Raw genomic sequence first — 50,768 nt, 5'->3', positions numbered from 1 at the left:
CTGCCGATACCGCACCGTTACCAACGTTAGTACCTGGTACGTTAATTACGCTGTGGTTTGGCATAAACGGCGCAAGGTGCGATTTTACACCAATTGGGCCAACACCTGGACCACCGCCACCGTGTGGAATACAAAACGTTTTGTGTAAGTTTAAGTGCGATACGTCTGAGCCAATAAAGCCTGGGCTTGTTACACCCACTTGCGCGTTCATGTTTGCGCCGTCCATGTAAACTTGGCCGCCGTGCTGGTGAATAATGTCACAAATTTCGCGAATTGTTTCTTCGTATACGCCGTGCGTAGACGGGTATGTGATCATGATGCACGATAGGTTTTCAGACACTTCTTCAGCTTTCGCTTTCAAATCGGCCATGTCTACGTTACCGTTTTTGTCGCAGTTAACTACTACAATTTTCATGCTTGCCATTTGCGCTGATGCAGGGTTAGTACCGTGCGCAGAGCTTGGGATTAAACATACATTACGGTGTGCATCGCCGCGTGACTCGTGGTATTTACGAATCGCGATTAAGCCTGCGTATTCACCTTGTGCGCCAGAGTTTGGCTGAAGTGATACTGCATCGTAACCGGTAATGTTTACTAGCCAGTCGTGTAGCTCGCCAATCATTATTTGGTAACCTTCTGCTTGATCTAGCGGGCAGAATGGGTGAAGGTTTGCAAACTCAGGCCACGTAATTGGGATCATCTCAGCAGTCGCGTTTAGTTTCATGGTACATGAGCCTAACGAGATCATTGAGTGATTAAGCGATAAATCTTTGCTTTCTAGTCGCTTGATGTAGCGAAGCATGTCTGTTTCGCTGTGGTAGCTGTTAAAGTTTGGATGCGTTAGTACTTCGTCGTCACGTACTAAACTTGCAGGAATTGACTCGCTGCCATTTGCTTCAACGTCGGCTGCAATAGCGTCAACACTTAGGCCATGGCCTTCGCCTAAAATAATATCGAATAACTCAGCGATATCGGCACGTGTTGTTGTCTCTGATACCGAAATTGAGTACTCGCCTTCGTGGTTTGTTGCAAAGTTTACGCCTTTTGCAATTGCACGTGCTGTTACGTCGTTTTTGTTGTCATCTGCAATTGTTAGCGTATCAAACCAAGTGCTGTGCTTAAGTGCCATGCCTTTAGCTTTTAGGCCTGTTGCTAAAATATCAGTAAAGCGATGTATACGCTGCGCGATAGTTTTTAAGCCTTGTGGGCCGTGGTATACCGCGTAAAACGCTGCCATGTTGGCAAGTAATACTTGCGCTGTACAAATGTTTGAATTGGCTTTGTCGCGGCGAATGTGTTGTTCGCGCGTTTGCATTGCCATACGAAGGGCGTCGTTACCTAAACGATCTTTAGATACACCAATAATACGACCTGGTAATGAACGCTTGTATGCGTCACGTGTTGCAAAAAATGCAGCATGAGGACCGCCGTAACCCATAGGTACACCAAAACGCTGAGCCGAACCAAGTACTACGTCTGCGCCTAGTTTACCCGGTGCTTTTAATAGTAATAAACTCATTATGTCGGCAGCAACACAGGCAATGGCCTTTTTGCTTTGTACGCCAGCAATTAGGTCAGTTATGTCTACCACTTCGCCTGATGTAGTTGGGTATTGGAACAATGCGCCAAAAATATCAAAGTTTACGGCATCTTCTGCTTTACCTACAATTATTTCAAAACCAAACTGCTCGGCACGCGTTGTTACTACGTCGATTGTTTGTGTGTGTACGTCGTCAGCAATAAAAAAGGCATTGGCTTTTTTAGCTTTTGATACGCGTTTTGCAAGGCCCATAGCCTCTGCAGCGGCTGTTGATTCGTCAAGTAATGACGCGCTTGCTAAATCAAGACCGGTTAAATCTAGGGTCATAGTTTGGAAGTTTAATAATGATTCTAAACGCCCTTGTGCAATCTCTGGCTGATACGGTGTGTACGCTGTATACCAACCTGGATTTTCTAGTACGTTACGTAAAATTACGTGCGGTACGTTAGTTGGGTGGTAGCCTTGGCCAATGTACGATTTGAAAACTTTATTTTTGCTTGCTACTGATTTTAGGTAGCTTAGTGTTTCAACTTCAGTACGGCTTTCGCCAACTGTTAATGGCTGCTCTAAGCGAATGCTAGCCGGTACAGTTTGGTCAATGAGCTCTTGCACACTCGATACTTCTAAAGCACTTAGCATATCGCTTACTTGTGCTGGGCTTGGCCCAATATGGCGGCGAATAAAATCTTGCTTTTGCTCTAGTTCTTCAAGAGATTTGGCGTTTGACATGAATCCAGATTCCTATGATCCTAAATGCTAATGGGTAACTAGCATTAATTAAAATATTTGACGATTTAACAGCTCACTCAGTATGGGGTTGTGCGCTGTAAAATCATAAAAGCCCCATTTTTATACATTAAACGGGGCTTTTAGTTATCTTCAAAAAATTATTATTCTTCGTCGATAGTGTGCGAGTAACCTTCAGCGTCTAATAAGTTGTCTAGCTCAGACTCGTCAGATGCTTTAATACGGAATAACCAACCGTCGCCGTAAGCGTCGTTGTTTACTGTTTCAGGTGAATCTTCAAGCTCTTCGTTAATAGCAACAATTTCGCCACTGATAGGTGCGTAAATGTCTGATGCTGCTTTAACCGACTCTGCTACTGCACAGTCTTCGCCAGCGTCTACTTCGTCGCCAACTTCTGGTAATTCAACAAATACCATGTCGCCAAGAAGTTCTTGTGCATGCTCAGAAATACCAACAGTAAATGTACCGTCGCCCTCGTTACGAACCCACTCGTGTGAAGGTGCGTATTTTAACTCGCTAGGAATGTTGCTCATTTTATTTGTCCTTTGGTTTATATTGGGAGGATACCAATCGCAATAATTATTGTGATTGGTATAACCAAATTATTTAAATTATTGATTTACCGTTACGTACAAAGCTAGGCTTTACTACTTTAACGTTTACTAATTTTTTACGCATTTCTACTTGAGCTGTATCCCCTGTTGAACGTGGTACACGTGCAAGGGCTACACTAAAACCAAGTGTTGGTGAGAAAGTACCTGAGGTAATAACACCCTCCCCACCGTCAACAATTACTTTAGAACCGCTACGCAACACGCCTTTTTCTTCAAACACTAAGCCAACTAGTTTGTCAGTGCTTTTTTCTGCGCGTTGCTTAACAAGTACGTCACGACCAATAAAGTCGCGATCTTCTGGTTCCCATGCAATGGTCCATGCCATGTTAGCTGCAAGTGGTGATACGCTTTCGTCCATATCTAGGCCGTAAAGGTTCATACCTGCTTCTAAACGTAGCGTGTCGCGTGCACCTAAACCAGCAGGCTTAACCCCTGCGTCTAGCAGTTGTTGCCATAAATCGGCTGCTTGGTCGTTCGGTACTACTATTTCGTAACCGTCTTCGCCAGTATAACCCGTTGTGGCAATAAATAAATCACCTACTTGAACACCAAAAAACGGCTTCATACCTTCAACAGCTGCTTGTTGCTCAGCATTTAAAAGCGTGGCTGTTTTTGCTTTAGCGTTAGGGCCTTGTACTGCAATCATTGCAAACTCTGGGCGCTCTGTAACGGTTACGTCAAAGTCGCTCGATACGTTAGCTAAATGCGCTAGATCTTTTTCGCGTGTTGCTGAGTTAACAACTAGGCGGTAAAACGTTTCGCTAAAGAAATAAATAATTAAGTCGTCTATTACACCGCCTTGCTCGTTAAGCATGCCTGTGTAAAGCGCTTTGCCTGGTACGGTTAATTTTGCAACGTCGTTAGCTACTAGCTTACGTAAAAATGCTTGTGCTTGAGGCCCTTCAATATCAACAATGGTCATGTGTGATACGTCAAACATACCTGCATCGGTACGCACGCTATTGTGTTCTTCTATTTGTGAGCCGTAGTTGATTGGCATTTCCCAGCCATGAAAATCAACCATTTTTGCGCCCGCTTCTAGGTGCTTAGCATGTAGTACAGTTTTAGAAGTCATAACATTCCTTCACGTTTAAATTAACCCTGTTTAGGGCGTGGCTTAAATAGACTTTAATTGCTTAATCGCAATTAAAAACAGGCAAACATTGTTATGTTCACCTGTTGTTTGTATTCGTTATGCGGCTTCACTATGCATAAGTGCAAAACCTTGCGCTTGCATGTAGCTTTGCCATTTTTGTAATTCTTGTTGTTTAGCGACTAATACAAAGTGTTGTTCGTCGTTTTTATCAATGGCGGTAATAAATACATCACCACTTTGCGCACCGTAGCATAGTTGCGCATTTGATAAGCGCAAACCTGGTGTTAATTTAAAAGCATTAACTAGGGTATCAAAGGCATTGTCGCCACTTAAAATAAAGCTTGCTAGGTCGGTGCGTACTACATAATCAATATCAAAACGTAGTTGTTGCTCGTTTATAAGTGCTTGTAGTTGAAGGCTTGCGTTGTGTGGCAGTACGAATCTAAAAGCGGTTTCGCTAAAGTAATAAACAGCAAAGCTGTAGTCAGAATTATAGTCGCCATCAAGCGTGCCTTTTAAGCCTAAACCGCTGGCGGTAAGCATTGTTAAATCAAGGCCTAAAATGGTACTTAAAAATACACTGGTTTCGGTGCCGCTAAAATCCATTACAACGTGATTGTTGTTAGTTTGCAAAGCGTTAGTAACCGCACTACTTGCGTTGCTGTGGCGGGCAAACATTATTGGGTTAAAAGTCATAACAAATACCTGTGTATTTTCGATTATAAAAGTATATTGCCCACGCCTACCAACAACAAATTGTAATTTTTTATCAATTGATAAATAATACTTATATGTATTGCTATATAAATTGTAATTTTAAATATGAAAAACATATCAACCGATGCTTTACGTACTTTTGTAATGGTAGTTGAAATAGGTGGTTTTGCTAAAGCAGGCGATTTACTTGGCCTGTCGCAACCAGCTGTTAGTTTGCAAATAAAGCGCCTAGAAGACGTGCTTGGCTATAAACTATTTAAAAAACAAGGACAGCGCCAAGTATTAAACCAGTACGGCGAGCTATTATTGCCTATGGCAAAACAAATGATGCAACACAACGATGCTATTTTGCAGCAGTTCACATCAGAAAATATCGCGGGTAAAGTGCGCTTGGGTATTCCGAGCGAATTTGCAGCGCGCATTTTACCTTCTATCATTGGCGACTTTGTGGCGCTCTACCCTGAGGTATCGTTAGAGGTTAAATCGCGTTTAAGTAAACATTTACTTTCGGCCTCAAGGCAAGATCAGTTCGATTTAGTACTTGCGCTCAATGAGCGACTTAACTCTGATAAGTTTCCTATTTTTATGCAAGACGAACTGGTGTGGGTGGGCGACCTGTCACTTGCGCAAAACGACGTGGTTACGCTAGTTACTGCCCCAGAGGGGTGTATTTATCGTCGCCGTGCAATTGATGCATTAAAAAATGCGGGCATAAAATACCGTATTGTCTATAGCAACGCAGATTTAACCGGCCTTATTGCTGCATTAAAAGAAGGCTTAGGCATTACCGTACTTGCTAAAAGCACAGTACCGAGTGAGCTTAACTATCAAGTTCAAACCAAACATTTACCGGCTCTTGGCAATATTGGTATTAGTTTAATTAAAAGTTCGGGTGAATCTGATCATGCCGTAGATAAGCTCGCGGAGTTTATAGCGCTACGTTTAGGTTATAGCTAATCAAAACTTTATAATTAGTTTATGAGTTGTGAAGTAATACAAAAGAAACAATTTAGTTAACTAAGTTGCATAAGTAGGTGTTTTTAGTTCTATTAAACTGAATAATTAAATAGTTAATAACATTGATTCGTATTCGTTAACGTGTTCAAATTACGCCAATTAAGATAATTGACATGATTAGGAACACAATGAACCCTAAGTTTTTAGTATCTACTTTGGCAACTGCGGTTGCTTTGTCTTTTAGTGCTACTGCAATAGCAAAAGACACCAGCGATAAAGAACAACGCTTTGAACAAATTACTGTTATTGGCTCAGAACAAGCAATTAACGACATTCCTGGTTCGGCTACGTTTATTTCTGATGAAGAACTTCAAAAATTCAAATTTACTGATATTTCTCGCGTTTTAGCGTCTGTTCCGGGCGTTTACGTGCAAGAAGAAGACGGCTACGGCCTTCGCCCAAATATTGGTATGCGCGGCACAGGTACTGGCCGTAACGATAAAATATCGGTAATGGAAGACGGTGTATTAGTTGCACCAGCACCATACTCTGCACCTTCTGCTTACTACTTCCCTACTATGGGTCGTATGGAGTCTATTGAAGTATTAAAAGGCGCGGCATCAGTTAAGTATGGCCCGCGTACTACGGGTGGTGTTTTAAACTTACTTTCGCGCAGCTTACCAACTGAGCCAAATAGCTCAAAAGGTATGGTAGATGCAGCCCTTGGTAGCGACGGTTACTACAAAGGTCACGCTTACTTTGGTAAAGAAAAAAATAATACAGCGGGTTTAATCGAAATATTTACTTACGGTGCTGATGGCTTTAAAGAGCTGCCTGTAGGCGATGACAACACCGGCTTTGAAAAAACAGATTTACTATTAAAGTTTGGTCACACGTTTGGTCAAAACGATGCGCATAATCTTGAGCTAAAAATTAAGTACTCTGACGAAACATCAGACGAAACATATATGGGCTTAACAGACGAAGATTATCAACAAAGTCCTTATCGCCGTTATGCTGCATCGCAAAACGATGAAATGAACACGCGCCACAATGCATACCAACTTAACTACGCGTATCGTTTTGGTGATGGCTATGAATTTTTAGCAACGGCTTACTTAAACGATTTTCATCGTAACTGGTATAAAGCCAGCAGCGTAGGTTTAAGTACTCTTGAGCAGTACAGCGATTTTGAAGCAAACCCAACAAGCGAAGGCATTGAAGGTATTGGTGTTAAAGCTAATAACCGCGATTACCAAGCTAAAGGTATTCAGTCTGAATTACATATTCCTGCAGGCGATCACTATGTGACTGTTGGCGTACGTTACCACGAAGACGAAATGGATCGTTTTCAGTGGCAAGATACCTATACTCTTAATCAAGACTTGAGCTTAACGCTTACAGAGCAAGGCGTTCCGGGCTCTGACAGCAACCGTGTAGATAGCGCAGAAGCAAGCACCTTGTTTATTCAAGATGAGTGGACAATTGACGCATTAGTAGTAAGTGCAGGTCTTCGTTATGAAGACATTACTATTACGCGTGAAGAGTGGTCTAAATCAGATCCAACACGCAGTAACGGTTTAACTAAAGATGTGTCGAACGACACAGAAATTTTAGTTCCGTCGTTAGGTGCTACTTACACCCTTAACGAAAATGTAACGCTACTTGCGGGCATTCAAAAAGGTTATGCACCAGCAGCACCAGGTAATGCAGACCAAGAAGAAGAAGAAAGTGTAAACATTGAATTTGGCTCTCGCTTTAATATGGATGGCTTTAGCGGTGAAGTAATTGCCTTTTACTCTGACTACGACAACATGCACGGTAACTGTACTGCAGCGGTTGGTTGTAGCGACGACAACATTGGCGACCAATACAACTACGGTGAAGTAGAAGTAGCAGGCTTTGAATTTAGTGCAGCACGAACGTTTGCAACTGATACAGCTATGTTCCCAGTTAAATTAACGTATACCTACACAGACTCTGAGTTTAAAAACGATTTTGATTCAGAAATTTGGGGAGCGGTAGAAAAAGGCGATGCAATGCCTTACGTACCAGAAAATCAAGTAGCGTTATCGTTAGGTGCTGAGTTTTCTGCGTTTGTAGTTAACAGCCAAATACGTTACGTATCTGATGCGCATGCTAACTTAACTGAGTCGGGCTTAAACGCAATTGATAGCCGCGTAGTATGGGATTTAGCTGCTAAATACTTAATCGATGAGAATCAAAAAGTATACCTAAGCGTTGATAACTTGTTTGATAAAACATACGTTGCTAACCGTTCAAACGGTGGCATTCAGCCAGGTAAGCCGCGTACAGTACAGATGGGCTACACTTATAGCTTTTAAGCTTAAAGCTGGTTAAACGGTTCACTAACAGCGTTAATAATTTTTTATGTAAGAACACTACACATCTAAATGATTGCCTTGTTATTAAACCGTTTACCTGCGCTTTGTATAGGATAAATGGTTCACTAACTACGTTAATAATTTTTTATGTAAAAGCACTACACATCTAAATGATTGCCTTGTTATTAAACCGTTTACCTGCGCTTTGTATAGGATAAATGGTTCACTAACAGCGTTAATAATTTTTTATGTAAGAGCGGCTACACATCTAAATTATTGCCTTGTTATTAAACCGTTTATCAAAGCTTACAAAGTTAAAGCGTAAATTACAGACACAAAAAAGCCGAGATTGAATTTCAATCTCGGCTTTTTTAATACTTAATTTAAATTAGGTATTATTTATTAGGTATTAGTTATTTGCGTTACGTTGGCGTAATACTTCAAACAAACAAATACCCGTAGCTACCGATACGTTTAAGCTTGAAACAGTACCCGCCATTGGGATTTTAACGAGCATATCGCAATGCTCACGCGTTAAGCGTCGCATGCCCTCGCCTTCTGCGCCCATAACAATAGCCATTGGCCCTGTTAAGCTTGCATCAAATACGTGATTATCAGTTTCGCCAGCGGTTCCTACAACCCATACGCCTGCATCTTTAATTTCGCGAAGCGTACGTGCAAGGTTAGTCACTTGAATAAGCGGTACTGTTTCGGCTGCACCACAGGCCACTTTACGTGCAGTACCGTTAAGCTTAGCCGATTTATCTTTAGGTACAATCACAGCGTGAACACCTGCCGCGTCTGCACTACGTAGGCATGCGCCTAAGTTATGCGGATCGGTAATACCATCAAGCACAAGTAAAAACGGTGTGTCTTCACGAGCGATTATCGCATCAAGATCTTTTTCATTAAACGTTGGCGCTGCTTTTACGTTAGCAATAATACCTTGATGCTGCTCACCTTTTGATTTGCTATCAAGGGCTTTACGCTGCATAAACTGTACTGAAATACCAAATTTACGTGCTTCATCAATAATCGGAGTTGAGCGTTTGTCGTCACGACCTTTAAGGGCGTAAATTTCTACAAAGCGCTCTGGTTCGCTTTCTAAAATTGCTTCAACAGAATGAAAGCCAAAAATTAATTCATTACTCACGTATTGTCTGCTCCTGGGCTAGTACGTTTGCGGGCATTTTTGCCTGCTCTTTTAGGCTTTTTAACGGCCTTTTTCTTTGGTTTTTTCTTTACGGCAGAGTCTGCTGCTTTTTTATCTACAGGTTTTGTTGCAGACTTATTTGCAGGCTTCCCTTTATCTTTATTTACTGGCTTTTTTTTACCTTTTGGTTTGTCATCGCTGTGCGACTTTTTACCTGGTACTTTGCCTGCTTTTAATTGCGAACGCACACTTGCTGGCGCATGCTCAGACTTACCTGAACCTTTTTTTGGTGCACGACGACGTGAGTACCTGTCTTGTGCAACATCGCCTTTAAGCGTTAAGTTTATACGGCGATCGTCTAAACTAACCGACGCAACTTTTACTGTTACTTTATCGCCAAGGCGATAAATTTTGTGAGAGTGCTCACCTATTAGGGTGTGTTTTGCAGCATCATGCGCAAAAAACTCATCGCCTAAATTAGTAACGTGAATAAGCCCATCAATTTGTAAATCGTCTAAACGAATAAACAAACCAAAATTGGTAACCGATGAAATAACACCATCAAACTCTTCACCTACATGGTCTTGCATAAACTCACATTTAAGCCAATCAGCTACTTCGCGAGTTGCATCGTCAGCACGACGCTCTGTTGTAGAACACTGCTCACCTAGTTGATCAACTTCATCGTCGGTATAAGCGTATTCGCCAGACGTTTGCTGACCTTGTGCTTTTATTACTGCTTTAATAGCACGATGCACTACTAAATCTGGGTAACGACGTATTGGCGATGTAAAATGCGCGTAAGCAGATAACGCTAAACCAAAGTGACCAATGTTATCTGGCTGATATACAGCTTGTTTCATTGAACGCAGTAACATAGTTTGAATAAGTTCAGCTTCTGGGCGGTCACCTAGTCGCGCTAATACTTGCGTTATTTCTTTTGGTGTTGGCTCGTCGCTTAATGTACTTTCAATACCTAACTCGCCTAAAAACTTAGTAAAATTGCCTAGTTTTTCTTGATCTGGTTCGTCATGCACACGATAAAGCGCACTCGCTTCATGCTTTTCAAGAATTTTAGCCGCTGATACGTTGGCTAAAATCATACATTCTTCAATGAGTTTGTGCGCGTCGTTACGAATAACAGGCACTATTGATTCTATTTTACGCTGAGCGTTAAATACAAAACGTGTTTCTAGGGTTTCAAACTCTATGGCACCACGGTCTTGGCGTGCTGCTTTAAGTGCCATGTACATTTGCTGTAAATCAGTTAAATGTGGCACAACGGCTGAGTATTCTTCGCGTAGTTTTTCGTCGTTTTGTAAAATGGCATTTACTTTGGTGTAAGCTAAACGTGCATGCGAGTTCATTATCGCTTCGTAAAACTTATAACCCGAAAGTTTACCCGCGCTCGACACGGTCATTTCGGCAACCATACATAAGCGATCTACTTTTGGATTAAGTGAACATAATCCGTTAGAAAGCACTTTTGGTAGCATCGGAATTACTTGCTCAGGAAAATACACTGAGTTACCACGCAAAATTGCTTCTTTGTTAAGCGGCGTGTTCATTCCTACGTAATGCGATACATCGGCAATAGCAACCCATAAGCGCCAGCCACCTGATTTTTTAGGTTCACAATATACGGCGTCATCAAAGTCGCGTGCATCTTCGCCATCAATAGTTACAAGTGGTAAATCACGTAAATCTACGCGACCTTGTTTGTCAGCTTCTTCAACAAATTCACCTAGATGAGCAACTTGTGCTTCAACTTCTTCTGGCCATACATGTGGAATATCGTGATTGCGCAGTGCAACTTCAATTTCCATACCTGGGGCTAAATGCTCACCAAGTACATCTATAACTTTACCTACCGCGTTCATGTTACGGCTTGGGTTTTGCGTAATTTTAACCTGCACCATTTGGTTATGGCGGGCACCGTTTTCGTTGCCTGGTAAAATCATTATATCTTGCGTTATGCGCGGGTCTTCAGCGACTACCACTGCAACACCGTGCTCAACAAAGTAACGGCCAACAATTGGCGCGCGCTCGTTAGTAAGCACTTTTATAATACGTGCATCGCATTTTGAGCCAGAACCACGTTTAGTCCCTTTAGCTAGTACAATGTCGCCATGTAACATCATATTCATTTGGTGCTTAGCAATAAACCAATCTTTACTCTCGCCTTCAACTTCTAAAAAGCCGAAACCGTCTCTGTGGCCTATTACTTTGCCTTTGGTTAAACCGGCTTCGTCAATTAGGGCGTAGCATTTAAATTTATTGAAATACAGCTGTCCGTCACGCTCCATAGCACGAAGGCGGCGTTTAAATGCTATTTGGCGTTCGTCATCGTTTACTGCTAGTTCTTCACATAATTGCGCGTAGTTAGCAGGCTTTGAACGCTCTTGAAGGTGAGTAAGTATAAACTCACGACTAGGGACTGGGTTTTCGTACTTTTCTTGTTCTCGACTGAGATTTGGATCTTGGTTTGACATTCACTATCTTGTTAGTTGGTTATGTAGGTATTTTAACCCATATAGTTATAATGAGACAGGTAAAAGCTATTAAACTTTTAAGAAAGCACTTTTACCTTGCTGTTTACCTTGCTGTATAGTTTAAAAATCTAGCGCAATGGGGCTTAACGACCCCTTAACTGCAAAGTGTTTAGTCATCTCGTAGCAATGCTAAAATCTATACTATTTTTTTTGTAGGTTTTTCCACAGCAGTTTACTTATATTATCAATAAAGCTTGGATCTTCTTCTTTCATTGTAAGTAAAATCTGCTTATTCATTTGTATTTTATTTTGAGCGTAAATCCAACGATTTTTATTAAATTGCTGGGCAAACTCAAGTACACCCGCTTGTAGTTCGTCGTTATTTGCAAACACAGCTTCAACTACTTTGTTCTCTAGCAACTGCTCTGCACCAACCCGCTCTCCTGACATAGCTAGACGATTAAAGAAAGTTTGCGAAATTGCCTTATTAATTATAGGAAACATCGACGGAACAAATGGCACCATTACATCCACTTCAGGAAAACAAAAAAAGCCTTTGTCTGATTTCATAAATCTAAAGTCGCACGCACACGCAAGTACAGAACCATTACCATAGGTATGCCCGTTTAACGCAGCAATAATAGGCATAGGAAAAGTAACTATACGTTTAAATAAGTCACTTATTTGAATCATAAAGTCAGAAATTGCTGCAGGTAAAATACTTGGATTAGACATCCATTGAAGGTCGATACCCAATGACCAGTTTTTATCACTTGAAGACGTTAAAATAACTGACTTAATATTTTGTTCAGCTTCAATGTGGTCTAGGTGTAAATTAAACTCAGCCAAAAACGCTGGGTTGTGGCGGTTTTCAGCAGTATTCATGGTGAGTATAGCGATATTATTTTTAGTTGTTAGTTCTATTAGATTTGCCATTAAACCCTCTTTTAGCGCTTTTTAAGCTAACTTTAAGCGCCGTTCGTTACTTTTATAAGTAACATAGTAATACTTTGCTTATAATTTATAAACCCACTATTTATAACCACCCTTTTTGTTTAGCTATACGCGCAGCATCTATGCGGTTAGTGGCGTTTAGCTTAGCTATAGCGTCTGATAAATAATTACGCGTAGTCCCTTCGCTAATAAATAGCTGCTTGGCTATGTCGCTTGTTTTAAGGCCATCGCTTGCAAGTTTAAGGGCTTTTCGTTCTTTGTCGGTAAGTGGATCTGCGTCGTCTAATGCATTAATAGCAAGCTCTGGGTCAATTACCTTTTGTCCCTGCATTACTTTTTTAAGCGCATTTATCAACTCTTCACTTGGTGCTTCTTTTAAAATAAAACCTTTTACGCCAGTCGTAAGCGCTCGCCTAATATAACCCGCACGAGAAAATGTAGTCATAATAACCATTTTTATAGCAGGAAATTTAGCGGCTATTTTTTCGCTAAGCTCTATACCATTCATGGTTGGCATTTCTATATCGGTTAAAATTATATCGGGATGCAAATCACTATCAAGCGCCTCAATTGCATTAAGTGCATCTTGCCCGTTACTTGCTTGACCAATAATCTCAATATTAAAATCAAGCCCTAACAATGCTGCTACTGCGTCGCGTACAAGCGCCTGATCTTCCACTAAATATACTCTGATCATTATAAATTCTTAGCTGTAATTGGCAGCACTACTTTAAAGTAAAATTATCGCCACAGGCAAATACTGCACTGCCATTTAGTTGCTCTGCTCGCTCTTTAATACCATTTAGGCCATTGCCCGAATTCAATGTACTGCACGGACCATGGTCAATTACGGTTATAAGTAACTGCTGCGCTGTTTGTTCTATATTTATTTCGCAATTTTTTGTATTGCTATGGCGTAATAAGTTAGTAACTGCCTCTTTAATTACAAGGCCTGCTATACCCCCTACTTTAGCGGGCAGAGCATTTAAAACCACATTAAATGAAACGTTAAATCCTTGCTCTATTAACCTTTGCTTTAACTGTGCTACTTGGCTGACAAGATTAAGCTGTTTTAAATCACTTACGGCGCTTCTTACATCGCTAAGTAACTGCCTTGCCAAATCGGCCACTTGTGCAATTTCGCTATTTGCTTGAGCGTAGCGCTCTCCTTGGTTTAATTTATTAGCAAGCTCAGCCTTTAGAGCAATAGATGAAAGTGAATGGCCTAAAATATCATGTAAGTCGCGAGCTATTCGTTCTCGCTCTGCAATAGCTGCTAATTGCTCTAGTTGGTTAGCGCTTTCTTGTTCGCGCTTTTTGTATAAGCTTTCTCTTTTTGCTGCAATACCGTAACTAAATAATGTGGCGCATAGAATCAAAGCAACGCCTAAAAAGTATTGAACCTTACCTATATCACCAATATATGTGCTTAATAAAACCGTGAATATAATTGCGATCGCAGCATAAATTCTTTGACGGGAGCTGTAAGAGTAGCCTGCTATATAGGCTACGAAACCAAATAAAGTAGGCGTACCTGTGGTGTAAAAAGTAGCGCAAAAACAAATTAAGAGCATGGCTAAAAATAACTTAGTCACCCCTGCACTTTTACAGTTTATTGCTTTTATATACAAAAGAATAAAAGCAACATAGAAGGCTAAAGACATAACAATTTGGTTAACGGTAAAGCTCGCAAAATTAATTATTAGCGGGAGTAAATAAAAGCCGGTAAAAATTAAATGTCCATATTTCCAAAAACCTTTATCGCTTTGTTGAGAAAAGCTGCTTAACGAGCTCATACTAATACCTCAGGCATATTATTTTTACTTATAGCACTATTTTTATTAATAAATATAAATAACATAAAAATGCATACCAGCATAAAGCAATCTGCGTACGTAACCGTAAAACTTAACGCCTCTAGCACTTCATTAATAGTTAAGCTGATTAAAATTAAAGAATTCATAATTATCTCCTGTTGAGTAAGGTAACTATGCCCGCGTACAAAAATAATAAGAGTGTGAAGTGTCATCAACTTTAATGACTTTTGTCATGCGGAAAAAATTCATCTTAAGAATTTTTAAGCAATGTTAATATATTCAAAAAGTACAACAAGGAAACTAAATGCAGCCTCAGCAACAAAGTTTAATTTATTTACACATAGCGGTATTACTTTTTGGCGGGACCGCTCTATTTGCCAAACTTATTGGTTTAAATGCTTTAGATATTACCGTTTACAGAACTGCAATTGCAGGAATGGCTATTTTAGCCATGCTTTATTTTCAAAAAAAACAAATTAAACTCAACAAACCTAAAGACTATCTTATTGCATTATTTTTAGGTGTTGCGGTGGGTATTCACTGGGTTACCTATTTTGCTGGTATGCAAATGGCCGGTATAACTATTGGAATGCTCGCATTTTTTAGCTATCCCGTAATGACGGTGTTTTTAGAACCCTTATTTAATAAAAGTAGGCCAAAAGCAAAAGATATAATAAGTGCGGCGGTGGTTGTTTTAGGTATTTACCTGTTAGTCCCAAGTGCAAATTTAGGCGATGATGTAACCCTAGGTGTAATAACAGGTGTTATATCGGCATTGTTTTTTTCAATCAGAAACATTACTCATAAGCGCTACTTTAGCCAATATGGCGGGCCGCAAACGATGTTTTATCAAACCTTAGTGGCAAGCATTATGTTGTGTGCATTTATAGAAGTACCAGTGTATGAGGTTAGTAATCATGACCTGATTTTAATTGCTGTAGCGGGTGTTATATTTACAGCTACACCGCACTCGTTATTTGCAGCAAGTTTAAAGCATTTATCAGCGGCAACTGCGGGGTTAATTTCTTGCTTGCAGCCACTTTATGGCACCATACTGGCTATAGTAATTATTCATGAACGTCCTACTGTTATGACGTTAGTTGGTGGAGCACTCATAGTGAGTGCCGCTTGTTTTGAAACGTGGTCAATCACTAAAAAGGCTCGACAATGAAAGTATTTGCACACCGTGGTGCCAGTGGGGATTTTCCTGAAAACACCAAAAGCGCTATTTTAGAAGCGTTAAAAGTAGGTGTTGATGGTATTGAAGTAGATATTCAAAGTTCCTTCGATGATTACATGGTAATACACGATTCATGGCTTGATAGAACCACCAGCGGTAAAGGCAGGGTGAGTAACTTTACCGCTCATGAGCTCTCTAAGCTTGATGCTGGAAATGGTGAAAAAATTCCTACTCTTCAGCAGCTGTTTGATTGGAATAACAATAAATCTTTATTAAATATTGAGCTTAAACACACGTTTGCACTAGAAAGGTTTGTGGCTCAATTAGAACAAAACATTGAAGCTAAAAAAATATCGAAAACCAATATTTTAGTATCATCGTTTGATCATCATCAACTACAGTGGCTTAAAAACAAGCTACCATGGCTTAAAATAGGCGCCCTTACTTCTTCTATTCCAATTAACTATGCAAAGTTTGCTAGTGATTTAAACGCTTATAGCGTACATGCAGATAAAACCTTTATAAATAAGGCCTTTGCAGAGGATGCAAAAAAAAGAGGCCTAAAGATTTATGCTTATACAGTCGATAGGGAAGAAGATATAGCGCTAATGCTTGAGTATGGCATAGACGGAATTTTTACAAATTACCCAGCGCGAACCAAAGCTTACTTGTTGTCGTTACAAAAAGGCTAACTTACATTCCCCTCACTTAAATAACAATCGTAGGGCTTGAGCATAATGAGTGGTTTCATGAAAATTTATAACTATATAGAGCAAACATTCTTTTTTACGTTAACCCGTAAAATAGTCGGTAATTTAAGTTTTGTATTATTGTTCCAAGCAATTACGTTATTTTGGCTGCATCAGAGTTTAAGCGAACAACAGCAAAGTACAGGGCTATTTTGGCTGCTTACGCTTGTGATTATATCTGGTTTTATTTTTACTCTTTTTTATATGCGTTTTTTAATTGTTCGCCCTGTTACTGCTATGCGCGATACTTTGATAAAAATAAACCAACAAGATGCAAATTTAGCAGCAAAACTTCCCCACTTTTCGTATGACGAATTTAAAGATTTAAGTACACAATATAATATATTTACTGCCCATTTAAGTGAGTTGCTCAGCACAACATATAACAGTGCTCAAGCTAGTGCACACAGTAATATACAAGTCACTGAATCGATGAAAAATACTGAGCAATCAAGCGAGCAACAAATACAGTTAAGCCACAGTATTATTAATGCCAGTATGCAAATAACCCAAAGCTTACAAAACATAGTAAATAATACAGATAGCGTGCATAACGTTAATAATGAACACCTTAACTTTGTAAAACTATCTGCATCAGAGCTCTCTGCTTTAGTAAAGCAGGTTAAACTTATTACTAATATGCTAGGTAGCTTTTCAAATACAATTGCGGGACTGAAAGAGAACAGTGAAAACATTCGTAGTATTTTAAAAATGGTTGAAGAGTTTTCTGATCAAACTAATTTGTTAGCCCTTAACGCCGCAATAGAAGCAGCTAGAGCGGGTGAAGCTGGCAGAGGATTTGCCGTAGTTGCAGACGAAGTACGCACACTTTCAATAAAGGTAAGTGGCGCAACTAGGCAAATAAGCGACTTTATAAATCAGATGAATGATTTGGTAAACGAGACAAATAAAGAGTCAGAGCAATTAATGACTCACTCCAATAATGCACAAAGCTCAATTAGTGCAACCTCCGAGGGTTTTACAAAAATGCTTAGTGAGTTTGAGCACAACCAACAACAACTACAACAAATAGCCAGTGCTGTACATATGCTTGAGGGCACTCAAACTAATACTCACCAATCGGTAGAGCAAATAGTAGCTTTAGGTGAGCAAGCTAAACAGCAAATAGATACGGCATTAGCCGATAGCGAGCAATCTCAACAGTTAAGCTTACAGACCCAACAACAGTTAAAGCGCTTCGTGCGCTAAGAAGCGTTTTCGGGCTCAGAGAAATATGGTAAATTACGCAGCTATTAATTTAAGTGTGTGAAGTGTGTGAGCAACCCTACCCCAGACTATGAAAAATTAGCCCTACAAATAAAAACCTGGGGGCAAGAGCTTGGTTTTAGCGAAGTAGGTATTACTGATATTGACCTATCTAAGCACGAAGCCCAATTGCAACGCTGGCTTGATGCTGGCTACCACGGCTCGATGGATTATATGGCTGCTCACGGCATGAAACGCGCTCGCCCTGCTGAATTAGTACCAGGTACACAGCGTGTTATATCCGTAAAAATGAATTATCTCCCTCCCGATGCTGGCTTTGCAAAAACCTTAAAAAATAAAGAAAAAGCCTATATAAGTCGTTATGCACTGGGTCGTGATTACCATAAATTAATGCGTAATCGTTTAAAAAAACTTGGCCAAAAAATAGAGCAAGAAATTGGCGAATATGGCTTTAGGCCATTTGTAGATTCAGCCCCGGTACTTGAGCGTCAACTTGCAGAAAAAGCCGGTTTAGGGTGGCGTGGTAAGCATTCGTTATTGATTAATCAAGAAGCAGGATCGTGGTTTTTTTTAGGCGAGCTATTTATTGATTTACCTCTACCAATAGATGCAGAGAACACGTTTGAAGGCTGCGGAAAATGTGTTGCTTGTATTACTCTTTGCCCAACAGGTGCAATTGTAGAGCCTTACGTTGTTGATGCACGTAAATGCATATCGTACTTAACGATAGAACACCAAGGCCCCATACCCGAACAATACCGAACTTTATTAGGCAACCGTATCTATGGTTGTGATGATTGCCAGTTGGTATGCCCTTGGAATCGTTATGGACAAATAACGGATGAAAATGACTTTCATCCCCGTACTCAATTAAAAAATAAAGATTTACTTGAGCTATTTGCTTGGGATGAGCCTACATTTTTAAAAAATACCGAAGGCAGCCCTATTCGCCGTATAGGTCACGAACGTTGGTTACGTAATATAGCGGTCGGTTTAGGTAATGCAGAGTTTAGCCCGGCTATTATTCATGCTTTACAAGATAAAAGCCAAATATCCAGCGAGCTTGTTTTAGAACATATTGAATGGGCGCTTGCTCAACAAAACGATAAACAACGATTACAAACTCGTAAAACGGCTAGGTTAATCAGAATCGTAGAAAAAGGCTTACCCAGAGATGCATAATGCAGTTGGAGTAAGCCTTAAAGTAACATTATTTAATTAATTATATTTAGCTCTTTAAAAGCAATGACAGGTCTTGCTCAATTTCAGCAAAAGCTGCTTTGACTTGTTTAACAGACTCTTCTCTTGCTACTGAGTTTTGGATAGTTTCATCTACTTTTTTATAAATAAACACCTCCTGATCTTCATCCAGTCCCATTGATGGGATACGTTCTTCGAGCTCTTCTTGTAACTGTTTAAACACTTTTTCGTTGTTTTGACGGTTTTCATTCAACAAGCTAATTAAGCTATGAAACTTACTATGAACAGTACTTGCTACGGCATTAAGTTTCGCTCGTTGTGATTCAAGCATTTTCTTGGTCATGATGGCGCGTAGCTGCTGCTCGGTAACACTGACAATAAAACATACGTGGTCGCGTATACGACCATGCTTATCAGGGTCATGATCGGGCATATTTAAAATGAGTAAGCTAATCAATTCATAGTTAACTAAAATTCGGTGCGAAAACTCATGTAAGCGCCCTTTGTTTTTCAGCATTTCAAATAGCTCCACCACAATAGGTGAACACACGCCGTTTAGCGCAAAGTGGCTAATTTCATTATTTTCTCTAAATTCTACATTGCTTTGTAAATCGAAAGACTGAAGGCAATCTACAAGCGCTTTACCTAGCTCTTGAGGATCGTTAATAAAGCCTATGTTTTCAACGTAGTTAACTATTTGCCCCATTTCACTGCTATTGGCCATTGCATTAAATGCAGTTGATGTTGCATCTTCAACTTGCTTTTCTAGGCTTTGCTTTTCAACGAGTACTTGATTTAAATTTTTAAGCTTAGATTTAAGTTCGTCATGGCCAAAAGGTTTTACAATATAATCTTCTGCGCCAACAGAATAGCCTTCCATGCGTTCTTCAACAGTACCGCGAGCAGACACAAACATAACAATAATGTGTGCGGTATTTGGATTTGCTTTAAGTGCTTTACATACTTCATAGCCGTTCATTTGCGGCATACTTACGTCGAGTAATATAACCTGAGGCATATAACCTTCAACCATGTTTAAACACTCAGGACCACTTGTTGCTACTTGTAATTCAAAATCAAGCTCCTCTAAAATTTCCTCTATAATTTCTAGGTTAAAGGGTTCGTCATCAACGGCAAGTATTTTAGTTAAGGCCATAATTTATCATCCATTCAAACTCTTTAAAAAGTTACTTGGTATGCCAAAAAACAATTAATTAGTGTGTTGTATTAACTGTTCTTCAGCTAAATGCTCGTCTAAGTTTATTTCTAATGGCACTTGTATAGATATAGTTGCACCACCATTTTCGTTGTTACGTGCAGTGATTTCACCTTGGTGTAAAGATACAAACTCTCTACACAATGCAAGGCCTAACCCTGTGCCACCAGCACCACTATTTGTTTTACTGCTTTGCACAAACTTAGTAAAAACATGCTCCAACTCATCTTCTGGTATACCGACCCCATTATCGGTAACTTCTATAGTAGCAAGCTTATTATCTGACTCTAAATTTACCCGTATTTTACTTTTAGGTTCGCTAAATTTAAGTGCGTTACCTAGTACGTTTCGAAGTAACTGGTTTATTTGCTCTTCATCACATTGTGCAATTACAGGTAATGGCTGTGCGGTAAATATAATCTCAATTTCTTTTTCCATTGCAGTACCAGACACATCATCAATACTTGTTTTAATAATATTAGCTAAATTATAGGGACGAGGGTTAAATGGAAACTTACCTACATCTAGCTTAGATAGGTCGAGTAAATTATTTAGTAACGACAGTAAACGCTCACCACTACTCTCTATTCGCGATAAATACTTAATGAGTTTTTCTTTTGCAAAATCTCCAGCTTCTAATTTACTTAAACCAAAACGAGAAAAGCTTAAAATAGAGTGCATAGGTGTTCGAAGTTCATGCGACATGTTTGCTAAAAATTCTGATTTACTTAAGTTTGCAGCCTCAGCCACATTTTTAGCATGCTCGAGTTGTGAAGTACGTGCTCTTACTTGCTCTTCAAGAACATCTTTTGCTTCAAGTAATAAATCCTCTTTTTGCTTAAGATGGGTTACATTTTTAAATATGACCGCAAGTGCTATTTCGCCATGGTGATCTATCTCATTAAAAGAGCCAACTAAGGGTATATAACCTCCTGCTGTTTTAGATAAACGTAAATCGCAGCTAAATTGTCGATTACTATTTAATGTCGAAATCTTATCTTTAATACCTAAAATTGAATCATCATCTAAAAAATCAAATACTGATTTACCTTCGAGTTCATTAAACGGTAAGTTAAATAGTCTCAAGCAAGCATCATTAGCTTCTATCACTCTACCGCACTTTTCAAATAACATAATTGCATCGGGCGTATGTTTATAAATAACCTGAAGTAGGCTGTCTTTTTCAATTAGGGCATCAACCGTATCTTGTAGCCTTTCTACAAGCTCTGCGTTATGACGTTTTAATAACTCTGTTTGCCATAATTTATGTATTGATTGTAATAGTGAGCTGTCGTTCAGTGGCTTAATAAGTACGTCTTCCACACCTTGACGAATAGCTTCAATCATCGAAACTTGATCGGGACGTGAGGTAAATAATAAGCAACGGCAATGTGGTTGGGTTACTTTTAAATTTGAAAAAATTCCTAAACCTGTTCCGTCATCTAAAATAAAATCGCTTATCAGTATATCTATTTGCTTTTCTTTACTAATTTCTAAAGCTTCTGCGGAGGTTGTTGCAGTATGAGTCTCGATATGAGCACCGATTAAGCTATTTTTCATTTTTTCGAGACGTTCAGGAACATGATCGACAAGTAAAATAGTAGGTAATTGCAAAATATGGTTAGAGCCTAATTCTAATAGGCTCTCTAAAAGAGAAGTAATTTCTTTATTAGAAAAAAATGGGTAGACCACGGTTGCGTCAGGCGCAATATGATTTAGCTCGCTAAACGCAGTTAGTTGTTCACCGCTTTGTGCTTTTGGCGCAAGCAGCATAAAGCGCTCTTGCGCTACTTCGCTTACAAGCGGTTTTATAGAATCAACAGGCACACCATGGGCAACAACAACTAAGTCGTAATCGCCTATATTGGTATACATGTCTAGCATGCTGAAATGAATTAATTCGACCTCACCCCCTATTAATTCTAAAAGCACTTTCACACGCATTGCGATGACACTGCTACTATCAATAATTAATATTTTTCGAATCATCAAGCCACACTTTAAATTAATAAACTTAATATCCCAACAGCGTAGTCTATTTTTATTTAATTGGCATAAACCCTTCGTCTTATTTTGTAAAAAAATATTACAACATTATGAAAAATAATTTATTCCAGATGTTTTCCAAAAATAGTAAGGCTATACGCCTTATCATCCATTATGGCAACGCTTGGCAACTCACCCCATATTGCAAAATCAAAATGCTTAAACAATTTAACACTCGGTAAGTTATGACTAAAAATAAAGCCGAGTAATACTTTAATATTTAATTGCTTAGCTTGTGTTTGAGCAAATATCATTAGCTTTTTACCAAGCCCTTTACCTTGCGCTTTACTGGTAATGTAAATGCTCATTTCTACTGTGCCGTCGTAAGCTGGGCGCCCATAAAACGATTTATAACTTACCCAAGCAAGTACTTGGTTATTTTCGCAGTAAACGTAAATAGGCCTTTTATCGTTGTGGCTATTAAACCAGTCACGCTTTTCGTCAACGCTCACTTCTTGCGTATCTGCAGTTACCATTCGCCCTGCAATGGTTTCGTTATAAATGGCTACAATTTCACTAAGATCATCAATAGTTGCTAAACGGGTTGTCATAGGTCATTCAAAGGTTGATCAATTTGTTTCATATTAGCGTATGATTATCCAATCAAACAATTGAAAAGTTTAGGTAATGTAATGCTAAAAAAAATTATAATAGGATTAATGGCTTTATTTATTAATGCCCCACTCCACGCTGAAACATCATCAACTATAAACCAAACCTCTACCCAAGACTGTCAAGATTTTACCAATGTCGATATTCGAAAGCTGCGCTCAAAAGAATCTATTAATTTATGCCAATTTAAAAATAAGCCTTTATTAATAGTAAACACGGCAAGCAACTGCGGTTTTACACCTCAATTTAAAGGCCTTGAAGCATTATATCAACAATACAAAGATCAAGGTTTAGTCGTATTAGGGTTCCCCTCTGATGACTTTTTTCAAGAAGAAGATAATGAAAAAGAAACAGCAAAAGTATGCTTTGTAAACTATGGTGTAACTTTTCCCATGTTTGCCACCAGCAAAGTTCGTGGTAGCGAAGCAAATCCAATTTTTAAATATTTGAATGAGCAAACTAGCTCTCCAAATTGGAACTTTTATAAATACTTAGTGTCTGCTGATCGTAAAACAATTTTACGGTTTAACAGTAAAGTGGCACCTAACTCAGAGCAAATGATTACTGCAATTGAAACTGTGTTTTCTAATAAATAAGTTTATACTGGTACAATTAGTTGAAACTAACTAGAATGACATTTCAATTCGGTTAAAAAAACACCACATTATATTCGGGAGATTTTATGACAGTAGCAAGCGCACGACACATACTTGTAGACAGTGAAGCACAATGCTTAGACTTAAAAACAAAAATTGAGCAAGGCGAAGACTTTGCTGAATTAGCAAAAGCACATTCTAATTGTCCTTCAGGTCAGGATGGCGGTGCTCTTGGTGAGTTTGGCCCTGGTATGATGGTTCCAGAGTTTGATAAAGTTGTATTTTCTGCGCCAATTAATCAAGTACAAGGCCCTGTACAAACTCAATTTGGTTATCATTTACTTGAAGTTACTAGCCGTTCAGAATAAATTTAACTGTACTGTAAGTAACATTTGATAAAAGCCGCTTATGCGGCTTTTTTATGGAGTAATTATGCAATTAATTGGTTCTGTACCTTCACCTTACGTACGCCGAATTAGAATTTGGGCGCAAGAAAACGACTGCAAGCTAGAACTTGTAAGTTTAGACATATTTTCTGATCAAGACCGCCCTACCATGGCCAGTAAAAACCCGGCTCGAAAAATCCCGATTTTGGTAGATGGTGACTTAACACTTAGCGACTCTAATTCTATATTGCGTTATTTACTTGAAAAAACAGGTCAGCCAAAACTAACGTGGCCTCAAGAGCACTTACTTACAACTATAAATGCCTGTAACGATTCGTTAGTAGAAATGGTGTTATGTAAACGTTCTGGATTTGACACCAAAAGCGATAAATTATTTTTTAATCTGCAAAACGAACGTATTGAGCAAACATTGAGCTTTTTAAATTCTCATTTAAGCGATGAAGAATTTAAAAGCTGTGAATACCTCAACATCAGTTTATACTGCCTGCTTGATTGGATTTGCTTTCGCGAATTGGCTGACTTTAGTCAGCATTCAGCGCTTGTTGCTTTTCATAAGCAATATGGTGAGCGCCAAGCAGCAATAGACACTAATCCTCGTCACTAATTTAAAAGGGTAAACACATGAGCGATATCGAAATTGAATCACAACTAGTTAGCTTCGTAGAAAAAGTACGTGTTAGCGAAGTAATTTGGGCACTTGGTGCAGAAGATAATGGCTTTGTAGTGTGCGATTCTAACCAATTTGACGAAACTGACGTACTACTGCTTTGGGAAAGTGAAGCAGCAGCTAAAGCACAGTGTAAAGAAGAGTGGAAAGATTACAGTCCAGTAGAAATCAACCTTGATGAATTTTTAGATGCATGGGTTGAAGACTTAAATGAAGATAATGCACTTGTTGGTATTAACTGGAATGATGACCAAGTATGTGCAGAAATTGAGCCTACAGGTTTAGCTCGCGCATTGAGTGAATAATACTTTATACGCTTTGCGTTAAAAGCGAATAAAACCCGACTAGCATCTATTGCTAGTTGGGTATAAAATAAAACACATCATTATTTTCAAGGTATTACGTTGAAAACCCATCTTGGTCGCCGCCCCTTTTCCGCCATGGAATTGCACACCCTTTATAACGGATATATATACGGTGATTTTAAAGTTGCACGAGAGCAACCAAAACACTGGCACTTTTGGCTCCCTTTAATTGCATATTATAGCGGTGCTTATAGCGATGAGATTGGTTACTTAACGCTTGATGATCTGTCTCTTGAAAAAAATGTCTTATGTTTTAATTTTTATACCCACGGTAAAATTAAACCTCGTTTAGTTCCAGTACATCAAGCTCTTATAAATGCTGGATTTAATGAATATATAACATTCATCAAATCGCAAAACCAACACCGATTAATGTTCGACTTACCCGCTAAAACTGGCAGGTACAGTGAAAAAGTACGTATTTGGTTTTCAGGTGAAGGGGAGCGAGCCGGTTACCTGCAAAAATGTGATATACCAAACGTAGATCAACTCGGTATGAAAACAGCAATAAGCAGTCTTCGTCTTAACTTTGAGCAACAAGTGCGTATATACGCCCTGCAAGCTAACTCTAAAGACACATTTAATTATTTAATGGGCTTTAACGAGTATCCACACGATGTGTTTAGCGATACTCACTTATTAAATACCGTTGTCCAACAAATACGTATTATTAACTCACACCTGCATTGGCAGCGTTTTATAACACGCGAAAGCCACTGACAAACTTTGTTACTATTTCCCTTTAAAGTCACCGTTATAATCAATTACTCTATTTAAAAAAACTGTTAGGATATCTAACCCCCTAATTATATGAGCATAAAAAAGCCTATTTAGGGTAGTTTCTAACAACAACAATCTAGGGATCACTATGTTTCTTAAAAGCCTCTTAACAGTGAGCGTTGCTTTGGCAATGGGTGCTGCAAACGCTAACGAATTCGTTATTGAAAAACTCGCAAAACCAAGTTCACAACAGGTCTCGTTAACACTCGACCCGAGCCAAGATACATTCACAGGGATGACTGAGATTTCCCTAGAAGTACTAAAGCCAACAAAATATATTGAGTTAAATGGCGTAGCTTACGCTGTTAAAATGGCGCAACTGCTTGGTGATGAAAGCTGTGATTTAAACAATGAAATGCTTAAAACAGGTAAAGTTAAATTTAGCTGTGATGAACAAATTCAACCAGGTAAATACACACTTAAAGTTGATTTTTCAGCGCCATATAACCGTCAAAGTGTTGGTTTATACAAAACATTAGACCAAGGCACACCTTACTTATTTACTCAATTTGAAATGAGTGATGCACGCCGTGCATTTCCTGTTTTTGACGAGCCAAGTTACAAAATTCCATTTCAGTTAACGATTACTGCGCCTACATCACAAAAAGTATATTCAAATACGCCAGAACTAAAAACAACGGTTGATGGCGATATGACCACACACTTTTTTGATAAAACACCGCCAATCCCTTCATACCTAGTGGCAATGGCCGTTGGCCCATTTGAAGAATTAGAAATTAAAGGCATGCCAATTCCTGGTCGTGTAATTACGCCACAAGGTAAAATTCACTTAGCCCAATACGCAAAAGAAAATATGCCAAAAGTACTAGGCGCACTTGAAGCGTATTTTGGTATTCCTTACGTTTACAAAAAATTAGACTCAGTAGCGGTACCAGAATTTCCATTTGGCGCAATGGAAAACTCAGGCTTAGTTACCTACAGAGAAGATATTTTACTGGTTGATTTAGCTGCCGCAACACGTAGTAAAAAACAACGTAATGTATCAATTATTGCTCACGAACTTGCTCACCAATGGTACGGTAACTTAGTAACCATGAAATGGTGGAACGACTTATGGTTAAACGAAGCGTTTGCTAGCTGGATGGCTGCAAAAATTACTAAGCAGCTTAACCCTGAATTTGAATCGCACTTAGACCTGCCACAAAACAACGTAATGGCACTTGATGCACGTTTAAGCACTAAGCCTATTCGTAAGCCAATTAAAACCGAAGCCGACATTATGGATGGTTTAGGCCTTGCTTACAGTAAAGGCAGCTCAGTACTTGCTATGGTTGAAAACTGGATTGGCGAAGATGCATTTCAAAAAGGCATTCAAAGCTACTTAAAAGAGTTTTCGTACAAAAATGCTGAAGCGGCTGATTTATGGGAAGCACTAGGCAAAGCATCAAACAAAGATGTAGCAAGCGTTTTAAAATCGTTTATAGAGCAATCCTCTTTCCCACTAGTTAAAGTGACTCAACAAGGTAGCAAAGTAACTATTTCACAAAGCCGCTTTGTAAATGCAGGTGTGGATGCGCCAGAGCAGCTATGGAATGTACCGGTTGCAATTAAGTATGGTGCTGGCGATAAAGTAAAAACAGCAAACGTATTACTTAATAAACAAAGCCAAACGCTAGACTTAGACTTTGAACCAGAGTGGATTTATCCTGACCAAGGTGCACTAGGCTACTATCGCTGGGTAATGGATGACGCACAATTTAGCGCACTTGTTAAAAAAGCGCCAAGCGTACTGAGTGACCGTGAGCGTTTAGCGTTACTATCGGCTACTGATGCACTACTTGATGCTGGTGTTATATCTGCTGCTAAGTTAATGCAAACACTTGAAGTGTTCGTAAGCGATAGCCATCCTCGCGTAGCAAATACCGCACTAGGTTACTTAGTATCGCAACAACGTACTTTTAAAGACGATAGCAATAAAGATTTATGGCCTGAATTTATTCGTAATGCGGTAACGCCTGCGGCTAAAAAATATGGCCTAGAAGCTAAAGCGGGAGAAGATGGAGCTATTGCACAACTTCGTGCAGCCGTTGTATCACGCTTAGGTTTTGATGGTGAAGATCAAAACGTCATCAAAAAGGCAAAAGAACAAACACAAGTTTATTTAAATGATCCACAAAAAGTAGATCCTTATTTAGCGGGTACGTACTTAACTCTTGCTGCTTTTCATGGTGACAAAGCGCTGCTTGATCAGTTCATGACAACGTTTAAAACCACAAAAGATCCACAAGTACGTACTAACATGCTTGCTGCAATGGGCTTTTTTGGCAAACCTGAGTTACAAAAAGCGGTATTAGCTTATAGTTTAACGGATGAAGTAACGGCATCTGACATGCGCACTATTTTGTCAGGTCAAAGTTATACAGATGAGCGCCAAGCGTTATTTATTGACTGGGTTTACAGTAACTACGATAAAGTAACAGCAAGCTTACCGCCGTTCTTTATTCCTAACTTACCGTACTTTACAACTGCAAGCTGTAATGCAGAAAGCCTAGCTAAAACAAAAGACTTTTTTAACGAAAAAGTAGCTGATGTAGCAGGTTACGCTCGTACATTAAGTAAGCTTGAAGAAAGCACAAACGATTGTATTGCGCTTAAAACACGCGAACTTGAATCGGTTAATAGCTTCTTAAAAAGTAAGTAACTCTTAGTTATTAAGCTATAAAAATACAAAAGCCGCTGAATATAAATTCAGCGGCTTTTTACGTTTTATATAAAATTAGTTACCAATAATCATAGTTAGCTTGGCTATAAAGTCTTTTGCTGCTTGCTCAGAATTTATTTTAAATGCCACGCCATAGTGAATAGGTTGGGCGCTTTTAAAAATACGCGTAGGAAAGCGTGTCATCTCGCTGCTATGAAAGTACCCTTGAGCACGCGTTACGCCATCAATATCACTAAAATCATCACTAAACACTTCAAATGCGGGGCGAATTACTATTTTACCCTTCCCACTTTCGCTGTGGGTATAAAATGCTTCTTTAGAGTTTACTAACATGTACTCTGCAATATTTTTAATCTTAAAATTACTTCTACACTGTAATTTAATAAGCTGTTCTGTCAGCTCGTCTGCACTATAAGCCACGTGTAATCCCTATTAATTAAATTTGCACATTAGATTAACGCATACACACAATAAAATCTGAATTTATTTGTCTGCTTTACTTCGTTATATCACATACAAAAGCGAGTTTTTCATTTTTGAAACTCATTCTTGTTATATTTGTTTCGCAGTAAGTGCTTAAATTAAGCCATTGCGATACTTCGTCACTGCCCTCAAGCTTGCGTTGATAAACGCGGTTCTTAATTGCGTAAGCGATAGTTGCATCATCTTTTAAAATAAAATCTTGTACTTGAGCCGGCAATCTTAGTAAGTCTTCAACCTGTTTATCTTGTGGATTAAAACTTGCTAAAATGTGTTGCTCGTTTTTAGTGTAACTAAATAAAAATGTAGCCGTCGCGTTATTATAAATAAGTGTTCGGCCAATATTGCTGGCAGCTATTTTTCCCTTTGCTTCTTCAACTGATGTATATTGAAGGGTATGAGGCTTTCCTAAAATAAACATCACTAAATCATCTTGAACGCCCCAAGCGTGGTATCCAACAGGCTCAATCCAATCAAAAATACGACTCGGCGCATCTTCGTTGTTACGTGGGTATTGCCACAACTTTTGTTTACCATCTGCCTCAACAACAATCGCTGATACTGCATCAGCACTAGGCATAACAGTTGGTGAATATTCGCTTACGGGAGAGTTACTGATATTAGTTACTTGTTTTGATGTTAAGTCATAATAAGCAATATCGGTTTGGCTCTGCCCATCTGTAATAACCTCATGAGTAAAATATAAACCGTCGCTTGTTAAGTATGGTTGGTTGTTATAACTATTTTTATCACTCACTATACTAACTTGTACCCCATAAGGCGTATTTAAATCAGCAAGTAATACTTGGCTTTTTGGCATGCTAGCCTGCGCCATAATTGGGCTAAGCGCTGCTATAGAAAATACCCCAAGTAATGGTTTAATAAGTTTCATGCTTTCTCTCGTTTTAATTTTAAGCACCTCATGATAACGTTATTTGCTGATGACGTCACTTGAGCTAAGTCAGTCAACTCTTAAGATACCCAAACGACTTAAAATAATGTTAAGTTTAGTCTGGTTATAAAACCTGGTCCTAAAAAAGAGAATTAACATGTCAGCTAAAAATCCTATTATTGCGATTACGGGTTCGTCTGGTGCGGGTACAACCACCACAACCAATGCAATTAAACATATTTTCCGTAGCCTTAATATTGAAGCGGCTTTTATCGAAGGAGATAGCTTTCATCGTTACACTCGCCCTGAAATGGATAAAAAAGTACGTGAAGCGCAACAAGAAAATAAACACATTAGTTACTTTGGCCGAGAAGCAAATGATTTTGGTTCTTTAGAAGCGTTGTTTGAAAACTATAGTGAAACAGGCCAAGGTAAGTTACGCCGTTATTTACACACTTTTGATGAAGCCGTTCCATACAATCAATTACCGGGTACATTTACTCCTTGGCAAGACCTTGATAGCAATACCGATATTTTGTTTTATGAAGGATTGCACGGCGGCGTAGTTGATCAAGATGTAGACGTTGCAAAGCATGTTGATTTATTAATAGGCATGGTGCCTATTATTAACCTTGAATGGATTCAAAAATTAATACGCGACACATCCGAACGCGGCCATTCTCGCGAAGCGGTTATGGGTTCTATTGTGCGCAGTATGGATGACTATATAAATCATATTACCCCGCAGTTTTCTCGTACCCATATTAATTTTCAGCGAGTGCCTACTGTCGATACCTCAAATCCATTTAGCGCCAAAGATATTCCATCACTCGATGAAAGTTTTGTAGTCATTCGCTTTAGAGGAATTGATGATGTTGATTTTCCTTATTATTTACGTATGATCGAAGGCAGCTTTATGTCTCGTATAAATACACTTGTAGTACCAGGCGGTAAAATGGGCTTAGCTATGGAGCTTGTGCTTACCCCATTGATTAAAGATATTATTTTGAAAAAGCGTGCACTGGAAAATCTAGCTCCTCTCGATTTGCCTATTTAACTCCTCTTCTAAGATTGAGCCAACTCACGTACACTGCTGATTTTACTCAAGGTGAGATCAGCATGCCACAACAATTAAAAATTATTGTCGGTTCTAAAAATCCTGTAAAAATAAATGCCGCTAGACATATTTTTACTATGTATTTTCCACAATGTATCATTGATTGTGAAGGTGTGAATGCTCCCTCAGGCGTGCCCGATCAGCCTATTGGCGAAGACGAAACACGTATTGGCGCGCAAAACCGCGTAAATTATTGCAAAGAGTACCACCAAGCTCACTATTACGTTGCAATGGAGGGCGGTGCAGAGCAATTTAGCTATGGTGCAGCAACCTTTGCTTACGTAGTTATTGATAATGCGTTAAATCAAGTTGTAGGGCGTAGCAGCAACCTTCCTCTACCCCAAGTGCTTTATAATGCTTTACTTAAAGGTGAAGAACTTGGCGATGTAATGGACAAAGCATTTAATACCACCAACGTTAAACAAAAAGGTGGCGCTATTGGTCTGCTTACAAACAATCATGCCACTCGGGAAAGTACCTACACACAAGCACTCACTTTAGCTATGGCGCCTTTTTTACACCCTGAGCTATACAGCCAAACAAATTAATTTAGGAAGTTTAATGAAGTACAACTATGTATTGTTTGATGCAGACGAAACCTTATTTAGGTTTGATATTTTAGCGGGCATGACTCGCATGTTTAAAGCTTACAACGTAGATTTTAGTCAAGACGATTATATTAATTATCAAAAAACCAATAAGCAGCTGTGGGTTGATTATCAAGATGGCACTATTAGCGCAGATTACTTACAAGTAACTCGCTTTAATGAATGGGCTGCAAAGCTAAATGTGCCAGCAAAAGAGCTAAATGATGCTTTTTTAGATTCTATGGCGCAAATTTGCGAGCCATTACCTGGTGCTATTGAGCTTTTAAATAAACTTAAGCCGCACGCTAAGTTAGGTATTATTACTAACGGATTTGCCCGCTTACAAACCGTACGTCTTGAGCATACTGGCTTAAAAGATATGTTTGAATGGTTAGTTATATCTGAGCTTGTAGGTATAGCAAAACCGAATAAAGCGATTTTCGAGCACACATTTGAGCTAATGGGTAACCCAGATAAATGCGAGATACTTATGGTAGGTGATACAGCGGCAAGTGACATACTTGGCGGCAACAATGCCGGTATTGATACTTGCTGGTTACAGCACCCTGGTGAGCGATTAGCCGACGGAATAAAGCCAACCTATACAGTAACTAATTTAAATCAGTTACAAACTCTTTTAGAGTTATAATAAAGTAAATTTCACGCAAAAAAATGACGCTAATAAGCGTCATTTTTTATAACTGTTTTTCGAGCTTCGCTATAACGCTTTTAAGCGTGGGCTAACTCAAGACCGGGTGCAGGCATCGTCACAGGCGTTTCAAATGTTGCCCACTCCCATGCTGACTCTGTTGCCATAATTTTACGAAGTAATTTATTATTTAAATCATGGCCTGACTTAAATGCAGTTACTTTACCTAAAAGGTTATGGCCTGTCATAAACATGTCACCAACACAGTCTAATATCTTATGCTTAACGAACTCGTCGCTATAACGTAAACCGTTAGGATTTAAAACTTTGAATTCATCAAGTACAACTGCACTATCCATGCTCCCACCTAGCGCTAGGTTGTTTGCATGCATGTATTCAATATCTTTCATAAATCCAAAAGTACGCGCACGGCTAATTTCTTCAATAAAGCTTTGCGTTGTTATATCCAACCCAATACGTTGGCGACTTTCATTGATAGCAGGGTGGTTAAATGCAATCTCAAAGTCGATATGAAAACCATCATATGGTTCAACTTCAGCCCATTTACCATCTTCTTCAATGCGTACTTTTTCTTTAATACGGATAAAGCGTTTAGCAACGTTTTGCTCTTCAATTCCGCCTTTTTGTAACAAATATATGAATGGTAATGCACTACCATCCATAATCGGCACTTCTGAGCTATCTAATTCTACAATTAAATTATCAATCCCCATTGCAGCCACGGCTGCAATAAGATGCTCAGTAGTCGATAAGCGAACACCATCTTTGTTAATTAAACAGGTACACAGCTGCGTATCACCAACGGCTTCAGGTGTTGTTTCAAAATCAACAACCGGATCAAGGTCGACACGACGAAATACAATCCCAGTATTTGCGCTCGCAGGTCGGAGAGTTATTGTGACCTTCTCACCTTTATGAAGTCCAATTCCTATGGCTTTGACTACTTCTGCAATCGTACGCTGTTTAATCATAGGTATGCTCACTTTTAAATCAGTTACAGTTATATGGCGAATTTTAACATAAATCCTTTTGCCTTTCAATATTCGTACATATTTCAAACAAAAGTATTGTTAAATGTTAATCAGCCTGCTTACGTAAAAAAGCGGGGATATCAAAATAATCACCACCTTCTGATTTATCCGCTTTTTTACTGTTTTGCGCTGAAGAGCTCGATGCACTGCTTGAGCTCGTTGAAGGCGCTTTTTCTTTACTTTGCGTTTGCGCTTTAGCAGTGTTTTCTTCAGTGTTTGTATCTTGGCTTGCAAAGCTTGGTACGTACATACTGCTCGTTTGGTTTGATGTGCTTGCAACATCAGAACCTGATGCTTTTTTAAAGCCGTTATCAACAATACCAAACTGTGGACGACGATCGCCGCCTAAGCCAGTTGCAACAACCGTTACACGTAGCTCATCAGTCATTTCTGGGTCGATTACCGCACCAACAACAACCGTTGCGTTTTCTGACGCAAGTGCTTTAACGTGATTACCAACAATTTCAAATTCTTCAATCGCAATGTCCATACCTGCGGTAATATTAACTAATATGCCTTTAGCACCTGTTAAATCAACGTCTTCTAGTAGTGGGCTTGAGATAGCCGCTTCTGCTGCTTCTTGTGCACGATCAGGACCTGACGCAGACGCCGTTCCCATCATTGCAGTACCCATTGCAGACATTACAGTTCTAACATCGGCGAAATCCACGTTAATTAAACCAGAACGTGTAATTAGCTCTGCTATACCTTGTACCGCACCAAATAATACGTCATTAGCTTTAGCGAAGGCATCTAGAAGTGTAGTCCCTTTTCCTAAAACTTTAAGCAATTTATTGTTCGGAATTGTAATAAGTGAATCTACAATTTCTGACAATTCATTAATGCCTTGTTCAGCGGCTGCTGCACGTTTTTTACCTTCAAAATCAAAAGGACGTGTTACAACTGCAACAGTTAAAATACCTAGCTCTTTTGCTATTTTAGCAACTACCGGTGCTGCACCAGTACCTGTACCACCACCCATACCTGCTGCAATAAAGACCATATCGGCGCCTTCAAGGCTGGCACGAATTGTATCTGCATCTTCTTCAGCCGACTTACGGCCTACTTCAGGGTTTGCGCCCGCACCCAACCCAGAGGTTATTTGCGTGCCTAGCTGAACTGTAATATCGGCTGCAGAGTTACGTAATGCTTGCGCATCAGTATTAGCGGCTATAAAACGCACGCCTTCTATTTGTTGTTTTACCATGTGCTCAACAGCGTTACCGCCACCACCGCCCACGCCGATTACTTTTATTACAGCTTCTTCGCTGTGTTGTTCCATTATATCAAACATGTTTACTCTCCGACTTGAGTCTTAAAACTCGCCTTGGAACCATTTAGTAATGCGGTTCCACCAATTATTGTTATCCTCTGCTTTCGACTTTTGTGCATTCATCGATTGCATGGTACGCCCGTATTGTAACAAACCAACAGCGGTTGCGTACGAAGGATCATCTACATAGTCTGTCAAACCAACCATCCCGATTGGTTTGCCTATTCTTACTGGCATTTGGAAGATGTCTTCTGCCACTTCCATCGCGCCAGTCATTTTAGCAGTTCCGCCTGTAATAACGAGACCTGCCGCAATTTGGTCTTCTAAGCCTGAACGACGAATTTCTTCCATCGCAAGCTCAAATAATTCTCTAAAACGAGGCTCTACCACCTCAGATAATGTATGGCGCGACATTAACCTTGCTGGTCGTCCGCCTACACTTGGTACTTCAATTGTGTCTTCGCTACTGGCCATTTGGCTACTAGCACATGCGTATTGTACTTTGAGTGACTCGGCATGTGATATAGGTGTGCGAAATATTTTTGCAATATCACCAGTAACTTGGTTACCCGCCACTGGAATAACCGCAGAGTGACGAAGTGCACCATTAATATAAATGGTGATATCCATAGTGCCGCCACCAATATCAAGTACTGCAACACCTAGCTCTTTTTCGTCATCTGTTAGTACAGAATAACATGACGCTAATGCAGTAAAAATAAGCTGATCGACTTCAAGACCACAACGCTCTACACATTTCTCGATATTTTTTGCCATATCGTTTGAGCACGTAATAATGTGTGCACGCGCTTCCATACGAACACCGCTCATGCCTAATGGGTTTTTAATCCCCTCTTGCATATCGATGCTGTACTCTTGCGGTAATGCATGCAGCATTTTACGCTCTGCCGAAATAGGCACAGAACGCGCAATATGAATTACATTTTCAATGTCTTCGTCAGTGACTTCGGTGTTATTAATTGCCACCACGCCACTTTCGTTTTGGCACTGTATGTGTTTGCCAGAAATCCCCAAATACACAGAGCTAATACGACAATCAGCCATTAACTCGGCTTCGTCTATTGCTCGGCGAATAGACTCAGACACTAAGTTTAAATCGTTAACGCCGCCTTTATCCATACCATGAGATACTTGGCTGCCCACACCAACAATGCTGAGCTTGTTATCTGCGGTGATTTCACCTACCGTGGCAACCACTTTCGAGGTGCCAACGTCTAACCCTATTACTAGGTTTCTTTCTGCTGACTTAGTCATGCCTTACTCTTATTTTGTAATTGTTCTTCTTGCACTGGCTTAAAGCTTACTGCAAGGCCGGTATCATACCGTAAATCTATTGTATCTACTTGTGCATCTGCACGTTGTTCCATTCGTGGGTAGACGTCTATAAAACGTTGTACACGCTTGGCTTTATCTTTACGTCCTAAATTTAAACGTATTCCGTTATCTAGCCATAATTGCCACGAAAAGCGCTCCGACAATGCCAAACTTGTTAACGTTAAGCCGTTAACTTTTAGCATTTCATCAAATTGCTTAAAAGCAATCCACGCTTCTTCTTCGCTGCCTTCTGGGCCGTATAACTGCGGTAAATCATCATCTAACTTATCGCTGCTGGCTTGAAATGCTTGACCACTTTGGTTGAGCAGTAAGTCGCTATTCCAATGTGCTACTACTTCATGTTCAACTACATATACTTGTATAGTATCAGGCCATTGTTTACGTACCGAAGCGGTAGCAACCCAAGGTAAATCTTGAACTAGTTGTTGCACATGTTTTACATCTAATTCAAAAAAACTACTTAAATCGGCATTTTTAATCGCTTTTATAATTGCCGTTTCATCAGTGTATTTAGGCTGCCCTTGCACTGTAAGGTGCTTAATTTGAGCATCTTTGTTTTCAACTAACCAATCCGATACACCTGTTGTAATTTGCACTAAGCCAATTACAACAATGAGAAAAAAACTCACACCAAAAATCAGAGACCAATTAAGCTTCAGTTTGATTTCTTGAGCTTTTTCTAAAAGGGGATGCATATTAAAGCGTTTGCTCTAAAATGCGAACAACTAATTGTTCAAAAGTTGCCCCATTCGCTTTTGCAGCCATTGGTACTAACGATTTTTCAGTCATACCTGGTACTGTATTTACTTCAAGGAGATAAAAATTACCTTGCTCGTCTTGCATCGCATCAACACGGCCCCAGCCGCTTGCGCCCACTAAATCAAAAGCATCTAGTGAGATAGCCTGTAAGTACTTAGTATCTTGCTCTGACAAATCTGCAGGGCAATGATACTGCGTAGTATTTGATTGATACTTAGCTTGGTAGTCGTAAAAGCCATTTGGTGTCGTCATTTCAATGACTGGTTGTACTTCGTCGCCAAGCACTGTGATTGTAAACTCACGTCCCGTGATCCACTGCTCTACAAGCACTTGGTTATCAAACTTAAATGCATTAGCTAATGCATCTTCAAGTTCTTGTACTGTACTTGCTTGCGCCATACCTATGCTTGAGCCTTCGTGCGATGGCTTAACCATTACCTTTTTAAACTCACCCATAATAGCTGCAGCATCAAAGCCTTTTTTGGCATCAACTACGGCATAAGGTGCGGTGCTTAATCCCGCTGATTTAAATAAGTGTTTACAACGTACTTTATCCATAGCAAGTGCTGAACCTAGTACATTACTGCCCGTGTAAGGCAAGTTCATAAATTCAAGCGCACCTTGTACAGTTCCGTCTTCGCCACCACGCCCATGCAAAGCAATAAAAACACGCTCTACATTTAATTCTTTTAATTCCCACAAAGAACGACTTTGTGGGTCAAATGCAATTGCATAAATACCACTATTTTGCAGTGCATTTAAAACAGCTTGACCCGATCGTAAAGACACTTCACGTTCTGCTGAGTTACCACCTAGCAGTACCGCTACTTTACCAAATTGTGTGTTTACCTGAGTCATACTTCACCTTGCTTAAGTTTTTCTATCGACATACCCGTCGCAGCTAATGTTTTAACTAACTGACCTATATTACCAGCGCCTTGAGTTAATACTAAATCATTATTTTGTAAATTTGCGGCCAAAACGCCTGCAAGTTCTGCATTTGTTGCTACATGCAGCGGCTCTTTGCCACGTTGACGAAGGCTACGGCATAAGCTTTTGCTGTCTGCGCCAACAATTGGATCTTCACCAGCGCTATACACATCAAGCAATAGCAACTGATCTACATCAGCAAGTACTTTTACAAAGTCTTCGTATAAGTCGCGTGTACGAGAAAACCTATGTGGTTGATATACCATTACTAAACGCTTATCTGGCCATCCTTCACGTACTGCTGCAATTGTTGCTGCAACTTCTGAAGGGTGATGCCCGTAATCATCAACTAACATCACATTGCCACGCTCGTTTTCAAATTCACCATAGTGCTGAAAACGACGACCAATACCCTCAAACTTCTGCAGCGCTTCTAAAATTGCATGGTTCGCAATGTTTTGATCTTTTGCCACAGCAATTGCAGCGGTTGCATTAAGTGCGTTATGTCTACCTGGCATATTCAACGTGGCAGTTAAACACTCACCTTGCTTGTTAGTTACTGTAAATGTGCATGTATTAGCTGATTGGCTAAAGTCGCTCATGCGATAATCAGCATCCTTCGATTCGCCATACGTAATAACTGGGCGACCAAAGCGCGGAATAAGCTCAGCAGCAACTTCAGAGTCAATACATACAACAGCTAAACCATAAAACGGCAAGTTATGAATAAAATCCACATAGGTGTCTTTCATCTTTTCAAGACTGCCACCGTAAGTATCCATGTGATCTTCTTCGATATTTGTGATCACCGATACCATTGGCTGTAAGTGTAAAAACGACGCATCGCTTTCATCTGCTTCTGCAATTAAAAAATCGCTTTTACCTACTTTTGCGTTACTACCTGCGCTGTTTAACAAGCCACCAATAATAAACGTTGGATCAAGGCCTGCTTGTCCATAAATGCTTGCAATTAAGCTCGTTGTTGTTGTTTTACCATGCGTACCCGCAATGGCTATGCCGTGACGAAAACGCATTAGTTCAGCAAGCATTTCTGCACGGCGTACAACCGGAACTCTTGCGGCTTTAGCTGCGATAATTTCAGGGTTTGTTTCATCAATCGCGCTTGAAACAACCACTACATTGGCATCTTTCACGTTATTTTCATGATGGCCAATAAATACTTCAGCACCGGCTTTAATTAAACGATCTGTCATAGCGCTATGAGCAATGTCAGAACCTGTAATACGGTAGCCTTCAAATGCGAGTACTTCAGCAATCCCGCCCATACCAGCTCCACCAATACCGATAAAGTGGATGGTTTCTATTCGGCGCATTGCAGGGCGTGTATGCTTTTCTTGTACTGATATCTCTTTCACTTATTTTCTCTTATTTGTTACTTGCTCACAGTGCGTAGCTACGCTTGCTGTGGCATCTAAAATGGCTTGTTTTTTTGCATTTGTAGCCATTTCAGTAATTAATGAAGGTTGGGCTAAATACGGGCTTAATAGTTCAACAATTGATTGTTTATCAAACTGTCCTTGCGGCATTAATAATGCCCCATTCGCCATTACCAAATACTGTGCATTCGCTGTTTGGTGGTCGTCCACCGCATGAGGAAACGGGACAAAAACAGCCATTTTACCTGCCGCTGCGATTTCGCTAACAGTTAACGCACCTGCACGACAAACAACAATATCAGCCCAGCTATATGCTGCGTCCATATCATCAATAAATTCAGCTATTTTTGTATTACCGCCCGCTAAACCATGCGCTTTATAAGCTGCTTCTACAGTGGGTAAATGACCTTTACCTGTTTGATGCCACACATTTATTGGAGCTGTATTACTAAGGCCTTTAAATGCTTCTGGTAACGTCTGATTAAGCACTTGTGCACCAAGCGACCCACCAACCACTAAAATATTAATAGGGCTTGATACATCGCGTTTGACTATATCCATTACACTTTGACGTACTGGATTACCTACTAGCTCAGCTTGTCCTTGTGCAAACGCACTTGGAAATGCTGCTAATACGCGTGTAGCAAACTTAGCAAGCCATTTATTGCTCATACCGGCTACAGCATTTTGCTCGTGAATAACCAGCGGGATACCTAAACTTTTTGCTGCAATTCCCGTTGGACCCGTAACATAACCGCCCATTGCAAGTACTACATCCGGGCGCTGTTCTTTCAATACCTTACGCGCCTGCAATATTGCATTAAGTACCATGAATGGGGCTTTAATGAGACGCTTTAACCCATTGCCACGAACACCTTTAACATTAATGAAATCAATATCAATGCCATGCTTAGGAACAACACTTGCTTCCATTCGATCTGGAGTGCCAATCCAGCTGACTTGCCAGCCCTGCTGCTTTAAATAATCGGCCACTGCAATGCCAGGAAAAATATGCCCGCCAGTTCCACCAGCCACTACTACTAATTTTTTACTCATCGCTTACCTCCGCGTGAGGTGGCTTGTTTGGTTGCCATTTTGGTTTCAAAATCTACGCGCAATAAAATACCCGTGGCAATCGTCATAATTAACAAGCTTGAGCCGCCATAAGAAATAAACGGCAGGGTTAAACCCTTCGTTGGTAAAATACCCGCGCTTGCACCTACATTCACCATGGTTTGAAATGCAAACCAAATACCAATGGCAAATGAAAAGTAGCCTTCGTATTCCTTACCGCATTTAAGCGCTTGTTGACCTATTAATAAGGCTCTAAATACTAAAGTAGCTAATACCGTTAAAATACTTACAACGCCTATTAAGCCAAGTTCTTCACCTATAACGGCAAAAATAAAATCGTTATGCGCTTCAGGTAAATATTGTAGTTTTTGTACACTGTTACCTAAGCCTTGACCAAACCAACCACCTTGGCTATACGCCATTAGTGATTGCACCAACTGATAACCTTTACCAAAAGGATCATCCCAAGGGTCTAAAAAGCCTACAACACGCGCCATTCGATATGGTTCAACAATAATTAGTAATACAACCAGACCCACGCCCGTTAAAATAAGTACAAAAAACTGCCATAACTTAGCACCAGCTAAAAACAGCAAGCCAACCGTTGTTACAAACATAACAACTACTGTGCCTAAATCGGGCTGTAGTAAAATAAGCAATGCATACACTGCAAATACTGCTATTGGCTTTGCAAAGCCTTTAATATTTTCTTGTACTTCTTCGCGTTTTCTTACTAAGTAGCCAGCTATATAGCTAAAAAAGTATAACTTAGCGGCCTCAGCAACCTGAAAACCAACAGGTCCAATAGGTATCCATCGTTTAGCGCCGTTCACTTCACGACCAATAATCAATACTGCTATTAATAGCACCATACCCAGTATTAATAGGTAAGGGTTTGAACGTTTCCACCACTCCATTGGCACGCAAACGCTTATCCAAAAAAGCACAAAAGCCATGGCCAAAAACATGCTGTGGCGAATGGTAATATGGTACGGGTCATCAAATAGTCGCTCTGCGGTAGGCATTGATGCACTGGTTACCATGATAAAACCAACACCAATTAGCATTATTACGCAGTATAATAGCGGCACATCGTATAACTGCCCTGAAGGCTTAGGTGTTAACGCATCTCTTATATCGGCAAAAGCAATCATGATTGCCCTGCCATTACACACTGAACGAAGTCATCACCGCGTTGCATATAGTTGTTATACATATCAATGCTGGCACATGCGGGTGCTAATAAAACAATATTACCTGTACTACTAAGTACTTTGGCCAAAGTAACGGCTTCTTCCATATTGTTAGTTAAATAACTCTTGTTGGTAATCGCAGCTAAATCACTTGCATCTTTGCCAAAACAAATTAATGCTTTTACATGCTGTTTTATATAAGGTTTAAGCGCATTTAAATCAGCGCCTTTAGCATCGCCACCAGCAATCACAATCAGGTTTTCACCGTCACTTGCTAAACTATCTATTGCAGCAATGGTTGCTCCAACATTGGTAGCCTTTGAATCGTTAAAATACTTTACACCGTTAAGCTCAGCTATAAATTGGCAGCGATGAGCCAATCCATTAAATTGACCTAACGCATTTTTATATTGCTCTTTGCTTACTTCAAACGGACTTAAGAGCGTCATTACAGCAAGCGTATTTAAATAATTGTGCTTACCCACTACCGCAAGCGTATCAACAGGTAAAAAGGCATCGCCTTTAAGCATAAAATGAGTTTCGCCATTGTGCTGCGCTAAATGGTAATCACCTTGTTGAGCACCAAAGCTAATTAGAGGAGCCGTTCCGCGCTCAACAGGACGTGTTTGAATGTCGTCTGCATTGACAACAATAAGCTCTGCGAACTTATAAATACTAAGCTTTGAGTCTATATAAGCTTGGTAACTATCGTAGCGGTCAAGATGATCTTCTGACACATTTAATACCGTTGCACTTACTGGTTTTAAACTCGTTGTGGTATCTAACTGAAAACTCGATAACTCAAGTACATACACATCAAAATCATCATTGAGTAAATCAAGTACCGCTGTGCCAATATTCCCACCCAAAGCAACTTTATAACCGGCTTCTTTTAACACTTCATAAGCGAGCGTAACCACGGTTGACTTACCGTTAGAGCCCGTTACTGCAACGACAGGTTTTGTATTAATGCGCGCAAATAACTCAACGTCACCAATCACTTCAACACCTGCGTTAATTGCATTTGCAACAGCTGGTATTTTTAAGCTAAGCCCAGGGCTTATAATAATCATATCGCTTAAACAAAGCTCTGCGTCATCCAAATTACCAAAGTGGGTATCTAGAGCTGGCGCGTGCTCTTTTAACCAATCAATCCCCGGCGGGGTTGCTCGGCTATCAACGACCTTGGGGGCAAGGCCATGAGATAATAGAAAACGCACAATGCCCAGACCGGTTACACCGAGTCCGAGCACTGTTATTTGTTTGTTTTTTATCTCGTTTAAATACTGCATTTATCGAATCTTTAAAGTAGCTAAGCCAGTAAGCACTAGCACAACAGAAATAATCCAAAAGCGCACAATAACGCGAGGCTCTGGCCAACCTTTTAATTCGTAATGATGGTGAATTGGCGCCATTCTAAAAATGCGTTGTCCCCGTAATTTATACGACCCCACTTGTAATATTACCGATAGCGCTTCCATTACAAATACACCGCCCATAATAATAAGCAGTAACTCTTGGCGTACTAAAACAGCAATAATACCTAATGCGCCACCAAGTGCTAATGAGCCAACATCGCCCATAAATACTTGTGCTGGGTAAGTGTTAAACCATAAAAAGCCAAGCCCTGCGCCCACAATGGCAGTACACACAACCACAAGCTCACTCGCTAGCGGTAAATGTGGAATATGTAAGTAAGCCGAAAAGTTAATATTACCTGTTAAGTAAGCAATAATTGCCAATGCCGCAGCCACCAAAATAATTGGCACAATCGCCAAGCCATCTAAGCCATCGGTCAGGTTTACCGCGTTTGATGTACCTACTATAGCAAAATACGTAAGCACGATATAAAACAAACCTAATTGCGGTAATACGTCTTTAAAAAATGGAACAACAAGTGATGTTTCAGATGCTTGTGCACTGGTAAAGTACAAAGCAGTAGCAACAACTAATGCAATGACCGACTGCCAAAAGTACTTCCACTTAGCAATTAAACCTTTTGGATCTTTACGAATAACTTTACGGTAATCATCAACAAAGCCAACAATACCTAAAGAACCAATTACAAACAGTGTTGCCCAAACGTATTTATTTGATAAATCGGCCCAAAGTAGCGTGCTGGTAAAAATAGCCGCTAAAATAAGTAAGCCACCCATAGTCGGTGTACCCGACTTAGACAAATGCGATTGCGGACCATCGTCTCGAACTGTTTGGCCTATTTGCATACGTTGCAAACCACGAATTAACTTAGGCCCTAAATAAAGAGACATAATTAGCGCAGTTAAAATACCTAAAATGGCACGTAGCGTTAAATACGAAAAAACATGAAAACCACTAAAATACTGTGTTAAATACTCTGCCAGCCAAACTAACATTATGATACTCCATTGATGGCTTGTTGCTGGCCATTAACTAAATCGGTTACTAATAATTCCATGCGAGAACTGCGCGATCCTTTCACTACTATTGTTGTTTTAGTATTCACTTTATTAATACTTTCTTGAATTTTTTGCTGCATTTGTTCGCGACTCGAAAAGTGACGATTAGGGAGTTCAAACACATCACTTGCGTATTTACTTAATACACCTAATGTAAATAACTCATCAATCCCTTGCTCAAGTGCGTACTCGCCAACTTCTTGATGGTACTTACGTGCATCTTCACCTAGCTCACCCATGTCTCCGAGTGCTAAAATGCGGTGACCTTGCATATCACTTAACAAGTCAATCGCAGCCTTTACCGACTTAACATTGGCATTATAGGTATCATCAACCACGGTGAGTAAATCAGACACTTCAATCAAATTAACGCGCCCTTTTACATCACCCATTCTGGCAAGTGCATTGGCTATTTCTTCAAGGGTTACATCAAATTCACTAGTCAGTGCAGCAGCGATAAGTGCATTACTAATATTGTGCTTACCAGGTAGCGCTAAAGTAACAGGTACTTGCTTGTTTTTAGTGCAAAGCGTAAAGCTTGCACGCGCATTGGCATCAAGCGTGATGTTCTCTGCCCAAATGTCTAGTTTTTCAGTTGTAGAAAAACGTTTAACATTACGTCCTTCAAGCTTATCTAACCAATACTGGCTAAATTCACTATCGCAGTTAACAATAGCAACGCCGTCATCTTTTAGGCCGTCAAAAATCTCACCTTTAGCTTTTGCAACCCCCATTAAACTACCAAAACCTTCTAAGTGAGCTGCTGCAACATTGCATACAACGGCTACATCTGGTTTTGTCATTGCAGTGGTGTAAGCAATTTCACCTAAGTGATTTGCACCTAGCTCAATTACTGCAAAACGATGTTGAGGCTCTAAGCGCAATAACGTAAGTGGGACGCCAATATCGTTATTAAAATTACCTTTAGTAGCTAATACATCACCGTGAACCGACAAAATTGCCGCACACATTTCTTTTACAGTTGTTTTGCCTACACTACCTGTAATTGCAATTGTTTTAGGCGCCACTTGCGCCATAACAGCAGTGCCAATTACACCAAGTGCAATACGAGTATCGCTCACTATAAATTGTGGAATATCTACATCTACTTTATGCTGAACAACAACGCCAATCGCGCCTTTTTGTTTAGCCTCAGTTATAAATTTATGACCATCAAAATTTGGCCCTTTCAGTGCTAAAAACACTTCGCCATCGCACACTGTACGAGTATCAGTATTTATATTAAGTACGCGTTGATTATCACCTTGATAATCGGTTGTTAGCACATTAGCTAACCAATCAAAATCCATTGGGATCATTGTGTTATCCCTCTTACTGCTTTTTTTAGTTGTTCTTGTACATACCGGCGATCGCAAAAGTCGATTCGCGTATCACCTATAATTTGATAATCTTCGTGGCCTTTACCTGCAATCAAAATAACGTCATCAGCTGTAGCGTTTTCTATAGCAAAACGAATTGCAGTCGCTCTATCAGCCTCTAAATGTGCATTTTGAGGATGGGTTAAACCGGCTGCTACATCTGCAATAATGTCATCAGGGTTTTCTGAGCGAGGGTTATCACTGGTAATAATAACTTTATTAGCGTTTTGCTCTGCGGCTTGCGCCATCAATGCACGCTTTCCTTTATCTCTGTCGCCACCACAACCAAATACACAACTTACACCACCTGGCACATGTTGCTGCAATGCTTGTAATGCAAGTGCAAGTGCATCGGGTGTATGTGCGTAATCAACAACACACGTTGGCATGCCTGCTTGGCTAAATGCTTGCATTCGCCCAGCTACTGGCTGTAACTGCGCACAACCTGAAACTAATTGCTCAAGCGGATAACCAAGCCCTAGTAATGTAGCGATCGCGGCCGTTAAGTTATATAAGTTGAATTCGCCAAACAGAGGCGATTTAATCGATATATCACCCCAACTAGTCGATAACTGCGCCGAAATACCGTCACTTGAATATTCAACATTAGAAAAATAAACGTACTGAGCATTCTTAGGGGCTAAGTTTTTGCGGCCATAACAAACTAGGTTATTAAAGTCATACTTTTCAAGCCATTGCTCAGCTTGAGCATCATCTTGATTAAGCACTACAACCTCTGGCTCAAAGTCACGGAAAAGCATTAGTTTCGCATCACCGTAACTTGCCATATCACCATGGTAATCTAAGTGATCGCGCGAAAGATTAGTAAACACAGCCGCTTTAAACGCGCATTTAGCAACGCGCTGCTGCACTAACCCATGAGATGACACTTCCATAGCTACCAGCTTTTTATGCTGCGAATTTAAATCGCTCAAAATATGCTGTAAATCAACCGTTGAAGGTGTGGTATTAATCAGTGGAATTAAGTTATCAGGATGACCATAACCTAAAGTGCCTATAATAGCCGACTCAGTACTACAAAATTGTGCTAAGTGGGCAATCATAGCTGTGGTCGTCGATTTCCCATTTGTACCTGTCACACCAATTAAATCAAGAGCCTGACTTGGCTGGTTATAAAAGCGACTTGCTAATTCTGGAAGCTTTTTATCAAGCTCCGAAACTAAATATAGTGGCTCAAAACTTGTTTCAAATTCACATAATCTGTCAGCAATAATAGCTGTTGCGCCATTTTCAATTGCTTTACTAATAAATTGTCCGCCATCAAGTGCATGGCCTTTAATTGCAACAAATACATCACCTGGCGTTACTTCACGACTATCTAGGCGTAAATGTTTTACCAGTTGCGAGGGCGCATCTATTTCGATGTATTTTAAAATATCCTTTAAATCACGCATCGTTATCTTTACCTTGTACGTATGCAACCTCTTCCTTGTCAGGCGCTACGTTTAATATTCTTAATGCGTTAGAGATGATTTCTGCAAATGCAGGGCCAGCGGTGGCACCTCCATAGTACACATCACCACCTGGTTCATTAATCATAACTACCACGGCTAAACGAGGATTACTTGCCGGCGCTACACCTGCAAAATAACCTACATATTCATCACCATAACCACCTGCTACGGCTTTTTTAGATGTACCTGTTTTACCAGCTGCACGATACCCATCAACTTTTATGTTGCGAGCAGTACCGTCTTTTTCAAATACACTTTCCATCATGTGCACTACGGCTTCTACGTCTTTTTGTTTAAAAATACGTTCGCCTTCAGGTATATTATCTTGCTTTAAAATAGTCAGAGGTCGGTTAACCCCGCCAGCACCTAACATGGTATAAAAACGTGCCATTTGCGCTGTACTTACCGAAATCGCATAACCAAACGATAAAGTCGCAATTTCAAAGTCAGACCAACGACGATTTGGATAAAACAAACCACTGCTTTCACCTACCATTCCAGTACCAGTATCACTGCCAAAGCCTACTTTTTGGTATAAGCCAACAAGGTAATCTTTAGGCACTAACTGAGTAACCTTCGCAACTCCCATGTTTGAGGAGTACTTTAATATTTCACGCAGTGTTAGTTCGCCGTGATTACGAGTATCTCTAACTAAACTACCACCTAAACGCATCCAACCTGGGTAGGTATCAATCGTGTCATCTGCCTGAATGGCGCCGTAGTCTAGCCCAGCCAAAATGGCTAGAGGCTTAACAGTTGAGCCTGGTTCAAACAAATCTGTAATTGCGCGGTTACGACGCTTATGAGGTGCAGCATCGCTTAAGTTGTTTGGATTAAATGAAGGGCTATTTACCATTGCCAGTACTTCACCGGTTTTAACATCAACTACCATAGCTGAGCCCGATGTGGCTTTATAAGTCAATACAGCTGATTTTACAGCCTTGTACGCAATAGCTTGAATTCGTTGATCAATACTTAGTTCTATGCTTTCTGGCTCTACACGTTCACGTTCGTCAAGTACTTCTACCTCACGCCCTTGTGCGTCTTTACGAATGGTACGGCGGCCTTCCTCGCCCGTTAAAGCGTTTTCGTAGAGCTTTTCAATGCCTTCAATGCCTTTGCCATCGATATTGGTAAAACCAATAACATGCGCGGTAACTTCACCTGCAGGGTAGTAGCGTTTAGATTCATCTAATAAATGGATACCAGGGAGGCGTAAATCACCAATATAATTTGCTACAGCAGGAGTAACTTGGCGCTTTAAATACACAAAGCGACGCGAAGGATCGTTTAAAAGTCGAGAATTAATCTTTTTAGGATCAATCCGCAGCACATCTGCAAGCTCACGCCAGCGTAAATCGTTTTTATAATAAAGTGCAGCACGCTTATCAAGCTCAGCAGTGTTTTCAGTTAAAGATAAGTGATCTTCGCCGCTTTTGCGTGCTTGTTTGATTACTTTAGAAACAAGCGATTTATGTAATGCTTTAGGATCAGCATATACACTTACCACAGGCACACTTACCGCTAATTCTTTACCATTGCGGTCAAAAATCATTCCACGTTGCACATGCAGTTTTTCAACACGTACCGTGCGCTTATCACTTTCTGAACGGGCTTTATCGGGTTCTATCACTTGTAAATAAGCAGCGCGAGATACGAGTGTTACAAACACCATAAACACAACTGTACACACCAGCATAAAGCGCCATGTGATTAAATTAGTGACTGGTTTTTTGCCTCTATTTCTCATTGTACTATTATTACCTGCTCATCTTGACTCGTAGGTCGTTTCATTTTTAATTGTGATATAGCAACTTCTTCAATGCGTGCATGTTGCGAATAAAATTCTTCCTCAACAAGTAAGTAGCGCCACTCTAAATCGAGTTCATCACGTTCTTGTAATAATTGATCTTGCTTTATAAGTTGCCCACGAGCTAAATGTGTTGTTTGCACAACAGCTAAACTAGAAGCGAATATCACAACCAACAAGGCCGAGGTTAGCTTATTAGCACCTAGGCCTTTTAATATTTCAAAGAATAAATTGGGTTGACGATAGCTCGCTTTTTTACTCATCCCAACCTCTGTGCAATCCTAAGTACAGAACTACGAGAACGTGGATTACGTTCTACTTCAACAGTACTTGGCTTAATAGCCTTACCCACTGCTTTTAACGTCAGGTTTTTATTTATTTGTGCATCAGTTAAAGGCAGACCTCTGGGTAACACTTCTCCCCTACTCTGTTTTCTAATAAACTGTTTTACAATACGATCCTCTAGTGAGTGAAAAGAAATCACCACTAAACGACCGCCTGGCTTTAGCACTTTAACTGCAGACTGTAGCGCTGTTTGAATCTCTTCAAGCTCGCTATTAATGTAAATACGAATCGCCTGAAAAGTACGAGTTGCAGGGTGCTTAAACTTATCTTTTACCGGTACTGCTTCATCAACAAGGTCAGCAAGTTGCTTTGTTGTTGTAATTGGCGTGTGCTCACGAACTTCGAGTACTTTGTGTGCAATGCGTTTACCAAACTTTTCTTCGCCCAGTTTTTTAATTACGTGGGTAATATCATCTAACTCGGCTTCTGCTAACCACTGTGCTGCACTACGACCTGTTGTTGGGTCCATGCGCATATCAAGTGGCCCATCTTTCATGAAACTAAAGCCACGCGCAGCGTCATCAAGTTGTGGCGACGAGACACCAATGTCTAATAAAATGCCATCCACTTTACCAATTAGATCGTTCTGCTCAGCTACTTCGTATAAATTTGAAAAACGAGTATGTGCAATCGCAAAACGTGGATCATTAGCAAATTTTTCGGCTGATTTTATCGCTTGTGGATCTTGGTCAATTGCTTGCAGACGACCTTCATCACCAAGGCGTGCTAAAATTTGTCCAGAGTGGCCGCCACGTCCAAACGTACCATCCATGTATATACCGTCTGGCTTAATTGCGAGGGCATCGATGGTTTCGTCCATTAATACGGATACGTGTTCAAATTGCGCTGTCATTAGCTATTATTTGCCTTTTTTTGTGCTGTTAAAGTGTAAAATTATCTAAATCTTGGTTAGGCTCAAAATCGCCGAGTCTTTCAAGCTCGGTATCTTGCTGCATTTGTTCGTGCCAACGCGCCTCATCCCAAATTTCAAATTTATTCATCAAACCAACTAGCATGATTTTTTTGCCAAGTGATGCATGAGCCCGCAGTGACGGCGCAAGCAAAATTCGACCATTTTTATCAAGTTGATATTCAGTAGCATTCCCGAGCAACATACGCTGCATTCGACGGGCTCGTGGGTTCATATTGGAGATTTTAGCTAAACGGCTTTCTATTTCGAGCCACTCAGCCAGCGGATACAACCATAAACACGGCTCATTTAATGCGACAGTACAAATAACCGTTCCCTGATCTTCAGACAATAGAGATTCTCGGTACTTAGTCGGTACCGCAAAACGCCCCTTATCATCCAAACTCAGTGAACTCGCGCCACGAAACATAAAAAACCTACTTTAAAATTGTTTTATTCAACTTTTGTTTATTTTTATCCAGTGTGATCCACTAAAAACCACTTTTTACCACAGTGCTCCAGTTTAGGGCTTGACAAGCCATTCTGTCAAGTAAGCTGACCAGCTTTAGTGAGTCCCAAAGCTAGAAAAAATAAGGGCTCAAGCGAAGCGTTTGAATTATGTGGGAAAAAGTGGGATTATGATGAAAAAAATATCTATTCTGTTTTTTATAACTTTCTGTTTACACGCTTTGCTTACTGAATAACCAATGAATATTTACAACTTTTTAAGCATTTTTACTCCCTTTGTAAAATTTACCTAACCGTGTAGTAATAGTTACTGTTTGCTTTAAATTATCAAATGTGAAAAAGCTACACAAAAACAACAAAAACCAATACATTCAACACCTTAAAACTAAAAAACAGTTTTGGTTTAATCATTGCATTATCTAAATCACTATTCAAATTTTTTAACTTATTAAGGATTGATTATGGCTACTGCAACAAATACGAAACCAAACACAACTTCAGATGTTAAGCCTGACGTTAAACTAACAAATACTGAATCACCTCTTACAGAGAAAGCAACATCAGCGGCACACGATGCTGTAGATGCACTTTCTAGCAAAGCAGCAACAGCTGAAAGCAGTGTTCGTAAAGGCGCTTCAAGCTCAGCAGAAGCATTAAGTGAAAAACAACTTATTGCACGCGAAAAGTTAAGTGAATGTACAGCTAAAACTCGTGCATTTGCTTCTGAAAACCCATTAGCAACAGCGGGTATTGCTTTTGCTGCGGGTATGCTGATTACATCACTATTTCGTCGTAAGTAATTAGTGATGAATAACCCACAAACAAGCGCAGCCAAGGATGGTGAAGCGCAAAACCAAACTACTGAGCAGCAGAGCCAAAAGGACGATTGGCAAGATCATATTGCAAAGCTTTTAGAGTACTCTAAGCAGCTCAAGGATGATTACCAAACTCAAGGAAAGATCACCCATCAGCTTGCTAAGGCTGAATGGCGGTTGTCGCTCAGATCGCTTGCATTGATCACTAT

At 39.9% G+C, this 50,768-nt stretch carries 47 protein-coding genes and 1 pseudogene (1 of these 48 only partly in view); 17 read left to right on the top strand and 31 right to left on the bottom strand.

From position 1 onward, the window contains the following. The 4 genes from gcvP to L656_RS0111475 all read right to left on the bottom strand — a co-directional run. Positions 1–2,269 (bottom strand): aminomethyl-transferring glycine dehydrogenase (gene gcvP, locus L656_RS0111490; RefSeq protein ID WP_024599317.1); only part of this gene is annotated, 2,269 nt, incomplete at its 3' end. A gap of 161 nt (positions 2,270–2,430) precedes the next feature. Next, the gene (gcvH, locus tag L656_RS0111485) at positions 2,431–2,820 is read right to left on the bottom strand and encodes a glycine cleavage system protein GcvH (RefSeq protein WP_002958029.1); all 390 of its coding nucleotides are present in this window, start codon (positions 2,818–2,820) and stop codon (positions 2,431–2,433) included. Positions 2,821–2,893: 73 nt separating this feature from the next. Then, on the bottom strand, positions 2,894–3,976 hold the full coding sequence (gcvT, locus tag L656_RS0111480) for a glycine cleavage system aminomethyltransferase GcvT (protein WP_024599316.1): 1,083 nt from the start codon (positions 3,974–3,976) through the stop codon (positions 2,894–2,896). 117 nt (positions 3,977–4,093) lie between these two features. Next, positions 4,094–4,693: a hypothetical protein gene (locus L656_RS0111475; protein WP_024599315.1), complete on the bottom strand. Its 600-nt coding sequence runs from the start codon at positions 4,691–4,693 to the stop codon at positions 4,094–4,096. Positions 4,694–4,819: 126 nt separating this feature from the next. Between L656_RS0111475 and L656_RS0111470 the strand changes: the two genes are divergently transcribed. Both L656_RS0111470 and L656_RS0111465 read left to right on the top strand, forming a co-directional pair. Continuing rightward, complete coding sequence (locus L656_RS0111470; protein WP_024599314.1) at positions 4,820–5,671, top strand: LysR family transcriptional regulator; 852 nt, start codon at positions 4,820–4,822, stop codon at positions 5,669–5,671. A 188-nt stretch (positions 5,672–5,859) separates the two neighbouring features. Beyond that, the gene (locus L656_RS0111465; RefSeq protein WP_024599313.1) at positions 5,860–8,016 is read left to right on the top strand and encodes a TonB-dependent receptor family protein; all 2,157 of its coding nucleotides are present in this window, start codon (positions 5,860–5,862) and stop codon (positions 8,014–8,016) included. Between the two features lie 409 nt (positions 8,017–8,425). Here L656_RS0111465 and rlmB read toward each other — a convergent pair whose 3' ends face one another. From rlmB to L656_RS1000000123270, 6 genes and pseudogenes are all read right to left on the bottom strand, one after another. Then, positions 8,426–9,169 carry a 23S rRNA (guanosine(2251)-2'-O)-methyltransferase RlmB gene (gene rlmB, locus L656_RS0111460; RefSeq protein WP_002958023.1) on the bottom strand — a complete coding sequence of 248 codons (744 nt, stop codon included), beginning with the start codon at positions 9,167–9,169 and terminating at the stop codon, positions 8,426–8,428. After that, a complete protein-coding gene (gene rnr, locus L656_RS0111455; RefSeq protein WP_024599312.1) occupies positions 9,166–11,661 on the bottom strand; it encodes a ribonuclease R in 2,496 nt (831 codons plus the stop codon). Before rnr ends, rlmB begins: the two co-directional genes overlap by 4 nt. A 201-nt stretch (positions 11,662–11,862) precedes the next feature. Then, a complete protein-coding gene (locus L656_RS0111450; protein WP_024599311.1) occupies positions 11,863–12,597 on the bottom strand; it encodes an enoyl-CoA hydratase/isomerase family protein in 735 nt (244 codons plus the stop codon). Positions 12,598–12,697: 100 nt separating this feature from the next. Then, a complete protein-coding gene (locus L656_RS0111445; RefSeq protein ID WP_024599310.1) occupies positions 12,698–13,312 on the bottom strand; it encodes a response regulator transcription factor in 615 nt (204 codons plus the stop codon). After that, positions 13,312–14,411, bottom strand: a pseudogene (locus tag L656_RS01000000122200) (sensor histidine kinase). Before L656_RS01000000122200 ends, L656_RS0111445 begins: the two are co-directional and overlap by 1 nt. Then, positions 14,408–14,578, bottom strand: coding sequence for a hypothetical protein (locus L656_RS1000000123270; RefSeq protein WP_167334955.1), 171 nt, complete (start codon positions 14,576–14,578; stop codon positions 14,408–14,410). The pseudogene L656_RS01000000122200 and the gene L656_RS1000000123270 overlap by 4 nt, the downstream one beginning before the upstream one ends. 158 nt (positions 14,579–14,736) lie before the next feature. On the opposite strand from L656_RS1000000123270, the gene L656_RS0111430 reads away from it, so the two are divergent. The 4 genes from L656_RS0111430 to queG all read left to right on the top strand — a co-directional run bounded on the left by L656_RS0111430 (position 14,737) and on the right by queG (position 18,770). Next, a complete protein-coding gene (locus L656_RS0111430; RefSeq protein WP_024594632.1) occupies positions 14,737–15,603 on the top strand; it encodes a DMT family transporter in 867 nt (288 codons plus the stop codon). Next, positions 15,600–16,304 carry a glycerophosphodiester phosphodiesterase gene (locus L656_RS0111425; RefSeq protein WP_024599309.1) on the top strand — a complete coding sequence of 235 codons (705 nt, stop codon included), beginning with the start codon at positions 15,600–15,602 and terminating at the stop codon, positions 16,302–16,304. Before L656_RS0111430 ends, L656_RS0111425 begins: the two co-directional genes overlap by 4 nt. 45 nt (positions 16,305–16,349) lie before the next feature. Next, positions 16,350–17,570 carry a methyl-accepting chemotaxis protein gene (locus L656_RS0111420; RefSeq protein WP_024599308.1) on the top strand — a complete coding sequence of 407 codons (1,221 nt, stop codon included), beginning with the start codon at positions 16,350–16,352 and terminating at the stop codon, positions 17,568–17,570. A 66-nt stretch (positions 17,571–17,636) separates the two neighbouring features. Continuing rightward, the gene (gene queG / locus L656_RS0111415; RefSeq protein ID WP_024599307.1) at positions 17,637–18,770 is read left to right on the top strand and encodes a tRNA epoxyqueuosine(34) reductase QueG; all 1,134 of its coding nucleotides are present in this window, start codon (positions 17,637–17,639) and stop codon (positions 18,768–18,770) included. Positions 18,771–18,816: 46 nt separating this feature from the next. Here the strand turns inward: queG and L656_RS0111410 are convergent, their stop codons facing one another. From L656_RS0111410 to L656_RS0111400, 3 genes are all read right to left on the bottom strand, one after another. Beyond that, positions 18,817–19,944 (bottom strand): response regulator, encoded by a 1,128-nt coding sequence (locus L656_RS0111410; protein ID WP_024599306.1) that lies wholly within the window; start codon positions 19,942–19,944, stop codon positions 18,817–18,819. Positions 19,945–19,998: 54 nt separating this feature from the next. Beyond that, positions 19,999–21,993 (bottom strand): hybrid sensor histidine kinase/response regulator, encoded by a 1,995-nt coding sequence (locus L656_RS0111405; RefSeq protein WP_024599305.1) that lies wholly within the window; start codon positions 21,991–21,993, stop codon positions 19,999–20,001. A 119-nt stretch (positions 21,994–22,112) separates the two neighbouring features. Beyond that, positions 22,113–22,601 (bottom strand): GNAT family N-acetyltransferase, encoded by a 489-nt coding sequence (locus tag L656_RS0111400; RefSeq protein WP_024594637.1) that lies wholly within the window; start codon positions 22,599–22,601, stop codon positions 22,113–22,115. Between the two features lie 81 nt (positions 22,602–22,682). On the opposite strand from L656_RS0111400, the gene L656_RS0111395 reads away from it, so the two are divergent. The 6 genes from L656_RS0111395 to L656_RS0111370 all read left to right on the top strand — a co-directional run bounded on the left by L656_RS0111395 (position 22,683) and on the right by L656_RS0111370 (position 28,139). Further along, positions 22,683–23,258, top strand: coding sequence for a glutathione peroxidase (locus L656_RS0111395; protein WP_024599304.1), 576 nt, complete (start codon positions 22,683–22,685; stop codon positions 23,256–23,258). A gap of 86 nt (positions 23,259–23,344) precedes the next feature. Next, positions 23,345–23,626, top strand: a complete 282-nt coding sequence (locus L656_RS0111390; RefSeq protein WP_002958009.1) for a peptidylprolyl isomerase — start codon at positions 23,345–23,347, stop codon at positions 23,624–23,626. 64 nt (positions 23,627–23,690) lie between these two features. Next, positions 23,691–24,269, top strand: a complete 579-nt coding sequence (locus L656_RS0111385; RefSeq protein WP_024599303.1) for a glutathione S-transferase family protein — start codon at positions 23,691–23,693, stop codon at positions 24,267–24,269. Between the two features lie 17 nt (positions 24,270–24,286). Continuing rightward, positions 24,287–24,637: a DUF2750 domain-containing protein gene (locus tag L656_RS0111380; RefSeq protein WP_024599302.1), complete on the top strand. Its 351-nt coding sequence runs from the start codon at positions 24,287–24,289 to the stop codon at positions 24,635–24,637. Between the two features lie 99 nt (positions 24,638–24,736). Further along, entirely contained in the window at positions 24,737–25,417 is a 681-nt protein-coding gene (locus L656_RS0111375; RefSeq protein ID WP_024599301.1) for a hypothetical protein, read from the top strand. Positions 25,418–25,565: 148 nt separating this feature from the next. Next, a complete protein-coding gene (locus L656_RS0111370) occupies positions 25,566–28,139 on the top strand; it encodes a M1 family metallopeptidase (protein WP_024599300.1) in 2,574 nt (857 codons plus the stop codon). A 75-nt stretch (positions 28,140–28,214) separates the two neighbouring features. On the opposite strand, the gene L656_RS0111365 is transcribed toward L656_RS0111370, so the two are convergent. Both L656_RS0111365 and L656_RS0111360 read right to left on the bottom strand, forming a co-directional pair. Then, positions 28,215–28,580, bottom strand: a complete 366-nt coding sequence (locus L656_RS0111365; protein WP_007579906.1) for a hypothetical protein — start codon at positions 28,578–28,580, stop codon at positions 28,215–28,217. A 76-nt stretch (positions 28,581–28,656) separates the two neighbouring features. Further along, positions 28,657–29,532 (bottom strand): hypothetical protein, encoded by an 876-nt coding sequence (locus L656_RS0111360; RefSeq protein ID WP_024599299.1) that lies wholly within the window; start codon positions 29,530–29,532, stop codon positions 28,657–28,659. 157 nt (positions 29,533–29,689) lie between these two features. Between L656_RS0111360 and L656_RS0111355 the strand changes: the two genes are divergently transcribed. The 3 genes from L656_RS0111355 (at position 29,690) to yjjG (ending at position 31,885) form a co-directional block, all read left to right on the top strand. Then, complete coding sequence (locus L656_RS0111355; protein WP_024599298.1) at positions 29,690–30,589, top strand: phosphoribulokinase; 900 nt, start codon at positions 29,690–29,692, stop codon at positions 30,587–30,589. Between the two features lie 62 nt (positions 30,590–30,651). Continuing rightward, entirely contained in the window at positions 30,652–31,197 is a 546-nt protein-coding gene (gene yjjX, locus L656_RS0111350; protein ID WP_024599297.1) for an inosine/xanthosine triphosphatase, read from the top strand. A gap of 13 nt (positions 31,198–31,210) precedes the next feature. After that, positions 31,211–31,885 (top strand): pyrimidine 5'-nucleotidase, encoded by a 675-nt coding sequence (gene yjjG / locus L656_RS0111345; protein WP_024599296.1) that lies wholly within the window; start codon positions 31,211–31,213, stop codon positions 31,883–31,885. Positions 31,886–31,965: 80 nt separating this feature from the next. On the opposite strand, the gene lpxC is transcribed toward yjjG, so the two are convergent. The 16 genes from lpxC to mraZ form a co-directional block, all read right to left on the bottom strand. Then, entirely contained in the window at positions 31,966–32,877 is a 912-nt protein-coding gene (gene lpxC, locus L656_RS0111340) for a UDP-3-O-acyl-N-acetylglucosamine deacetylase (RefSeq protein ID WP_024599295.1), read from the bottom strand. 106 nt (positions 32,878–32,983) lie between these two features. Continuing rightward, entirely contained in the window at positions 32,984–34,231 is a 1,248-nt protein-coding gene (ftsZ, locus tag L656_RS0111335) for a cell division protein FtsZ (RefSeq protein WP_024599294.1), read from the bottom strand. A gap of 21 nt (positions 34,232–34,252) precedes the next feature. Then, on the bottom strand, positions 34,253–35,485 hold the full coding sequence (gene ftsA, locus L656_RS0111330; protein ID WP_007582937.1) for a cell division protein FtsA: 1,233 nt from the start codon (positions 35,483–35,485) through the stop codon (positions 34,253–34,255). Beyond that, on the bottom strand, positions 35,482–36,261 hold the full coding sequence (locus L656_RS0111325) for a cell division protein FtsQ/DivIB (protein WP_024599293.1): 780 nt from the start codon (positions 36,259–36,261) through the stop codon (positions 35,482–35,484). The genes ftsA and L656_RS0111325 overlap by 4 nt, the downstream gene beginning before the upstream one ends. 1 nt (position 36,262) lies before the next feature. Next, positions 36,263–37,183 (bottom strand): D-alanine--D-alanine ligase, encoded by a 921-nt coding sequence (locus L656_RS0111320; protein WP_024599292.1) that lies wholly within the window; start codon positions 37,181–37,183, stop codon positions 36,263–36,265. After that, on the bottom strand, positions 37,180–38,631 hold the full coding sequence (murC, locus tag L656_RS0111315) for a UDP-N-acetylmuramate--L-alanine ligase (protein ID WP_024599291.1): 1,452 nt from the start codon (positions 38,629–38,631) through the stop codon (positions 37,180–37,182). The genes L656_RS0111320 and murC overlap by 4 nt, the downstream gene beginning before the upstream one ends. Then, positions 38,632–39,708, bottom strand: a complete 1,077-nt coding sequence (murG, locus tag L656_RS0111310) for an undecaprenyldiphospho-muramoylpentapeptide beta-N-acetylglucosaminyltransferase (protein ID WP_024599290.1) — start codon at positions 39,706–39,708, stop codon at positions 38,632–38,634. Continuing rightward, on the bottom strand, positions 39,705–40,880 hold the full coding sequence (ftsW, locus tag L656_RS0111305) for a cell division protein FtsW (protein WP_024599289.1): 1,176 nt from the start codon (positions 40,878–40,880) through the stop codon (positions 39,705–39,707). Before ftsW ends, murG begins: the two co-directional genes overlap by 4 nt. Continuing rightward, on the bottom strand, positions 40,877–42,211 hold the full coding sequence (murD, locus tag L656_RS0111300) for a UDP-N-acetylmuramoyl-L-alanine--D-glutamate ligase (RefSeq protein ID WP_024599288.1): 1,335 nt from the start codon (positions 42,209–42,211) through the stop codon (positions 40,877–40,879). The genes ftsW and murD overlap by 4 nt, the downstream gene beginning before the upstream one ends. Then, on the bottom strand, positions 42,212–43,294 hold the full coding sequence (gene mraY, locus L656_RS0111295; protein ID WP_024599287.1) for a phospho-N-acetylmuramoyl-pentapeptide-transferase: 1,083 nt from the start codon (positions 43,292–43,294) through the stop codon (positions 42,212–42,214). Next, positions 43,294–44,676, bottom strand: coding sequence for a UDP-N-acetylmuramoyl-tripeptide--D-alanyl-D-alanine ligase (locus L656_RS0111290; protein ID WP_024599286.1), 1,383 nt, complete (start codon positions 44,674–44,676; stop codon positions 43,294–43,296). The genes mraY and L656_RS0111290 overlap by 1 nt, the downstream gene beginning before the upstream one ends. Further along, complete coding sequence (gene murE, locus L656_RS0111285; protein WP_024599285.1) at positions 44,673–46,151, bottom strand: UDP-N-acetylmuramoyl-L-alanyl-D-glutamate--2,6-diaminopimelate ligase; 1,479 nt, start codon at positions 46,149–46,151, stop codon at positions 44,673–44,675. Before murE ends, L656_RS0111290 begins: the two co-directional genes overlap by 4 nt. Beyond that, positions 46,144–47,961, bottom strand: coding sequence for a penicillin-binding transpeptidase domain-containing protein (locus tag L656_RS0111280; RefSeq protein ID WP_024599284.1), 1,818 nt, complete (start codon positions 47,959–47,961; stop codon positions 46,144–46,146). The genes murE and L656_RS0111280 overlap by 8 nt, the downstream gene beginning before the upstream one ends. Continuing rightward, positions 47,958–48,284 carry a cell division protein FtsL gene (gene ftsL, locus L656_RS0111275; RefSeq protein ID WP_007582915.1) on the bottom strand — a complete coding sequence of 109 codons (327 nt, stop codon included), beginning with the start codon at positions 48,282–48,284 and terminating at the stop codon, positions 47,958–47,960. Before ftsL ends, L656_RS0111280 begins: the two co-directional genes overlap by 4 nt. Then, positions 48,281–49,219: a 16S rRNA (cytosine(1402)-N(4))-methyltransferase RsmH gene (rsmH, locus tag L656_RS0111270; RefSeq protein ID WP_024599283.1), complete on the bottom strand. Its 939-nt coding sequence runs from the start codon at positions 49,217–49,219 to the stop codon at positions 48,281–48,283. The genes ftsL and rsmH overlap by 4 nt, the downstream gene beginning before the upstream one ends. A 28-nt stretch (positions 49,220–49,247) precedes the next feature. After that, complete coding sequence (mraZ, locus tag L656_RS0111265; protein ID WP_007582904.1) at positions 49,248–49,706, bottom strand: division/cell wall cluster transcriptional repressor MraZ; 459 nt, start codon at positions 49,704–49,706, stop codon at positions 49,248–49,250. Between the two features lie 499 nt (positions 49,707–50,205). Between mraZ and L656_RS0111260 the strand changes: the two genes are divergently transcribed. Beyond that, complete coding sequence (locus L656_RS0111260) at positions 50,206–50,544, top strand: hypothetical protein (protein ID WP_010554292.1); 339 nt, start codon at positions 50,206–50,208, stop codon at positions 50,542–50,544. A 6-nt stretch (positions 50,545–50,550) separates the two neighbouring features. Then, positions 50,551–50,768, top strand: partial view of a hypothetical protein gene (locus L656_RS0111255; RefSeq protein WP_024590208.1) — the 5' portion only. The gene runs 229 nt beyond the window's last position; the window shows 218 of its 447 coding nt (coding positions 1–218); its start codon is at positions 50,551–50,553; the stop codon falls past the right edge of the window.

The sequence above is a fragment of the Pseudoalteromonas sp. TAE56 genome, assembly GCF_000497955.1.
GTDB lineage: Bacteria > Pseudomonadota > Gammaproteobacteria > Enterobacterales > Alteromonadaceae > Pseudoalteromonas.
This window is presented reverse-complemented; position numbering and strand designations above follow the sequence as displayed.

Excerpts from the sequence above, each read along its gene's own strand:
- gcvH (WP_002958029.1), bottom strand. The coding sequence starts at position 2,820 with ATGAGCAACATTCCTAGCGAGTTAAAATACGCACCTTCACACGAGTGG.
- gcvT (WP_024599316.1), bottom strand. The coding sequence starts at position 3,976 with ATGACTTCTAAAACTGTACTACATGCTAAGCACCTAGAAGCGGGCGCA.
- L656_RS0111475 (WP_024599315.1), bottom strand. The coding sequence starts at position 4,693 with ATGACTTTTAACCCAATAATGTTTGCCCGCCACAGCAACGCAAGTAGT.
- L656_RS0111470 (WP_024599314.1), top strand. The coding sequence starts at position 4,820 with ATGAAAAACATATCAACCGATGCTTTACGTACTTTTGTAATGGTAGTT.
- L656_RS0111465 (WP_024599313.1), top strand. The coding sequence starts at position 5,860 with ATGAACCCTAAGTTTTTAGTATCTACTTTGGCAACTGCGGTTGCTTTG.
- rnr (WP_024599312.1), bottom strand. The coding sequence starts at position 11,661 with ATGTCAAACCAAGATCCAAATCTCAGTCGAGAACAAGAAAAGTACGAA.
- L656_RS0111450 (WP_024599311.1), bottom strand. The coding sequence starts at position 12,597 with ATGGCAAATCTAATAGAACTAACAACTAAAAATAATATCGCTATACTC.
- L656_RS0111445 (WP_024599310.1), bottom strand. The coding sequence starts at position 13,312 with ATGATCAGAGTATATTTAGTGGAAGATCAGGCGCTTGTACGCGACGCA.
- L656_RS1000000123270 (WP_167334955.1), bottom strand. The coding sequence starts at position 14,578 with ATGAATTCTTTAATTTTAATCAGCTTAACTATTAATGAAGTGCTAGAG.
- L656_RS0111430 (WP_024594632.1), top strand. The coding sequence starts at position 14,737 with ATGCAGCCTCAGCAACAAAGTTTAATTTATTTACACATAGCGGTATTA.
- L656_RS0111425 (WP_024599309.1), top strand. The coding sequence starts at position 15,600 with ATGAAAGTATTTGCACACCGTGGTGCCAGTGGGGATTTTCCTGAAAAC.
- L656_RS0111420 (WP_024599308.1), top strand. The coding sequence starts at position 16,350 with ATGAGTGGTTTCATGAAAATTTATAACTATATAGAGCAAACATTCTTT.
- L656_RS0111410 (WP_024599306.1), bottom strand. The coding sequence starts at position 19,944 with ATGGCCTTAACTAAAATACTTGCCGTTGATGACGAACCCTTTAACCTA.
- L656_RS0111405 (WP_024599305.1), bottom strand. The coding sequence starts at position 21,993 with ATGATTCGAAAAATATTAATTATTGATAGTAGCAGTGTCATCGCAATG.
- L656_RS0111400 (WP_024594637.1), bottom strand. The coding sequence starts at position 22,601 with ATGACAACCCGTTTAGCAACTATTGATGATCTTAGTGAAATTGTAGCC.
- L656_RS0111395 (WP_024599304.1), top strand. The coding sequence starts at position 22,683 with ATGCTAAAAAAAATTATAATAGGATTAATGGCTTTATTTATTAATGCC.
- L656_RS0111390 (WP_002958009.1), top strand. The coding sequence starts at position 23,345 with ATGACAGTAGCAAGCGCACGACACATACTTGTAGACAGTGAAGCACAA.
- L656_RS0111385 (WP_024599303.1), top strand. The coding sequence starts at position 23,691 with ATGCAATTAATTGGTTCTGTACCTTCACCTTACGTACGCCGAATTAGA.
- L656_RS0111380 (WP_024599302.1), top strand. The coding sequence starts at position 24,287 with ATGAGCGATATCGAAATTGAATCACAACTAGTTAGCTTCGTAGAAAAA.
- L656_RS0111370 (WP_024599300.1), top strand. The coding sequence starts at position 25,566 with ATGTTTCTTAAAAGCCTCTTAACAGTGAGCGTTGCTTTGGCAATGGGT.
- L656_RS0111360 (WP_024599299.1), bottom strand. The coding sequence starts at position 29,532 with ATGAAACTTATTAAACCATTACTTGGGGTATTTTCTATAGCAGCGCTT.
- L656_RS0111355 (WP_024599298.1), top strand. The coding sequence starts at position 29,690 with ATGTCAGCTAAAAATCCTATTATTGCGATTACGGGTTCGTCTGGTGCG.
- yjjX (WP_024599297.1), top strand. The coding sequence starts at position 30,652 with ATGCCACAACAATTAAAAATTATTGTCGGTTCTAAAAATCCTGTAAAA.
- yjjG (WP_024599296.1), top strand. The coding sequence starts at position 31,211 with ATGAAGTACAACTATGTATTGTTTGATGCAGACGAAACCTTATTTAGG.
- lpxC (WP_024599295.1), bottom strand. The coding sequence starts at position 32,877 with ATGATTAAACAGCGTACGATTGCAGAAGTAGTCAAAGCCATAGGAATT.
- ftsZ (WP_024599294.1), bottom strand. The coding sequence starts at position 34,231 with ATGTTTGATATAATGGAACAACACAGCGAAGAAGCTGTAATAAAAGTA.
- ftsA (WP_007582937.1), bottom strand. The coding sequence starts at position 35,485 with ATGACTAAGTCAGCAGAAAGAAACCTAGTAATAGGGTTAGACGTTGGC.
- L656_RS0111325 (WP_024599293.1), bottom strand. The coding sequence starts at position 36,261 with ATGCATCCCCTTTTAGAAAAAGCTCAAGAAATCAAACTGAAGCTTAAT.
- L656_RS0111320 (WP_024599292.1), bottom strand. The coding sequence starts at position 37,183 with ATGACTCAGGTAAACACACAATTTGGTAAAGTAGCGGTACTGCTAGGT.
- murG (WP_024599290.1), bottom strand. The coding sequence starts at position 39,708 with ATGAGTAAAAAATTAGTAGTAGTGGCTGGTGGAACTGGCGGGCATATT.
- ftsW (WP_024599289.1), bottom strand. The coding sequence starts at position 40,880 with ATGATTGCTTTTGCCGATATAAGAGATGCGTTAACACCTAAGCCTTCA.
- murD (WP_024599288.1), bottom strand. The coding sequence starts at position 42,211 with ATGCAGTATTTAAACGAGATAAAAAACAAACAAATAACAGTGCTCGGA.
- mraY (WP_024599287.1), bottom strand. The coding sequence starts at position 43,294 with ATGTTAGTTTGGCTGGCAGAGTATTTAACACAGTATTTTAGTGGTTTT.
- L656_RS0111290 (WP_024599286.1), bottom strand. The coding sequence starts at position 44,676 with ATGATCCCAATGGATTTTGATTGGTTAGCTAATGTGCTAACAACCGAT.
- murE (WP_024599285.1), bottom strand. The coding sequence starts at position 46,151 with ATGCGTGATTTAAAGGATATTTTAAAATACATCGAAATAGATGCGCCC.
- L656_RS0111280 (WP_024599284.1), bottom strand. The coding sequence starts at position 47,961 with ATGAGAAATAGAGGCAAAAAACCAGTCACTAATTTAATCACATGGCGC.
- ftsL (WP_007582915.1), bottom strand. The coding sequence starts at position 48,284 with ATGAGTAAAAAAGCGAGCTATCGTCAACCCAATTTATTCTTTGAAATA.
- rsmH (WP_024599283.1), bottom strand. The coding sequence starts at position 49,219 with ATGACAGCGCAATTTGAACACGTATCCGTATTAATGGACGAAACCATC.
- mraZ (WP_007582904.1), bottom strand. The coding sequence starts at position 49,706 with ATGTTTCGTGGCGCGAGTTCACTGAGTTTGGATGATAAGGGGCGTTTT.
- L656_RS0111260 (WP_010554292.1), top strand. The coding sequence starts at position 50,206 with ATGGCTACTGCAACAAATACGAAACCAAACACAACTTCAGATGTTAAG.